This window comes from Streptomyces olivaceoviridis (genome assembly GCF_014650115.1).
Classification (GTDB): Bacteria; Actinomycetota; Actinomycetes; order Streptomycetales; family Streptomycetaceae; genus Streptomyces; species Streptomyces olivaceoviridis.
Genome location: NZ_BMUI01000007.1, coordinates 1 through 56,915, shown reverse-complemented (window position 1 = coordinate 56,915; position 56,915 = coordinate 1). Strand labels below are relative to the sequence as shown.

Below are 56,915 nucleotides of genomic sequence, written 5' to 3'. Positions count from 1 at the left end.
CACCCGGGTCAGCAGCGGGTCGGCGGCCAGCGCCGCGTCGTCGTCCGGCAGGTAGATCCGGGTGAACAGGTGCACGAGCAGGCCCCGCGCGAAGACGCAGACGCTGAGGTACGGCGCGTTCCGCCCGCGTGCGCCGGGCCGCAGCGTACGGGCGTACCAGTGGCCGTTCGCGTCGGTCTGGACGCGGCCCCAGCCGGTGAACTCCACGCCGTTGCGGCCCAGGTGACCGCCGGTGGCCGGGTCGCGCCGCTGGGAGCCGTCCACGTGGGGGACGGTGCCGTCGGGACGCGGACCCCACAGCTCGATCAGCGCGTCGGGCAGCGGGTCACCGTCGCCGTCGAGGACGTACCCGTGCACGGTGATCGTGTCCGGGTGGCCGAGCGGCGCGATGTCCTCGCCGCCGCGGAACGGCAGCGCGTAGCCGTAGAACGGGCCGACGGTGTGGGACGGGGTGGGCGGCACCTGGTCGGGGCCGCTCGGGTCGGTGATCGTCATGGCGGTCAGCGTCCTTCTTCCGTCCAGGTGGCGGCCGGGCCGTCCAGCACGATGTCCCAGTGGTAGCCGAGCGAGAACTCCGGCACCGACAGGCTGTGGTCGTAGGTGGCGACCAGTCGCTGCCGGGCCGCGTCGTCGGTCACGGACTGGAGGATCGGGTCGTACCGGAAGAGCGGGTCGTTCGGGAAGTACATCTGCGTCACCAGCCGCTGGGTGAACGCCGAGCCGAACACCGAGAAGTGGATGTGCGCCGGGCGCCAGGCATTGACGTGGTTGCGCCACGGGTAGGGGCCCGGCTGGACGGTGGTGAAGTGGTAGCGGCCCTCGGCATCGGTGAGGGCGCGGCCGACGCCGGTGAAGTTCGGGTCCAGCGGGGCGTCGTGCTGCTCGCGCCGGTGGGCGTAGCGGCCGGCCGAGTTGGCCTGCCAGATCTCGATCAGCTGGCCGCGGACCGGGCGCCCGTGCCGGTCCAGCAGCCGCCCGGAGACGGTGATCCGCTCGCCGATGGGCTCCCCGGTGTGCTGCCGGGTGAGGTCGTTGTCGATCTCGGTGAGGTCGCGCTCCCCGAAGGCGGGCGAGTGCAGTTCCACCAGCTCCGGGTCCTGGCCGGTGTCGATCGCCACCAGGGGCTGCTTCGGGTGGCGCAGCACGGAGGAACGGTACGGCGCGTAGTCGCGGCGCGGGTGGTGTTCGACGGGAGCGCCGTCGGCGACGCGCTTGGCGTAGGCGGCGTGCGCGGCGGCGATTTCCCGGTCGATGTCGGCTTGGGTGAGAGGCATGGGATACCTGACGCTTCCTTGGCGTTCGAGGAGGAGGTCTCTCCGGTCCAGCAGGAGCAGACAGTCAGGGCACTGACTATTGCGGCGAGGTGCTGCTCACGCTGCCACCGGAGACGGTCACCGTCAAGAGCTGGCAGTTGTACGGCCTACGGAACGAGACATGGGGGTCGGGCGCCGGGTATCGTTCAGTGCACCAACGAATCGACCAGGGGAGCGCACATGGCCGCGGTGGACCTCGCCACCCATCCCGGGCACCTGGCCCGGCGGCTCCAGCAGGCGCACTACCTGCTGTGGAACACGATGGTCTCGGAGGAGATCACCTCGCCGCAGTTCGCGGTCATGAACGCCCTCGTCGCCGAGCCCGGGCTCGACCAGCGCACGGTGGGGGAGCGGGTGGGCCTCGACCGCTCCACCATCGCCGAGGTCATCAGCCGGCTCGACCGCCGGGGGCTGCTGCACAAGGTGCGTGATCCCCAGGACGGCCGGCGCTTCCTGCTCCGCCTCACCGACGACGGTCTGCGCACCCACCGCAGACTGACCGTGCGGACCGCCCGGATGAACCAGGTGTTCCTCGCCCCGCTGTCCGCCGGGGAACAGGCCGTGTTCTTCGACCTGATCCGCCGGGTCGCGGACGCGGCCGAGGAACTGCGCCACCCGGCCGGCCCACTGGCCGCGCAGAGCTGACGACACCGGTACCGGCCTCCGGGGCACGGGCCGCCTCACGGCGCCGGTAGGAACACCACCCACACCTGCCCGGCCGCGAAGTCCAGCCCGCCGCCGTCCGCCGCCGTGAACGCGGTACCGTCCGTCGCCGTCGGCCGTGACCAGAAGCCGTCGAAGGACCGTCCGTCCCGCAGCACCTCCGCCCGCCCGGAGCCGGTCGTCTCGGTGTACGGCGTGGGACTGCCGAGCACGTCGTGGTAGCGCGAGGTGCGGACCTTCACGTGCTGCACGACCACCGTCGGCGGTGCCGGCCGGCCGCTGTCGGTCGTCCGCACGGGGGTGCCGTCCATCGCCACCAGCCAGCCGCCGCGCTCGGCGGACCAGGTGAAGGTGAGGCGGGCGGCCGGGTAGCGCACGGTCCGCGCGGAGACGGGGGTGCCGCCGGAGGGGGCGGGGCCGCGGCGGAAACCCGTGGTCAGCGCCGACTCGCCCGGGGCGGCGGACAGCAGTGCGGCAGGGCGCAGGTAGAGGTTGTGCGGGGCGGCCCTGTCCGTGCCCCGGAAGTAGGCGTCGGGGGCCTCTTCGGGGGACCGCGCGCGCAGCGGCGCCCGGTCGACCAGCGGCAGCAGTGCGCGCTGGGCACCCGAGTAGGCGAGGGTCGGCATCGTGAACTGGCGCAGCAGTTCCAGGTCGGACTCCCGGACGCTGCGCACCGGTCCCACGGTCTTCGGCAGCCGTGTGGCGTACACCGCCAGCAACCGGCTCAGGCCGCCCTCCACCTGCTCCACGTACACCACGTCCGCCGCGCCGAGCCCGGTCTGCGGGCGGGCCGCGCGGACATTGTCGATCTTCACGGCGAGCGGTGAGCCGGCCGGGGCCGAGCGGCTCGGCCCCGGTGTCGGGGTGTGCCGCGGGGCGCGGTCTTCGCCACCCCGGCCGTGGCCGGAGCAGCCCGTCGTGAGGGCGGCCGTCAGGGCGCCGGCCAGCAATGTCGCCGTCAGCGCGGCGCGCCGCGTGCGCGCCCTGCGTCTCATCCCCACCGTCGCCACCCCGTTCGTGTGGTCCGATTGTGCGCTCATCCGGTCATCACTGGCCATACCCGGTCGCTTCGGGTTCGGCGGCGGTGGGCGGGGGGTACCCGGGGGCGCACACACGGCACGCGGCCGTACGCGACAGCAGCCGTACGCGACCAAGGGAGCACGACCCCATGAAGGCAGTCACCTGGCAGGGCAAGCGGGACGTCCGGGTCGAGGACGTGCCCGACCCGAGGATCGAGGAACCCACGGACGCCGTCATCCGGGTCACCTCCACCGGACTGTGCGGCTCCGACCTGCACCTGTACGAAGTGCTCACCCCGTTCATGAACCCGGGCGACGTCCTCGGCCACGAACCCATGGGCATCGTGGAGGAGGTCGGCTCCGAGGTGTCCGGCCTGCGGCCCGGCGACCGGGTGGTGGTGCCGTTCCAGATCGCCTGCGGCCACTGCTTCATGTGCGACACCGGGCTGCCCACCCAGTGCGAGACCACGCAGGTCACCGGCGAGGGCATGGGCGCCGCCATCTTCGGCTACAGCCGCCTGTACGGCTCCGTCCCCGGCGGCCAGGCCGAGTACCTGCGTGTCCCGCAGGCGCAGTTCGGCCCGGTCAAGGTGCCCGAGGGGCCGCCGGACGACCGGTTCGTCTACCTCTCCGACGTGCTGCCGACCGCCTGGCAGGCCGTCGAGTACGCGGCCGTCCCGCCCGGCGGCACCCTCGCGGTCCTCGGCCTCGGCCCGATCGGCGACATGGCCTGCCGGATCGCCAGGGCCCGGGGCGCGGAGCGGGTCTTCGGCGTGGACCTGGTGCCGGAGCGGCTCACCCGCGCGCAGCAGCGCGGGGTGGAGACATACGACCTCAGGGCCTTCGACAACGAGAAGTCGCTGGTCCACGCGATCCAGGAGGAGACCGGCGGCCGGGGCCCGGACGCCGTGATCGACGCCGTCGGCACCGAGGCCCACGGCGGCGCCGCCGCCAAGCTCGCCCAGCAGGCCACCGCGCTCATGCCCCGCAAACTCAGCGCCCCGCTCGCCGAACGTTTCAGCATCGACCGGCTGGGCGCCCTCTACATGGCGATCGACCTGGTCCGGCGGGGCGGCACGATCTCGCTCAGCGGTGTCTACGGCGGCATGGCCGACCCGATGCCGATGCTGACCCTCTTCGACAAGCAGATCCAGCTCCGCATGGGCCAGGCCAACGTCCGCCGGTGGACCGACCAGATCCTGCCCTACCTGACGGACGAGGACCCGCTCGGGGTGCAGGACTTCGCCACGCACCGGCTGCCGCTGACGGAGGCGCCGCACGCGTACGAGATGTTCCAGCGCAAGCAGGACGGCGCGGTGAAGGTCCTCATGCAGCCGTAGCCGTAGCCGTGGCTGTGGCTGTGGCTGTGGCTGTGGCCGGCTGGGCGGCCGGCGCCGGCGCCGTGCTCCGCCCCGCTCAGCCGCCGTCCTTCTCGCCGAGGATCTCCGCGAGGTCGTACCGGACCGGCTCCTGGAGCTGGACGTACGTGCAGCTCTCCGGTGTACGGTCCGGGCGCCAGCGGCGGAAGCGGGCCGTGTGCCGGAACCGCCGGCCGTTCTCCATGTGGTCGTACGCCACCTCGGCCACCCGGTCCGGCCGCAGCGGCACCCAGGACAGGTCCTTCTTGCCCGACCAGCGGCTCGGCGCCCCCGGCAGCCGGGCCGTCTCGTGCGCGGTCTCGTCCGTCCAGGCGGCCCACGGGTGCCCGGAGACGTCGTCCATGCGCAGCGGCTCCAGCTCCTCGACCAGCTCGGCGCGCTTCTTCATGGAGAACGCGGCCGACACGCCCACGTGCTGGAGCCGGCCCTGCTCGTCGTACAGCCCCAGCAGCAGCGAGCCCACCACCGGGCCGCTCTTGTGGAAGCGGTACCCGGCGACGACGACGTCCGCCGTGCGCTCGTGCTTGATCTTGAACATGGCCCGCTCGTCCTGGAGGTAGCGCAGGGTGAGCGGCTTGGCGACGACCCCGTCGAGACCGGCGCCCTCGAACTGCTCGAACCACTGCCGGGCCACCTCGATGTCGGTCGTCGACGGCGCCACGTGCACCGGCGGGGTCGCCCCGGCCAGGGCCCGGTCCAGCAGGGCACGGCGGTCGGTGAGCGGCACGTCGAGCAGGGCGTGGTCGTCCAGGGCGAGCACGTCGAAGGCGACGAAGGAGGCCGGGGTCTTCTCCGCCAGCATCCGCACCCGGGAGGCCGCCGGGTGGATCCGCTCGGTCAGCGCGTCGAAGTCCAGCCGGCCGCCCCGCGCGACGACGATCTCCCCGTCCAGCACGCACCGCTCGGGCAGCCGCTCCTTCAGTGCCTCGACCAGCTCGGGGAAGTACCTGGTCAGCGGCTTTCCGGTGCGGCTGCCCAGTTCGACCTCGGCGCCGTCCCGGAACACGATCGACCGGAAGCCGTCCCACTTGGCCTCGTAGTGCATCCCCGGCGGGATCTTCGCCACCGACTTGGCGAGCATCGGCTTCACGGGCGGCATGACGGGCAGATCCATGACTCCGATTCTGCTCGCATACATCCGTTTCCGCCCACATGCATACGGCTTTGCCCGGTATGCGAGCGGTGCGGGGTGCGCCTACCGTGGCCGCATGGGTGATGCGGTGGAACTGGAGGTGGCGGGCAGGACCGTACGACTGTCCAGCCCGGACAAGGTGTTCTTCCCGGAGCGGGGCTTCACCAAGCTGGACCTCGCCCGGTACTACGCCGCCGTCGGCCCCGGCATCCTGCGCGCCCTGCGCAACCGCCCGACCACCCTGGAGCGCTACCCGGACGGCGTCGGCGGCGAGTGGTTCTACCAGAAGCGGGCACCGAAGGGCATGCCCGGCTGGATCCCGACCGCCCACATCACCTTCCCCAGCGGGCGCAGCGCCGACGAGATGTGCCCGACCGAGCAGGCCGCCGTGGTGTGGGCCGCCCAGTACGGCACCCTCACCTTCCACCCCTGGCCGGTCCGCGCCACCGACGTGGACCATCCCGACGAACTCCGCATCGACCTCGACCCGCAGCCCGGCACCGACTACGCCGACGCGGCCCGCGCCGCCCGGGAACTGCGGGCCGTCCTGGACGAGTTCGGCGGGCTGCGCGGCTGGCCGAAGACCTCCGGCGGCCGGGGCCTGCACGTCTTCGTCCCCATCGAACCGCGCTGGACCTTCACCCAGGTGCGCCGCGCGGCGATCGCGGTCGGCCGGGAGATGGAGCGCCGGATGCCGGACCGGGTGACCATCAAGTGGTGGAAGGAGGAGCGCGGGAGCCGCATCTTCCTCGACTACAACCAGACGGCCCGGGACCGCACCATCGCCTCCGCCTATTCGGTGCGCCCCCGCCCGCACGCCCCCGTCTCGGCGCCGCTGCGCTGGGAGGAGGTCGGGGCCGCCGAACCCCGCGACTTCGACCTCGCCACCATGCCGGCCCGGTTCGCCGAACTCGGTGACGTGCACGCCGACATGGACGACCACGCCTTCTCCCTGGACGCGCTGCTGGAACTGGCCCGCCAGGACGAACACGACCACGGCCTGGGCGACCTGCCGTACCCCCCGGAGTACCCGAAGATGCCCGGCGAGCCCAAACGGGTGCAGCCGAGCCGCGCCCGCCGCGAGCCGTCGCCCTGAGACCCGCTCGGTTCCGGGTGTCCGTCCGGCACCGGCCGGTCCCGTGTCCCGCGGCTATCCTGATCGGCAGCCGCCGATGAGGAGTCCCGAAGTGACCGAGGCAGTGTCGCGTCCCACGCTGGAGGCCGTGGCCGCGCGGGCCGGGGTGTCCCGGGCCACTGTGTCCCGCGTGGTCAACGGCGGCGACGGGGTCCGCGAACCCCTGGCCGAGCGGGTCCGGCGGGCCGTGGAGGAACTGGGCTACGTCCCCAACCAGGCGGCGCGCAGCCTCGTCACCCGGCGGCACGACGCCGTCGCGGTCGTCATCGCCGAGCCCGAGACCCGGGTCTTCGCCGACCCGTTCTTCGCCCTCCAGCTGCGCGGCATCAGCAAGGAACTGACCGCGCACGACAACCAGCTGGTGCTGCTGCTCACCGAGGGCCGCGCCGACCACGCGCGCGTGGCCCGCTATCTGGCCGGCGGCCATGTCGACGGGGCGCTCGTCTTCTCCCTGCACCTGGACGACCCGCTGCCCGGCCTCATCCACGACGCCGGCGTGCCCACCGTGTTCGGCGGGCGCCCCGACTGGGGCGCGGACGCCCGGGCGGCCGACCCGGGCGTGGTGTACGTCGACTGCGACAACCGGGGCGGGGCCCGCGCGGCCGTCCGGCATCTGCTGGACCTCGGCCGCCGCCGCGTCGCCCACATCACCGGAGCGCTTGACCAGACCTCGGCGGTGGACCGGCTCGACGGCTACCGGGACGTCATGACCGACGTCCTGGGCGAGTACGATCCCCGGCTGGTCGAGGAGAGCGACTTCACCCCGTCCGGCGGCGAACGCGCCATGCGGGAACTCCTCGACCGCTGCCCGGACGTCGACGCCGTGTTCGCCGCCAACGACCTCACCGCGCTCGGCGCCCTGCGGGTGCTGCGCGCGAGCGGCCGGCGCGTGCCCGAGGACGTGGCCGTGGTCGGCTTCGACGACATGGTGCCGGTCACCGGACAGGCCGACCCCCCGCTGACGACGGTCCGTCAGGACATCGAGGAGATGGGCCGGCTGATGGCCCGCCTGCTGCTGCGCGGCCTGTCCGGCGCTCGGCAGGGGACGGACGCGACGGCCGGCGCCCAGGAGGCACCGCCGTCGGAGGTGATCCTGCCGACCACCCTGATACGCCGCGCCTCGGCCTGACCGCCGCCCCCCGAAGCCGTCGGCTGCCGGGCGCGCGCCGCGGGCTCAGCCCCGCGGCGGCTCGCTCCTGATCACCGCGAAGCGGACCCCGTAGGGGTCGGCGAGCCTGGCCGTGCGGCCCACGCCCTCCACGGTCGTCGCGGGCACCCGCACCGTCCCGCCCAGGCGCTGCGCCTGTTCCACCACGGCGTCGGTGTCCTCCACCTCGAAGTACGGCAGCCAGTACGGCCCCGCCTCCGCCTCGGTGGGATCGTCGGCCAGCGGCACCATCCCGCCGAACATCGCGTCCTCACCGGCGCCGTCCGGGTTGAAACAGGTGTACGCCCCGCCCGGGAACGGCGCGGAGGTCTCCAGGCCCAGCACCCGGCGGTAGAACGCGGCGGCTGCCGCGATGTCCGGCGTGTACAGCTCCACCCAGCGCAGGGAGCCCGGCGCGCCCGCGAGCTCCACGCCCTTGGTCCGGCCCGGCTGCCAGATCCCGAACGGCACGCCCGCCCGGTCGGCGAGGACCGCCATGTGGCCCTGGCCCATCACGTCCATGGGCTGGAACAGCACTCTGCCGTGGGCCTCTTCGGCCGCCTTCGCGGTGGCCTGGGCGTCCTCGCTCTGGAAGTACACCGTCCAGGCCGCGGGCCCCTGGCCGGGACCGGTCTGCACGCCGCCCGCGACGGTCTTCCCCTCCAGCTGGAAGAAGCCGTAACCGCCGGCATCCGGCCCCGCCGACCGGAACCGCCAGCCGAACAGGGCGCCGTAGAAAGAGGCGGCGCCGTCGATGTCGGGACTGCCGACGTCGATCCAGTTGGGCGCGCCGTCGACGAAACGGGTGGTGAGCATCTCGCCCTCCTCGCAAGGGGGTCCGTCCTGTGCACTGCCGAGTCTTGCACCGCCCACTGACAATCGCCGACCGGAGTACCCGGACGTGCCGGGCCGCCCCGCCGTCACCCAGCGTGACGACACGCGCTCTCCCGGTTTTCACACGGCTGGGCGCGCCGCCGTGCGCGCGCCGGGCCGCGGGGAGCATCATCGGGGCGGCCGGAGGCCCCGAGCACGCCGTTTCGCCGGCGTTGATCGAACGTTTTTCGCCGTGCGGCAGGCTTCTGGCCATGCACTACGAAACCATCACCCCGGCCGACGACACCTGGCAGACGCAGGCGCTGTGCGCGCAGACCGGGCCGGACTTCTTCTTCCCCGAGCCGGGCAGCTCGGTGCGCGACGCGAAGCGCATCTGTGCCATGTGCGAGCTGCGCCCGGCCTGTCTGGACTACGCGCTGGCCAACGACGAGCGGTTCGGCGTCTGGGGCGGCCTGTCGGAGAAGGAGCGCCTCGCCCTGCGCCGTGCCGCCCGCTGACACCCTGTGAAGCCGTGAGCCGCCCGTCGGCCCGGGCGCCGGGCAAGGCCTCGCGCGCGGGGCGTCAGCCCCCGGCGCGCGCCGCCATCCGGGCCTTGCGCGCGGCCAGCTTCTCGTCGAACTTCGTGGCCTCCGCGTCCAGCCCGCCGATGAACAGGCCGAGTTCCTCCTGCGCCTGACGCCCCTCGGGGCCGAGGCCGTCGATCTCCAGGACCTTCAGGAAGCGCAGCACCGGCTGCAACACGTCGTCGTGGTGGATGCGCAGGTTGTACACCTCGCCGATCGCCATCTGCGCGGCGGCCCGCTCGAAGCCGGGGATGCCGTGACCGGGCATCCGGAAGTTCACGACGACGTCCCGGACCGCCTGCATGGTCAGGTCGGGCGCCAGCTCGAACGCGGCCTTCAGCAGGTTGCGGTAGAACACCATGTGCAGGTTCTCGTCGTTCGCGATGCGGGCCAGCATGCGGTCGCAGACCGGGTCCCCGGACTGGTGGCCGGTGTTGCGGTGCGAGATTCGCGTGGCGAGCTCCTGGAAGGCGACGTAGGCCACCGAGTGCAGCATCGAGTGCCGGTTGTCGGACTCGAACCCCTCGCTCATGTGCGCCATACGGAATCGTTCCAGCTTGTCCGGGTCCACCGCGCGCGAGGTCAGCAGGTAGTCCCGCATCACGATGCCGTGCCGGCCCTCCTCGGCCGTCCAGCGGTGCACCCAGGTGCCCCAGGCGCCGTCGCGGCCGAAGAGCGAGGCGATCTCGTGGTGGTAGCTCGGCAGGTTGTCCTCGGTCAGCAGGTTCACCACGAGGGCGATCCGGCCGATCTCCGTCACCTGGGACTGGTCCTTGTCCCAGGCCTCCCCGTCCTCGAACAGGCCCGGGAAGTTGCGGCCGTCGCTCCACGGCACGTACTCGTGCGGCATCCAGTCCTTGGCGACCTTCAGGTGCCGGTTCAGCTCCTTCTCGACCACTTCCTCCAGTGCGTACAGCAGGCGCGCGTCGGTCCAGACGGACGGGCTGCCGAGGTGGGGGGAGGTGATCGTCACAGGAACTCCAGGGGGACGCCGAACAACGGGGGAGGAAGGGGACGGTCCGGCGAGCGGTGCCGGAAAACCTACGTGATCGTAGGCTACGAAGCCGTAGGTTACGAAGCCGTAGGTTAAGAGGGCTGTAAAGAACTCGCTGATCAGCCTGCCCGGACGGCCGTGCGCGGGTGCCCCCGGCAGCTCCGGGACCCGCAGGTCCCGGAGGTGCCGGCGCGAGAGGATCACCCGGTCAGGCGTACAGCTCCCGCAGGCGCACCGAGAGACAGGTCACACAGCCCTCCAGCTTCTCGAACTCGCTGATGTCGACCGTCACCACGTCATGGCCCAGATCGGTCAGCAGCTCCGCGGTCTTCGGAGCGCTCGCCGCCATCAGCAGCTTGCCGCCGCCGAGCAGCACCACGTGCGCGCCGGACTCCTCCGGCACCGACAGGAAGCCCGGGAACAGCGACGGCCGGTCGATCTTCGGGATGTGCCCGATCACCGTGCCGTCGGGCAGCGCGGTCACCGCCGACTTCAGGTGCAGCACCTTGCTCACGGGTACGGCCACCACCCGGGCGCCCAGCGGCTCGAAGGCCGCCCGGACCTGCTGCACGCCGGCCGCGTTGGTCCGCCCGCCGCGGCCGACGTACACCGTGTCGCCGACCTTGAGGACGTCACCGCCGTCCAGCGTGCCCGGTTCCCATATCCAGTTCACCGAGCAGCCGAGGCGGGCCACCGCCTCCTCGACGCCGGCGGTCTCCGCCCGCCGCGACTCGGCCCCGGGCCGGGTGATCAACGCGACGTTCCTGTACATGACGACGGTGTCCTCGACGAACACCGAGTCCGGGCAGTCGTCGGCCGGTTCGACCTCGATGACCTCCCAGCCGTGCGTGCGCAGGGCCTCGACGTACGCCTCCCACTGCTGGCCGGCGAGCCCGGAATCGACCTTCTCCCGCTGGATGTGCGTCACCAGGCCGTCGGCCAGGAGGGGGCTGGGGCGACGGACGAGGGCCTTCTTGCTGGGCACGAGGGGCCTTTCGAATCGGTCGGTGCGATGGTGCGGTCCGGCGCCGCTCACACGGCGCCGGTCCGTCATCATGCAGGGCGCTCCCGCCAGGGCCAAGCCCCCCGGTACCCGGCGCGTCCCTCCCGAGACCGGCGCCGGCCGGCCGGGGCGGGCCCTCGCCGGCCGGTCACGCCGGGTCCCACAGCGCCTCGGGCGTCGTCTCCGTCAGCTCGCCTCCCTCCATCAGCAGCCACCGTGTGATCCCGATCGACTCCAGGAACGGCAGATCGTGGCTGGCGACGATCAGCGCGCCCTCGTACGACTCCAGAGCCGTGGTCAGCTGCCGGACGCTGGCCATGTCGAGATTGTTGGTGGGCTCGTCCAGCAGCAGCAGTTGGGGCGCGGGCTCGGCGAGCATCAGCGCGGCCAGGGCCGCCCGGAAACGCTCACCGCCCGACAGGGTGGCCGCCGTCTGGTCGGCCCGCGCGCCCCGGAACAGGAAGCGGGCGAGCCGGGCCCGGACCCGGTTGTTGGTGGCGCCCGGCGCGAACCGGGCGACGTTCTCGGCCACCGACAGGCCGTCGTCCAGCACGTCCAGTCGCTGGGGCAGGAACCGCAGCGGGACATGGGCCGTCGCCGTGCCCGACACCGGCGCCAGCTCCCCGGCGACGGTCCGCAGCAGCGTCGTCTTGCCGGAGCCGTTGCGGCCGACGAGCGCGATCCGCTCCGGTCCGCGCAGGTCGAGGATGCCCGGCACGCGCGCCTGGTAGGCCGTTTCCAGCTGCTCCAGGGTGAGCACCTGCCGGCCGGGCGGTACGGCCGTGTACGGCAGGTCGACACGGATCTCGTCGTCGTCCCGTACGGCCTCCGCCGCCTCGTCCAGCCGGTCCTTGGCCTCGGCGAGCCGCTCCTCGTGCATGATGCGGTGCTTGCCCGCCGACTCCTGGGCGGCGCGCTTGCGTGCCCCCATGACGATCTTCGGCTCGCGCTTCTGTTCGTACATCTTCTGCCCGTACCGCTTGCGGCGGGCCAGTTTGACCTGGGCGTCGGCCAGTTCGCGCTTCTGCTTGCGGACGTCGGCCTCGGCGACGCGCAGCATCCGCTCGGCCGCCTCCTGCTCGACGGCCAGCGCCTCCTCGTAGGCCGAGAAGTTGCCGCCGAACCAGGCGACCTCGCCGGAGCGCAGCTCCGCGATCTGGTCGACCAGGTCGAGCAGTTCCCGGTCGTGGCTGACCACGACCAGCACGCCCGGCCAGGAGGCCACCGTCTGGTACAGCCGCCGGCGCGCGTACAGGTCGAGGTTGTTGGTGGGCTCGTCCAGCAGCAGGACGTCGGGGCGGCGCAGCAGCAGCGCGGCGAGCCGCAGCAGCACCGACTCGCCCCCGGACACCTCGCCGACGGTCCGGTCCAGGCCGATGTGGCCGAGACCGAGTTCGCCGAGGGTGACCAGGGCGCGCTCCTCCACGTCCCAGTCGTCGCCGACGGTCTCGAAGTGCTCCTCGGCGACGTCGCCCGCCTCGATGGCGTGCAGGGCGGCCCGCCGGCCGGCGATGCCGAGGGCCTGGTCGACGCGGAGCGCGGTGTCGAGCGTGACGTTCTGCGGGAGGTAGCCGATCTCGCCGGCCGCCTTGAGGGTGCCTTCGGCGGGGGCCAGTTCCCCGGCCATCAGTTTGAGCAGGGTGGACTTGCCCGAGCCGTTGACGCCGACGAGCCCGGTCCGGCCCGGACCGAAGGCGATGTCCAGGCCGTCGAAGACGGCGGTGCCGTCGGGCCAGGTGAAGGACAGGGACGTGCAGGTGAGGGAAGCAGACATGGGCGCCTCGCGAGGGACGGGTGCGTTCGGGTGGACGCGTGTCGAGACACCGCGAGGCGGGAACCGAAAGGCCCGGGGCACGGAAGGGGCCATGAAAAACGGCCTGTGCCAAAGGACGGCTCGGACGCCGAGGTCGTACGCCACGCGCACCTCACCGGTGCGACGCGGTGTCTCAGGACCTCAGACGAGCAACGTCCTTCTCCAATCGACGGCAACAGAACCGCTGTACACGGTAGGAAGAGCGGGAAGCGCTGTCAACGTGATTATTCGCCGCGCCGCCCCACGCGCGCGTGGCGTTCACCGCCCGCCACTCAGCAGGCGTCCCGCATCAGCTCGGCCAGGTCGTGGTCGAGGTCGAACTGGAGGTGTTCCAGGCCGACGGGGACCAGGTCGCTGGTCGCCTCCAGGAACCGCCGGATCTCACCCGAGCGCACGTGCACGATCGCGGTGCCCTCCGGGGCGTGGAACTCCAGCACCGTGCGGTCGTACCCGTACGGCCGAACCCGGACGTCACCGTGGCCCTCGGGGCCCTTGAGTCCGGCCGTGAGCAGTTCGCGGGAGAAGGTCCAGCACACCTCGACGCCCTCCAGCGTGGCCGGGGCCGGGAACGTCATGCGGACGGCGAACGGGTCGCGCCGGTCGTAGCGCAGCGTGGCGGGAATGCTCGGCATGCGCGGTGCGGCGGCGACGAGACGGGCCTCTACGGGCTGCTCGATGACGGTGGACAACGCCTTGCTCCCTCGTGACGGATGGACTGCGCCCGGGTGTGCGGCACCCGGCACTGGAAGAGACGACGGAAACGGCCGATGCGTGCACACGGGGAACGAGTGACCTCGGTCACCGCGTTCATGCGCGGGGAACGTACGGCCGTTCCCGCCCGTCGGCCGCGCGGGGCACGGCAGCCCACTGGACGGGGCCGGGGGAGTGCGGCTAGCTTCGCCCGCCATGAGGCGCTTGGGGAGCATGCGACGCAGGGGACGGACGAGCCGGCTGGTGGCGGCGGGAGTGGCGTGCGGGGCGGCGCTCGCCGCCCTGACGGTCCCGGCGGCCGAGGCCCGTCCGCTCGCCCACGGCACCACCGGCCGGGCGAGCGCGGGGCAGCCGGTCCCGGACACGGAACACGCGAACCGGGCGGCCGAGGCCTCCGGCGCGGGAAGCGCGCACGGGGCGGCGAAGGACTCCGGCACGGCAGGCGTGCACTGGGCGGCGAAGGACTCCGGGACGCCGCGCGTCCGCTTCCGGGGCCTCGCGGCCGTCGACCGGCGCACCGCCTGGCTGGCCGGCACCGAAGGCACGGTGCTGCGCACCACGGACGGCGGCACGAGCTGGCGGAACGTCTCGCCTCCCGGGGCGTCCGGCCTCCAGTTCCGGGACGTGACGGCGTTCGACGCCCGGCGCGCGGTGGTGCTCGCCATCGGCGAGGGCGAGGCCTCCCGCGTCTACCGCACCGACGACGGCGGTACGACCTGGACGGAGTCCTTCCGCAACACCGACCCGAAGGCCTTCTACGACTGCCTCGCCTTCTTCGACCGCCGCCACGGCCTCGCCCTGGGCGACCCCGTGGACGGGAGGTTCCGCGTCCTGTCCACCGCCGACGGCGGACGTTCCTGGCACGTGCTGCCCGCGGACGGCATGCCGCCCGCGCTGGACGGCGAGGCGGGTTTCGCCGCGAGCGGCCAGTGCCTCGTCACCGCCGGCCCGAAGGACGTCTGGCTGGCCACCGGCGGCGGCGCCCACGCGCGCGTGCTGCACTCCGCCGACCGCGGGCTCACCTGGACGGCCGCCGACACGCCGGTCCCCGCGGGCGACCCGGCCAAGGGCGTCTTCGCGCTGGCCTTCCGCGACCGCACCCACGGCATCGCGGTCGGCGGCGACTACCGCCCCGACGAGCCCTCGCCGCAGGCCGCCGCGGTCACCGCCGACGGCGGACGCACCTGGCGCCCCGCCACCACCCCGCCACCCGCGTACCGCTCCGGCGCCGCCTGGCTCCCGCACAGCCGCACCGCCGCGCTGGCCGTCGGCCCGACCGGCACCGACCTGACCACCGACGGCGGCCGTAGCTGGCGGACGATCGACACCGGCTCCTACGACACCGTCACCTGCACCCCCGACCTGAGCTGCTGGGCGGCGGGCGAGCAGGGACGGGTGGCACGGCTCGAACGGTGAGGCACGGTCGGACCGGTGAGGTAAGCGCGACAGAACGCGGGTACTCGTTCCCCGCCGCAAAGGAAGGGAGCGATCATGCCAGCCGGTTCCAGCCCCAAGCGTGAGCGTCAGTACGAGCACATCAAGAAGAGCGCGCAGGACCGGGGCGAGAGCACCGGGCGTGCCGAGGAGATCGCCGCGCGGACGGTGAACAAGGAACGCGCCCGCTCCGGCGAGTCCAAGACCGCCAGCCGCAGCTCGACGCAGGACATGTCGTCGAGCAAGCGTGGCGGTCAGCGGTCGGGCAACCGGGTCGGCTCGCACGGCCCGACCCGCGACCAGCTGTACAACGAGGCGAGGCAGCGCGGCATCGAAGGCCGTTCGCACATGAACAAGGACGAACTCCAGCGCGCGCTGAACGCCAAGAAGGGCTGACGGCCCGCCAGGCCCGACGCCCGAGGAGGTCGACAGACCGACGTCAGTCGAGTGTCTGCCGGTGGTGCGCCAGTTCCGGGGCCGTCTTCGTGGCGATGAACTCCGTGACGCGGTAGGCGCACACACCGGCGACGGTGAACGGGTCGCCCGCGACGATCTCGTCGATGTGGGCGCGGTCCCCCGCGACGGCCAGGATCACCCCGCCGTCGCGGGGGTTCTTGCGTCCCGAGGCCAGGAAGTGACCCTTCTCGTACTGCTCCTCCAGCCAGGCCACGTGGTCCGGCAGGACGGCGTCCACGGCATCGAGCGGCGCGGTGTAGGTCAGCTCCAGGACGAACATGATCACGAGCCTACCCCGCCCGGCCGGCGGTCCGCGGCGGGACGTACAGTCACCCGGCATGACGATCGTCGGCGTACCCGCGGGCTGGCCCGCGACCGAGGACGAGGCCCGCGCCGTACAGGACGAGCTGCGCGGGCGGGTGGTGCTGGACGAGCCCGGACCACCGCCCGGGACGGGCCTGGTCACGGGGGTCGACGTCGCCTACGACGACGGCCTGGACCTGGTCGCGGCGGCGGCCGTCGTGCTGGACGCCGCCACCCTGGACGTCGTGGCGGAGGCGACTGCCGTCGGCCGGGTCTCCTTCCCGTACGTGCCCGGCCTCCTCGCCTTCCGTGAGATCCCCACCGTCCGCGCCGCCCTGGACCGGCTGCCGTGCCCGCCCGGACTGGTGGTGTGCGACGGCTACGGCCTGGCCCACCCGCGCCGCTTCGGCCTGGCGAGCCACCTGGGCGTGCTCACGGACCTGCCGACCGTCGGGGTCGCCAAGAACCCGTTCACCTTCGCGTACGACGACCCGGAGCCGGCCCGGGGCGGCTGGGCGTCGCTGCTCGCCGGGACGGAGGAGGTCGGGCGCGCGCTGCGCACCCGGGACGGCGTCAAGCCGGTGTTCGTCTCGGTCGGCCACCGGGTGAGCCTCGACAACGCCGTGGCGCACACCCTGGCACTGACCCCGCGGTACCGGCTGCCGGAGACCACCCGCCGGGCGGACGCCCTGTGCCGACGCGCGCTGCGCGAGGCGGCACAGGGCCTGACCGGCGGCGGGGATCAGGGCCCGACGACGCGCCGGGCGCCGTCCTCCTGACGCTCCGCGTCGCGCGCGGACTCCACGACCGTTCCGCCTCCTCGCCCTCGTCCGGCACGTCGCCCCCGTCCACGACGACGGCGGTGACGGGCGGCTGCCGCTAGCGTCGCGCCGCCACCCGGAAGGTGATCCCCGCCGCCCGCAGCCGCTCGGTCAGGGCGTCGCCCATCGCCTGGGCCGTGGTGACCTGGCCCGCCGTCGGCGGCAGGTCGTCGAACGCCAGGCACAGGGCCGCCTCGGCGAACATCTTCGCCGTCTCGTCGTACCCGGGGTCGCCGCCCGCGACCTCGGTGAGCACGCGCCGGCCGCCGCCCTCGCCGACGAACCGCACGGAGAACCAGCTCTCCGCCCGCTTCCGGGCGCTCGGTCCGTCACCCGGCTTGAGCCGGTCCGACAGCCAGCGCCGGACGGGCGGCAGCTGGGCGGCTGCGGCCACCGCGCCGACGGCCGCGACCCCGCCGAGGGCGACCGGCAGGCGCCGCACGGCCGCGTAGTGCCGGTAGCGGAAGTCCGGGCCGTACCGCTCCAGCGCCCGTGCCGAACGGCGCACGATCCGCGGGTCGATGGTGGGCAGCGGCAGCGCCCACGCGCCGACCTCCGCCGCGTACCTCGGCGTGCCCGCCGGCGCCGTCACCCGGCGGCCCGGCAGTCGCGGCTCGTGCCGGGCCCGCTCGCGCGCCGCGGCCAGCATCCGTCGTCCGCGGGCCATCTGGTTCAGCGCCGAGGCGAGGGTGCCGCCGGAGAAGGCCGCGTCGGCGGTCACATAGCCGTCCACGGTCAGCGGCACGCCCTCGGGGAGCTGCCGGACCGTGAAGTACGCGCCCAGGTCGTGCGGCACCGAGTCGAAACCGCAGGCGTGCACCAGGCGCGCGCCCGTCTCCCGCGCGCGTGCGTCGTGCCGGACGTACATCAGGTCCACGAACTCGGGCTCGCCGGTGAGGTCCAGGTAGTCGGCGCCGGTGTCGGCGCAGGCGGCGACGAGTTCCTCGCCGTACAGGACGTACGGACCCACGGTCGTGGCGACCACGCGCGCGTGCTCGGCGAGGGCGCGCAGCGTGGCCGGTTCGGTGACGTCGGCCCGCAGCACAGCGACGTCCGCGCCGCCGGGCAGGTCCTCGCGCAGCCGCTCCAGCCGCCCCTCGTCGCGGCCGGCGACCGCCCAGCGCAGGTCCCGTGGCGCGTGCGCGGCGAGATAGTGGGCCGTGAGCGTGCCGACGAAGCCCGTGGCTCCGAAGAGCACGAGGTCGTACGGCCGATCCGTCCTGCTCATCCTGCTCATGACACCCCTTGGTCCGTGCGGCCGTCGCGCAGCCCGCGCCGCTGTCGGTGGCCGAGGCTAGCGTGAGGAGTGCGGAGCCCCACGACCAGCCCGGAGGCAGCGGTGGCCGTAGCCAGGAATGCCGTGAAGAAGCGGGAGAAACCGCCCCGGGCCCGGGTGCGGGGACCGGGGGCGCGGACCACGTGACGGTCCCGCCACGCCCGCCGCCGCGGAGGGTCCGGCGGAGCGCCGGTCACTCTCCCGGGTGATCGTCGGCTCGACGGGCACTTGGCTAAGCGCTTGCTCGTTCAGGTCTTGTGTCCGGTGGAACGCGTTCTTAGCATCACCGGTGTTACATCATTGGTGTCATACACGCCTGGGGGCTGGACGGATGACAACGGCAGGGACGCCGACGCCGGGCGACGGCCCGCTTCGCGGCGTGCGCGTGGTCGAGCTGGCCGGCATCGGCCCGGGGCCGTTCGCCGCCATGCTGCTGGCCGACCTGGGTGCCGACGTGGTCCGGGTGGACCGTCCGGGCGGGCCGGGCCTCGCGATCGACCCGGCGTTCGACGTCACCAACCGCAACAAGCGCTCGATCGTGGTCGACCTGAAGGCACCGGACGGCCCCGCGCGCGTCCTGGACCTCGCCGAGCGGGCCGACATCCTCGTCGAGGGCTACCGCCCCGGCGTCGCCGAGCGGCTCGGCATCGGCCCCGAGGACTGCCACGCCCGCAACCCCCGCCTGGTGTACGGACGCATGACCGGCTGGGGCCAGGACGGCCCGCTCGCCCAGCGCGCCGGCCACGACATCGCCTACATCGCGCTCACCGGCACCCTCGGCATGATCGGCCGCCCGGACGAACCCCCGGCGGTGCCCGCCAACCTCCTCGGGGACTACGCGGGCGGCTCCCTCTACCTGGTCGTCGGCGTCCTCGCCGCCCTGCACCACGCGCGCGCGACCGGCACCGGCCAGGTGGTCGACGCGGCCATCGTGGACGGCACGGCCCATCTGTCCGCGATGATCCACGGCATGCTCGCCGCCGGCGGCTGGCAGGACCGCCGCGCCGCCAACCTCCTGGACGGCGGCTGTCCCTACTACGGCACCTACGAGACCGCCGACGGCGGGTACATGGCGGTGGGCGCCCTGGAGGGCAAGTTCTACGCCGACTTCCTGCGCCTGCTCGGCCTGGACGACCTGGCGCCCGCCCGCAAGGACTGGACCCGATGGGGCGAGCTGCGCGAACGGATCGCCGCCGCCTTCAAGTCCCGCACCCGGGCGGAGTGGACGGCCGTCTTCGCGGACACCGACGCCTGTGTGGCGCCCGTGCTCAGCCTGCGCGAGGCGCCGGCCCACCCGCACCTGGCCGCGCGCGGCACCTTCACCGACCACGGCGGCATCACCCAGCCCGCCCCCGCCCCCCGCTTCTCCGCGACCCCCACCGCCGTCCGCACCGGCCCCGCCCGGCCCGGCGCGGACACCGCCGCGGTCGCCCGGGACTGGGGCCTGCCGGCACCCCCGACCGACGACCCCGACGACCGGGTCACCGACGGCGGCTGACCCCGCCCACCCCGCTCGGCCCACCCTCCCGAAAGGCACACCAGTGAGCACCGAAGCGTACGTGTACGACGCGATCCGCACCCCGCGCGGGCGCGGCAAGGCGAACGGCGCCCTGCACGGCACGAAGCCCATCGACCTGGTCGTCGGCCTCATCCACGAGATCCGCGCCCGCTTCCCCGGCCTCGACCCGGCCGCCATCGACGACATCGTGCTCGGCGTCGTCGGCCCCGTCGGCGACCAGGGCTCGGACATCGCCCGGATCGCCGCCCTCGCCGCCGGACTGCCCGACACGGTCGCGGGCGTCCAGGAGAACCGCTTCTGTGCCTCCGGTCTGGAGGCCGTCAACCTGGCCGCCGCGAAGGTCCGCGCGGGCTGGGAGGACCTGGTCCTCGCCGGTGGTGTCGAGTCCATGTCCCGGGTCCCGATGGCCTCGGACGGCGGTGCCTGGTTCAACGACCCGATGACCAACCTCGCCGTCAACTTCGTGCCGCAGGGCATCGGCGCCGACCTCATCGCCACCATCGAGGGCTTCTCCCGCCGGGACGTCGACGAGTACGCGGCCCTGTCCCAGGAGCGCGCCGCCACCGCCTGGAAGGAGGGCCGCTTCGAGAAGTCCGTGGTCCCCGTCAAGGACCGCACCGGCCTGGTCGTCCTCGACCACGACGAGCACATGCGCCCCGGCACCACCGCCGACTCCCTGGCCAAGCTGAAGCCCTCCTTCGCGGACATCGGCGACCTGGGCGGCTTCGACGCCGTGGCCCTCCAGAAGTACCACTGGGTGGAGAAGATCGACCACGTCCACCACGCCGGCAACTCGTCCGGGATCGTGGACGGCGCCTCGCTCGTCGCGATCGGCTCCCAGGAGGTCGGCGAGCGCTACGGTCTCACCCCCCGCGCACGGATCGTCGCCGCGGCCGTCTCCGGTTCCGAGCCGACCATCATGCTCACCGGGCCCGCCCCCGCCACCCGCAAGGCCCTGGCGAAGGCCGGTCTCACCATCGACGACATCGACCTGGTCGAGATCAACGAGGCGTTCGCCGCGGTCGTGCTGCGCTTCGTGAAGGACATGGGCCTGTCCCTGGACAAGGTCAACGTCAACGGCGGAGCCATCGCCCTCGGCCACCCGCTCGGCGCCACCGGCGCCATGATCCTCGGCTCGCTCGTCGACGAACTGGAGCGCCAGGACAAGCGCTACGGCCTCGCCACCCTCTGCGTCGGCGGCGGCATGGGCATCGCCACCATCGTCGAACGCGTCTGAACTCCCCGCGGAACCAAGCGCCCCGAAGACTTCTACGGAGACGACTGTCATGACCGAGAGCACCACCATCCGCTGGGAGCAGGACGACACCGGTGTCGTCACCCTCGTCCTGGACGACCCGAACCAGTCCGCGAACACCATGAACCAGGCGTTCCGCGACTCCCTCGCCGTGATCACCGACCGGCTGGAGGCGGAGCGGGAGAACATCCGCGGCATCATCCTCACCTCCGCGAAGAAGACCTTCTTCGCGGGCGGCGACCTGCGCGACCTGATCCGGGTCACGCCCGAGACCGCACAGGAGCTGTTCGACGGCGGCCTCGCCATCAAGCGCGACCTGCGCCGCATCGAGACCCTCGGCAAGCCGGTCGTCGCCGCCATCAACGGCGCGGCCCTCGGCGGCGGGTACGAACTGGCCCTCGCCTGCCACCACCGGGTCGCCCTGGACACCCCCGGCACCAGGATCGGCTGTCCCGAGGTCACCCTCGGCCTGCTCCCCGGCGGCGGCGGAGTCGTGCGTACCGTGCGACTGCTGGGCATCGCGGACGCCCTGCTGAAGGTGCTCCTCCAGGGCCGGCAGTACAACGCGCGGCGCGCCCAGGAGAACGGCCTCGTCCACGAGGTCGCCGCCACCCCCGAGGAACTGCTCGCCAAGGCCCGGGCCTTCATCGACGCGAACCCCGAGTCCCGGCAGCCCTGGGACAAGCCGGGCTACCGGATCCCCGGCGGCACCCCGGCCAACCCGAAGTTCGCCGCGAACCTGCCCGCCTTCCCGGCCAACCTGCGCAAGCAGACGGGCGGCGCCCCCTACCCGGCGCCGCGCAACATCCTCGCCGCCGCCGTCGAGGGCTCCCAGGTCGACTTCGAGACCGCCCAGGTCATCGAGGCCCGCTACTTCGTGGAACTGGCCGCCGGGCAGACCTCGAAGAACATGATCCAGGCATTCTTCTTCGACCTCCAGGCGGTCAACTCCGGCGCCAACCGCCCGGGGGGCGTCGAGCCCCGCCAGGTCCGCAGGGTGGCCGTCCTCGGCGCCGGCATGATGGGCGCCGGCATCGCCTACGCGTGCGCCCGCGCGGGCATCGACGTCCTCCTCAAGGACGTCTCCCTGGAAGCGGCCGTCAAGGGCAAGGGCTACTCCGAGCAGCTGTGCGCCAAGGCCGTCGCCAAGGGCCGTACCAGCCAGGAGAAGGCGGACGCGCTGCTCGCCCGGATCACCCCCACCGCCGAGGTGGCCGACCTCGCCGGCTGTGACGCGGTCATCGAGGCCGTGTTCGAGGACACCGCCCTCAAGCACAAGGTGTTCCAGGAGATCGAGGCCGTCGTCGCCCCCGACGCGCTGCTGTGCTCCAACACCTCCACGCTGCCCATCACCACCCTCGCCGAGGGCGTGCAGCGCCAGACCGACTTCATCGGACTGCACTTCTTCTCGCCGGTCGACAAGATGCCGCTGGTCGAGATCATCAAGGGCGAGCGCACCGGCGAGGAGACCCTCGCCCGCGCCTTCGACCTGGTCCGGCAGATCAACAAGACGCCGATCGTCGTCAACGACTCCCGCGGCTTCTTCACCTCCCGGGTGATCGGCCACTTCATCAACGAGGGCGTCGCCATGGTCGGCGAGGGCGTCGAACCCGCCTCCGTGGAGCAGGCCGCCGCCCAGGCCGGCTACCCGGCCAAGGTGCTGTCCCTCATGGACGAGCTGACCCTCACCCTCCCGCGCAAGATCCGGGGCGAGACCAGGCGGGCCGTGGAGGAGGCCGGCGGCACCTGGACGGCGCACCCGGCGGAGGCGGTCATCGACCGCATGGTCGACGAGTTCGGCCGCACCGGCCGCAGCGGTGGCGCCGGCTTCTACGACTACACCGAGGACGGCAAGCGGGCCGGGCTCTGGCCGGGCCTGCGCGAGCACTTCACCAGGCCCGGGTACGAGATCCCGTTCCGGGACATGCAGGAGCGCATGCTCTTCGCCGAGGCGCTCGACACCGTACGCCTCCTCGAAGAGGGCGTCCTGACCTCCGTCGCCGACGCCAACATCGGCTCGATCCTCGGCATCGGCTTCCCCGGCTGGACCGGCGGTGTGCTCCAGTACATCAACGGTTACGAAGGGGGCCTGCCCGGATTCGTGGCCCGCGCGCGGGAGCTGGCCGAGCGGTACGGCGAGCGGTTCGCCCCGCCCGCGCTGCTCGTGGCGAAGGCCGGGAGCGGGGAGACGTTCACCGACGCCCGCTGACGCGCCTCAGCCGGACGGCGTGCCCCGGGACCCCGCTTCCGGGGCCGCCGTGCCCCCGGACGGGGTCTCCCGGTCCGCCGCGCCGTCCAGCCACTGGCGCAGCTCCTCCTTCAGCGACCGCTGGAAGGTGGTGAGCAGCGCCTGCACCACGAGCGGGTGCATATGGGCCGACAGCGACTTCACGTCCCGTGTGTCGCGTTCGGCGACGGCCTGCCGCAGCAGGTCCGACAGCTCGTGGGCCGCCGCGCGCGCGTGGCCGGTCAGAACGGTCCGGGCGGCCAGGATGGTCTCCTGCGACAGCGGTACGTCGAGGAGCCGCACCGCGAGCCGCAGCAGACCGCAGTCCACGCGGAAGGACTCCCCGTCCCGCGCCACGACGTTCATCGCGGCCAGCCGGTCCACGTCCTCCCCGGCCAGCCGGCGCCCCGCCCGCCGCTCCAGCTCCGCGCGGGACACGGTCTCGACGGTGTCCGGCGCCCAGGAGGCGACCACCGCCCGGTGGATCGCCAGATCGTGCGGACCGAGGTCGGCCGGCAGCTGCCGCAGATGCCGTTCGATCGCCGCGAGGGTCATGCCCTGGTGCTGCATCTCCTCGATCAGCTCCAGCCGGGCCAGGTGCTCCCGGCCGTAGTGGCCGACCCGGCGCGGGCCGATGACCGGCGGCGGCAGCAGCCCCTTGGTGCCGTAGAAGCGGACTGTGCGCACCGTGACGCCCGCCCGCGCGGCCAGCTCGTCGATCGTCAGGGTGGGCTCGCCGGTGTCGGTCGTCATGTGCAGCAGTATCGCTGTCTCACCAATGGTGTGAAACCCGGGGCGAGACCGTGAGGACCGTGTGAGAAGAACCGCTGTGTGACCTGGACCATCGCATGCCGGACGGTCTGCCTGGGAAGCTGCTGGCTTGGTCTGTACCGCGGCACGAGGGTGGTGCGGGCCGAGACCTGCACGTACCCCGGGCCCATGAGGGCCGGGCGCACCAGGAAGTGAAACCACCCGTGAGCAAGGAAGCTGTGGAATCGGCTCAGGCCACCACCCACCCCCAGGTGGCCCGGACGCCCGCGGACGCGGGCGACGCCGGTTACAGCAAGGACCTCAAGGCCCGCCACATCAACATGATCGCCATCGGCGGCGCCATCGGCACCGGCCTCTTCCTGGGCGCCGGCGGACGCCTGCACAACGCGGGACCGGCGCTCGCCCTGGCCTACCTGGTCTGCGGTGTCTTCGCGTTCTTCGTCGTCCGGGCCCTGGGCGAGCTGGTCCTGTACCGGCCCTCCTCCGGCTCCTTCGTGTCGTACGCGCGCGAGTTCCTCGGCGAGAAGGGCGCCTATGTCGCCGGCTGGATGTACTTCCTGAACTGGTCGACCACCGGCATCGCCGACATCACCGCGATCGCGCTCTATACGCACTACTGGAGCATGTTCACGTCCATCCCGCAGTGGGTGCTGGCGCTGATCGCCCTCGCGGTCGTCCTCGCCGTGAACCTGATCTCGGTGAAGATCTTCGGCGAGATGGAGTTCTGGTTCGCGATCATCAAGGTCGCCACCCTCGTGGGCTTCATGCTGATCGGCATCTTCCTGCTGGCGACCCAGCACGACGTCGACGGCAGCAAGCCGGGCCTCGGGGTCATCACCGACCACGGCGGTGTCTTCCCGCACGGCCTGATGCCGGTCGTCCTGGTCATGCAGGGCGTGATCTTCGCGTACGCCGCCCTGGAACTGGTCGGCGTGGCCGCCGGCGAGACCGCCGAGCCGGAGAAGGTGGTCCCGCGCGCGGTGAACTCGATCATGTGGCGGGTGGGTCTGTTCTACGTCGGCTCGGTCGTGCTCCTCGCCCTGCTGCTGCCCGGCTCGGTGTACTCCGCCGACCAGAGCCCGTTCGTGACCGTGCTGTCCAAGATCGGCGTCCCGGCGGCCGGTGACGTGATGAACCTGGTCGTGCTGACCGCCGCCATGTCCTCGCTCAACTCCGGCCTGTACTCCACCGGCCGCATCCTGCGCTCGATGGCCATGGCCGGCTCGGCGCCGAAGTTCACGGCCCGCATGAACCGCAGCCAGGTGCCCTACGGCGGCATCCTGCTGACCTGCGCGGTCTGCGTGCTCGGTGTCGGCCTGAACTACCTGGTCCCCAGCCAGGCCTTCGAGATCGTGCTGAACGTCGCCTCGCTCGGCATCATCAGCACCTGGGTGATCATCATGGTCTGCCACCTGGTCTTCGTCCGCCGCGCCCGCGCGGGCCTGGTGACCCGGCCGCACTTCCAGCTGAAGTTCAGCCCGGTCACGGAGATCGCCACCGTGGTGTTCCTGCTGGTCTGCCTCGGCATGATGTGGAACGACGCCGAGGTCGGCCGCAGGACCCTGCTCCTCGTCCCGGTGATCGCCGTCATGCTGGTCGCCGGCTGGTTCGGCGTCCGCCGCCGGGTGGCGGACAGCACCGGCCAGGAGCTGACCGAGCTGTCGAAGTAGCGGTCCGGCGCCACTGTCAGTGGCATCGCGTACGGTGGCGTCGTACCGGAGATCACGCGGCTCCGGCAGGACGCCACCGTGCCGTCGGGGGGGCGTCCCGGAGGGGGCGCGCGGAGGGGGAGGACGCGGGATGACCGGGCGAACGGACACGACCGACGTACTGGTGCTGGGCGGGGCCGGTGTGGACACCGTCATCCCGGTCCCCGAGCTTCCCCTGCCGTACGCCGACAGCTACATGATCGACTCGGGGATCCGCACCCGCGCGGGCCAGACCGGCGACTTCGTCGCCCTCGGACTGGCCAGGCTCGGCCTGCGCACCCACCACCTCGACCTGCTCGGCGACGACCCCGAGGGCGACCTCGTGCGCGCCCTGCACCGCGAGCACGGCATCGCCCTCACCGCCCTGCCCCAGCCGGCCGGCACCAAGCGCGCGGTCAATCTCGTCGGCCCGGACGGCCGCCGGCTGTCCCTGTACGACACCAGCCGTGCCCACCCCGACGACCGCTTCCCCGAGGCCCGCCTGCGCGCGCTGGCCGCCGCCAGCCGGCATGTGCACGTGACCATCACCCAGCCCTGCGCCCACGCCCTGCCGGTCCTGCGCGAGACGGGCCTGCCGCTCTCCACCGACCTGCACGACTGGGACGGCGAGAACCCGTACCACGAGCCGTTCGCGTTCGCGGCCGACGTCGTCTTCCTGTCGGCCGCGAACCTGACCGACCCCGAGCGGACCATGCGGCGTATCGCCGAGCGCGGGCGGGCCGGGACCGTCGTCGCCACCGCCGGGGCGGAGGGCGCCCTGCTGCTGGCCGACGGCGAGCTGACCCGGATACCGGCGGTGACCCCGTCCGCGCCGGTGGTCGACTCCAACGGCGCGGGCGACGCCTTCGCCGCCGCGTTCCTCTACGGCCGGCTGAGCGGCGAGCCACCCCGGCGATGCGCCCGGTACGGCGCGGTCGCGGGCGCCTACGCGTGCACCGTCCCGGCCGCCCGCGCGGACGCGATAGGCCGGGACGAGCTGCTGCGAGAGGCGTCGGAACCGAGCCGCTGAGGCGCCGGGGCGCCGGGCCCGCGGGCCCGGCTCAGTGCCCGTGGACGGCGTTCGTCGCCTCGATCTTCTTCCAGGACTTCGGCCGCTCCACCGCCGTACCCGTCTTCGCCAGGCCCCGGACCGCCGGCGACGCCGGCTTCTCCGGCTGGAACAGCCAGGTGTCGAACAGCGCGGCCAGCGGCTTGCCGGACACCCGCTCGGCGTACTTCTGGAAGTCGGCGACCGAGGCGTTGCCGTAGGCGTGCTCCTTCGGCCAACCCTTCAGGATCGCGAAGAAGGCGTCGTCACCGATCTCGTTGCGCAGCGCCTGGATGGCGAGGGCACCCCGGTCGTAGACGGCGGCACCGAACTGCTCGTCCGGGCCCGGGTCGCCGGGCTTCACCGTCCAGAAGGCGTCGTCGGCCGGGTGCGAGGCGTAGACGTAGTCGGCGAGTTCCTGCGTGGTGCCCTCGCCCTCGTGCTCGGACCACAGCCACTGCGCGTACCGGGCGAAGCCCTCGTTGATCCAGATGTCCTTCCAGCCCTTGACCGACACGTCGTCGCCGTACCACTGGTGGGCCAGCTCGTGCACGACCACCGAGGTGTTGGAGCCGTTCGCGAACTGACGCGGGCTGTAGTAGACGCGGGTCTGCGTCTCCAGCGCGTAGCCGGTGGTGGTGTTCGGCACGTAGCCGCCCGCCGAAGCGAACGGATACGGTCCGAAGTAGTCGCTCAGCCAGTCCACGATCTCACCGGTGCGCTCCACGCTGGCCCGAGCGGCCCCGTCGTTGTCGCCGAGGTCCTTGCTGTAGGCGTTGATGACGGGCACGCCGCCGTCGGAGGTGCTGGTGGTGATGTCGAACCGGCCGAGCGCGAGCGTGGCCAGATAGGTCGCCTGCGGCTTGTTCTGCCGCCAGTTGTAGCGGGTCCAGCCCAGCTTCGAACTGGTCGACTGGAGCGTGCCGTTGGAGATGGCCTGGGTGCCGTCCGGCACGGCCACCGACACGTCGTAGGTGGCCTTGTCGCTCGGGTGGTCGTTGCTCGGGAACCACCACCAGGCGGCCTCGGGCTCGTCGGCGGCCACCGCGCCGTCCGGCGTGCGGTGCCAGGTGGAGAAGCCGTAGGCGCTCTTCGTCGACGGGACCCCGCTGTAGCGGACCACGACCGTGATCGCGGTGCCCTTGGCCAGCGGCGTCTTGGGGGTGACGACCAGTTCGTGCTGGCCGGACGTCGTGAAGGACGCCTTGGCGCCGTTGACCCGCACCTCGCTCACGTCCAGCAGGAAGTCCAGGTCGAAGCTGGACAGGTCCTGGGTGGTCTTCGCCAGGATCGTCGCCGTGCCCTGCAACTCGTCCGTCTTCGGCTGGTACTGGAGCCTCAGGTCGTAGTGCGCGACGTCGTAGCCGCCGTTGCCGTAGTACGGGTAGTAGGGGTCGCCGATGCCCGGTGCGCCGGGGGAGTAACTCGCGGCCGATGCCGGGATCGCCAGCAGGAGGGAGGCCGCCGCGAGCGCGCCCGGTGCGATGATTCTGCGGTGCACGTCAGCTCCAAGTCGTAGGGACGGTGCGTCCGTTCGGAGATCAGTTCGGATCCTATTCAGTCCCTGTGGCCACTGACCTGTCCATGGCCCCTTCTGTCACACGATCGCCATTCAGCCGTCACGCGCACCGGAAAGCCTTCTTCTGTAAGGGCGTTGACGGGGGTACCGTCCGCGCATGCCGAAACGCACGCGCTCCACGATCCGGAGAACGCTCGTCACCGCTGCCGTCGCCGCCCTGACGGCCACCTTCCTCACCCCGGCCGCCGCCCGGGCCGCCGCGCCGCAGGAGAGCAGACCCGTCTACTCCTACGCCGACGCCGTGCGCGAGTCCGTGTGGGTGGACACCGGCCTCGACGAGGACGGCGACGGACGGACCGACCGCGTCGCCGCCGACATCGTCCGGCCCGCCGAACCCGCCCGGCAGGGCCGCAAGGTACCGGTCGTCATGGACGCCAGCCCCTACTACTCCTGCTGCGGGCGCGGCAACGAGAGCCAGCGCAAGACGTACGACGCCCAGGGCCACGTCGTGCAGATGCCGCTGTTCTACGACAACTACTTCGTGCCCCGCGGTTACGCCTTCGTCGGCGTCGACCTCGCCGGCACCAACCGCTCCGACGGCTGCGTCGACGTCGGCGGCCGGTCCGACATCCTGTCCGCGAAGGCCGTGGTCGACTGGCTGAACGGCCGCGCCCGGGCCTACACCAGCCGTACGGGCGGCACCCCGGTGACGGCCGGCTGGACCAACGGCAGAACCGGCATGATCGGCAAGAGCTGGGACGGCACCATCGCCAACGGCGTCGCCGCCACCGGCGTCAAGGGCCTGAGGACGATCGTCCCGATCAGCGCGATCTCCTCCTGGTACGACTACTACTTCGCGCAGGGCGCCCCGCTCTACGAGGGCGGCCCCGACGAACTGGCCGGCTACGTCGAGAGCGCCGACGCGCAGGCCCACTGCGCGGCCGTGCGGCAGAAGCTCGCCGACGGCAGCCCGCGCAGCGGCGACCGGACCCCGCTGTGGACCGAGCGGGACTACGTCAAGGACGCGGCGAAGGTGCGCGCCAGCGTGTTCCTGGTGCACGGCATGCAGGACCTCAACGTCCGCACCAAGCACTTCGGCCAGTGGTGGGACGCCCTCGCCCGGCACGGTGTGGAGCGCAAGATCTGGCTCTCCCAGACCGGGCACGTCGACCCCTTCGACTACCGGCGCGGCGCCTGGGTCGACACCCTGCACCGCTGGTTCGACCACGAACTCCTCGGCTACGACAACGGCATCGACCGCGAGCCGATGGCCGACATCGAACGCCACCCCGACCAGTGGGTCACCTCCGCCGCCTGGCCCCCGCGCGGCACCCGCACCGCCGTCCTGCACCCGGCCGCCGGCGGCCAGGCCGGCGTCGGCACCCTCGGCCCGCGTCCGGGCACCGGCACCGAGAGCTTCACGGACGACCCGGCGCTGAGCGAGACCGACTGGGCCGCGCACCTCACCACGGCCACACCCGAGAAGGCAGGCTTCCTCACGGCGCCGCTCACCCGGGACCTGCGCCTGTCCGGCTCCTCCACGGTCACGGTCACCGCGACCCCGACGACCGGCTCCGCCCATCTGTCCGCCGTGCTGGTCGACGTCGGCCCGGACACCATCCGCGACTACGCCGACCGCGCCGAGGGCATCACCACCCTCACCGAGCGCAGCTGCTGGGGCGGGAGCACGGCCGGGGACAGCGCCTGCTTCAAGGAGACCGCGGCGAAGACGGCCGCCGTCGACTACACCGTGGTCAGCCGGGGCTGGGCCGACCTCGGCCACTACGCCTGGCCGGCCCGGGGCGTGCCGCTGACGCCGGGCAGGGCGTACGCCATCACCCTGGACCTCGCGGCCACCGACCACGTCGTCCCCGCGGGGCACCGGCTGGCCCTGATCGTCGCCGGGACGGACAAGGACCTCATCGACCCTCCGGCCGGCCGGCCGACGCTCACCGTGGACCTGTCCCGCACGACGGCGACGGTGCCGTTGGTGGGCGGCGCGGGGGCGTTCGTCCGGGCCACGTCAGGCAGCACCGGGGCGCCCGCGCCGAGGGTTCTGGACGGCGTCGGGGCACCGGGTACCGTCCGGCACGTTCCGGTGGGCTGACGTTTCCGCCACCGCGGCCCACCGCGGCCCACCGCGGCACCGGTCCGGGGGCGCCTGGTCCTCCGGTCCGGCCGCGGGTCGTCGTGGGCCGGTCGCGCGGTTCCCCGCGCCCCTTGGGGGGTGCGGTGCCGCGCGTCCGAACGCTCGGGGCCGGGGATCCCACCTCGGCCCCTGCCGACCGCCGGCTCAGGTCGTCGGGAACGCCAGACCGGCCGCCTCCCTCGCGCAGCCCCACGCCACCGTGACGCCGGCGCCGCCGTGGCCGTAGTCGTGCACCAGGACGCGGCCGTCCGGGAGGGGCTGCCGCTCCAGCCGTACCGCCTCCCGGGCCGGCCGTAGCCCCACCCGGTGCGCGAGGACCCGCGCGCCGGCGATCTCCGGCCGGACTGCCGCGCAGCGGGCGACGATCGCCTCGGCCGTGGCCGGGTCCGGCTCCAGGGACCAGTCGTCCTCCTCGGCCGTGCCGCCCAGGAGCAGCCGGCCCGGCTGCGGGATGAAGTACGCGGACGCGGCCGAGGCGTGGTCGACCGAGGTGAACCAGCTCGTGAGGCCCGGGTTCTCCACCACGACCAGTTGCCCGCGCACCGGCCGCACCGTCGGGTCCGGCACCAGGGAGCGGGCCCCGAGCCCCGTGCAGTTGACCACCACGGGGGCGGGCACGGCGGCCAGGTCGGTCACCTCGCGGACCTCCACCGTGCCTCCCGCGTCCGCCAGGCGCTGCCGCAGCCAGGCCAGATGCACCGGCATGTCGATCACCGGCAGCCGTGCCGCCAGCCCCTCGGCCACCGCCCGCAGCCCCGGCACCCGGCCCGCCCACGGGCCCAGCTCGTCCAGCCGGGCCCCGTGGTGCACCCCGTCGACCAGACGCACCCCCGTCTCCTCCGGCCGGTCCGCCAGCTCCTCGTACACCGTCAGGGATTCCAGCGCCCACGCGCCCGCCAGCGGCTCCGGTTCGATGCGGTACGGCCACCACAGACCGCCGGCGACCGCCGAGGTCGTCCGCTCGGCCGGCTCCCGCGCCCACACCCGCACGCGCCGGCCCGACTCGGCCAGCAGCACGGCCGTCGTCAGCCCGGCGATCCCGCTCCCGACCACGATCACTTCGTCACTCGGCTCAGTGTCCACGCCAGGACGATAGGTCCTGCGCGGCCGGCTCCGTCAGCCCGGGGCCCGTCCCGGCGGCCGGGGGGAAAACGTGGCGGGGACGCGCGTGTGCCGCCATTAGGATCGGCGTCCTGATGACTGCCACCCTCGTTGCCAAGAACCTCGCCGCCGGACATGGCGACCGCTCCCTGTTCTCCGGGCTCGACCTGGTCGTCGCGCCCGGCGACGTGATCGGGCTGGTCGGTGCCAACGGCGCGGGAAAGTCGACCCTGCTGCGGATGCTCGCCGGACTCACCCGGCCCGAGCAGGGCGAACTGCGGCTGTCCCCGCCGGCCGCGACCGTCGGCCACCTGCCGCAGGAGCCGGAGCGCCGGCCGGGGGAGACCGTCCGGGAGTTCCTTGCCCGCCGCACCGGGGTCGCCGAGGCCCAGCGGGCCATGGACGAGGCCACCCAGGCGCTGGTCGACGGCGCGCCCGGCGCCGACGACGCCTACGCCGCCGCCCTGGAACGCTGGCTCGGTCTGGGCGGCGCCGACCTGGAGGAGCGCGCGGAGGAGGTCGCCGACTCCCTCGGCCTCGCCGTGGACCTGGACCAGCCGATGACCGCCCTCTCCGGCGGCCAGGCGGCCCGCGCCGGCCTCGCCTCCCTGCTGCTGTCCCGCTACGACGTCTTCCTCCTGGACGAGCCCACCAACGACCTCGATCTCGACGGCCTGGAGCGTCTGGAACGGTTCGTCACCGGACTGCGCGCGGGCACGGTCGTCGTCAGCCACGACCGCGAGTTCCTCACCCGCACGGTCACCAAGGTGCTCGAACTCGACCTCGCCCAGCGGCAGATCAACCTCTACGGCGGCGGTTACGACGCCTACCTGGAGGAGCGCGAGGTGGCCCGCCGGCACGCCCGCGAGGAATACGAGGAGTACGCCGACAAGAAGGCGGCGTTGCAGGACCGCGCCCAGATGCAGCGCGCCTGGATGGACAAGGGCGTGAAGAACGCCCGCCGCAAGGCCGGCAACGACAACGACAAGATCGGCCGCAAGTTCCGCAGCGAGGCCAGCGAGAAGCAGGCCGCCAAGGCCCGGCAGACCCAGCGCATGATCGAGCGCCTGGACGCGGTGGAGGAGCCGCGCAAGGAGTGGGAGCTGCGGATGGAGATCGCGTCCGCGCCGCGCTCGGGCGCGGTCGTGGCGACGCTGCGGGACGCCGAGGTCCGGCGCGGCGGCTTCACCTTCGGCCCGGTCTCGTTGCAGATCGACTGGGGGGACCGGATCGCGGTGACCGGGGCCAACGGATCCGGGAAGTCCACACTGCTCGGCGCGCTGCTGGGCCGCGTCCCGCTCGACTCCGGGCACGCGGCCCTCGGCTCCGGGGTCCTGGTCGGCGAGGTCGACCAGGCCCGGGGGCTGTTCCACGGCCCCGAGACCCTGCTCGACGCGTTCTGCGCCGCCGTCCCCGACACCGAACCGGCGGAGGTCCGCACCCTCCTGGCCAAGTTCGGCCTGAAGGCCGGCCATGTGCTGCGCCCGGCCGCCACCCTCTCCCCGGGCGAACGCACCCGCGCCGCGCTCGCCCTGCTCCAGGGCCGGGGCGTCAACCTCCTCGTCCTGGACGAGCCGACGAACCACCTCGACCTGCCGGCCATCGAGCAGCTGGAGTCGGCCCTCGACGGCTACACGGGCACCCTCCTGCTGGTCACCCACGACCGGCGCATGCTGGACGCGGTCCGGGTGACCCGCCGCCTGGAGGTGGCCGACGGGAAGGTGACGGAGCGCTAGGTCCCGTCGCCGCGCGGCAGACGGGAGTTGGACGACAGGGCCTCGGGCGGCCGGTGGCGCGCGACGCCGGCCGGGGCGTGCGGGGTGGGACCGGGCGGCTCGGCCCGCCCGGTCCCACCCCGTCCGTCAGCGCTTCTTCGGGTCCAGCAGGCCCGCGCGGCGCAGTGCGTCCGCCATCGCGCTGTTGCCCGGTGCCGGGGCCTGCCGGCCGCCGCGGTCACCGCCGCCGCGGCCCTGCCGCTGGCCGCCGCCCTGCCGCTGCTGCGGCGGACGGGCACCGCCGCGCTGCTGCCGGCCGCCGCCCTGGCCCTGCGGGGCGGCCTCGTCGTCCAGGCGCAGCGTCAGCGCGATCCGCTTGCGCGGGATGTCGACGTCCAGGACCTTCACCTTGACGATGTCGCCGGGCTTCACGACATCGCGCGGGTCCTTGACGAACGACTTCGACATCGCCGACACGTGCACCAGACCGTCCTGGTGGACACCGACGTCCACGAACGCGCCGAAGGCGGCGACGTTGGTGACCACGCCCTCCAGGACCATCCCGGCGGACAGGTCGGAGATCTTCTCCACGCCCTCCTTGAAGGTGGCCGTCCGGAACGCGGGACGGGGGTCGCGGCCCGGCTTCTCCAGTTCCTTGAGGATGTCGGTGACCGTCGGCAGACCGAAGGTGTCGTCCACGAAGTCGGCCGGCCGCAGCGAGCGCAGCACGCCCGTGTTGCCGACGAGGGACGCCACCTCCTGGCCCGTGGTCTTCACCATGCGGCGCACCACCGGGTACGCCTCGGGGTGCACGCTGGAGGCGTCCAGCGGGTCGTCGCCGCCGCGGATGCGCAGGAAGCCCGCGCACTGCTCGTACGCCTTGGGGCCGAGCCGCGCCACCTTCTTCAGCGCCGCACGGGAGGTGAAGGGGCCGTTCTGGTCCCGGTGCGCGACGATGTTCTCCGCCAGGCCGGACGAGATGCCCGACACCCGTGCGAGGAGCGGCACGGACGCCGTGTTGACGTCCACGCCGACGCCGTTCACACAGTCCTCCACGACCGCGTCCAGCGACCGGGACAGCTTCACCTCGGACAGGTCGTGCTGGTACTGGCCGACGCCGATCGACTTCGGGTCGATCTTCACCAGCTCGGCCAGCGGGTCCTGCAAGCGCCGGGCGATGGAGACCGCGCCGCGCAGCGACACGTCCATGTCCGGCAGCTCCTGCGAGGCGTACGGCGACGCGGAGTACACCGACGCGCCCGCCTCGGACACCATCACCTTGGTGAGCTTCAGCTCCGGGTGCTTCGTGATGAGGTCACCGGCGAGCTTGTCGGTCTCGCGGGACGCCGTGCCGTTGCCGATGGCGATCAGCTCGACCGCGTGCTCCTTCGCGAGCCGCGCCAGCTTGGCGAGCGCCTCGTCCCACTTGTTGGCCGGGACGTGCGGGTAGACCACGTCCGTGGCGACGACCTTGCCGGTCGCGTCGACCACGGCGACCTTCACGCCCGTGCGGAAACCGGGGTCCAGGCCGAGCGTCGCACGGGTGCCGGCCGGGGCGGCCAGCAGCAGGTCCCGCAGGTTCGCCGCGAACACGTTGACCGCCTCGTCCTCGGCGGCCGTGCGCAGCCGCAGGCGCAGGTCGATCCCGAGGTGGACCAGGACGCGGGTGCGCCAGGCCCAGCGGACCGTGTCCCTCAGCCACTTGTCGGCCGGGCGGCCCCGGTCGGCGATCCCGAACCTCGACGCGATGATCCCCTCGTACGAGGACGGGCCCTCGGTGGCCTCCTCCGGCTCCAGGACGAGGTCCAGGACCTCCTCCTTCTCCCCGCGCAGCATCGCCAGGATCCGGTGCGAGGGAAGCTCGGTGAACGGCTCCGCGAAGTCGAAGTAGTCGGCGAACTTGGCGCCCGCCTCCTCCTTGCCCTGCCGCACCTTCGCGGCCAGCCGCCCGCGCACCCACATGCGCTCGCGCAGCTCGCCGATCAGGTCGGCGTCCTCGGAGAACCGCTCCGTGAGGATCGCCCGCGCGCCCTCCAGCGCGGCCTGCGGATCGGCGACGCCCTTGTCGGCGTCCACGAACGCGGCGGCAGCCGCCAGCGGTTCGACCGCCGGGTCGCCCAGCAGCCCCTCCGCCAGCGGCTCCAGGCCCGCCTCACGGGCGATCTGCGCCTTGGTGCGCCGCTTGGGCTTGTAGGGGAGGTAGATGTCCTCCAGACGCGCCTTCGTCTCGGCGCCGAGGATCCGCGCCCGCAGCTCCTCGGTGAGCTTGCCCTGCTCCCGCACCGATTCCAGGATCGCGGTCCGCCGCTCCTCCAGCTCCCGCAGATAGCGCAGCCGCTCCTCGATCGTGCGCAGCTGCGCGTCGTCGAGCATCTCGGTCGCTTCCTTGCGGTAGCGAGCGATGAAGGGCACGGTCGAACCGCCGTCGAGCAGTTCCACCGCGGCCTTCACCTGCCGCTCCCGTACGCCGAGCTCCTCGGCGATCCTGCCTTCGATGGACCCTGCTCCGAGGGACCCGGGTGTCGTCACGATCCCGTACCGCCTTCTCCACTGAGGTTGCGCGGCAATTGTGGCAGGTGACACGGACAACCGGGGATCAGGGCGGCTCCCGGCGGGGCGCCGGGCCCGGCGTCAGGCCCGGCTCCCCCGCGCGGAGGACGAAGCTCCGCCGAACAACCGGGCGAGCGCCCGGAAGGGCAGCGTCACCACCGTGGCGATGGCGCCGCCGATCTGCCGCAGTACGTCTGCGAGGGCACGGAACACGGGACGGTCTCCTCTCGTCGCGGGCTGTCCTCGCCCCGGGTACCTCCGAACGGCGCGGGAAACCCGGGGCGGCACGCGGAAACCCCGGACGCCACCGGAGAAGGCACCCGCGCCTCGTCGAGAAGGGGCGTGCCGCGAGCCGCCTCACCCTGACGCGGACACGCTCCAGGTGAAGCGCGGCTGCCGGCGTTCGAGGAACGCGGCGACTCCCTCCGCCACATCGCCGCTGCCGCGCGCCTGGGCGGCCCAGTGGGCGTCACGGTCGGTGTGGCCGGCGGCGAACTCCTTGGCGGCGGCCTGGGTGAGCTGCGAACGGGACACCAGGACCCGGGTCAGCTCCGCGACCCGCTTGTCCAGTTCCCCCTCGGGCAGCACCTCGTCCACCAGGCCGGTGCGCAGTGCCCGCCCGGCGTCGATCAACTCGGCCGTGAAGAGCAGGTACTTGGCCGTGGCCGGGCCGACCAGGGACACCAGCCGGCGGGTCGAGGAGGCCGGATAGACGATACCGAGCCGCGCCGGCGTCACCCCGAACAGCGCTCCCTCCTCCGCCAGCCGCAGGTCACAGGCCGCCGCGAGCTGCGCCCCGCCGCCCACGCAGTGGCCGCGCACCGCGGCGACGGTCGGCTTGGGGAACGCGGCCAGGGCCTCCTCGGCGGCCACCGCGAGGGCCGGTGGCTCCTCCGGCGCGTCCCGGAGCGTGGAGATGTCGGCACCCGCGCAGAAGGTCCCGCCCGCACCGGTGAGCACCAGCGCGCGGACGCCGGGGTCACGGGCCAGCGCGTCCAGCAGCGGGGGGAGGGCCCGCCACATCGCCGTCGTCATGGCGTTGCGCTTGGCGGGATGACGGATCACCAGCGTGGCGACGGAGTCGGTGACCTGGTGGGACAGCTGGGGCTCCATGCGGGGGATGGTAGCGCCGGCCTCCGACAACCCGACTAGTTCGCGAACCGGCGCCCGGGGAGCAGGAACAGTCCCGACCGGGACCAGGTCATGCGGAGTCGGTCAGAAACCGTTCGATACCTGCCGACTTGTGTTCAGGCATCCGGACCGGAGCGGATCGTTACCAACACTCGACGTGTGGTGACAATCGAGCGCGAGGGTGGCGACCGGACGATGGACAACCACGGGCGCGAGGACGGCCCGCGCCCAGCGGGGGGCGGCGACGGGCCGCCGGATCCACTGCCGTACGAAGGCGTCTGGCGGTTCACCGCGGCCGCGGTGGACGCCTCGGTTCCGCAGGCCCGGCACGCGGTGCGGGACCTGCTGCTGCGCCAGGGGGTGCCGGTCTCCGACGACCTGGTGCACGGGCTGCTGCTGATCGTCTCCGAGCTGGTCACCAACGCGGTCCGGCACGCGGCGCTGCTGTCGCCGGTGCTGGCCGTGGAGGTGGCCGTCGGAGCCGAGTGGGTGCGGGTGTCCGTGGAGGACAACCACCCCTACCGGCCGACGGCTCTTGAGGCCGACCACGGCCGGACCGGCGGCCGGGGGCTCCTCCTGGTCCGCGAGGTGGCGCGGGAGGCGGGCGGAGTGGTCGACGTGGAGCACACCGCGAGCGGCGGCAAGGTGATCTGGGCCGCGCTCCCGCTCAAGCCCCCCTCACTGCCGTAGCGCCTGCCGGCCGCCCCCTGCCGGCCACGGGACCGTCACACCGCCGTGGCGGCTACCAGCCGGCGGACGGGCCCGTCAGTTCCCTGATCGCCGGGCGGGCGGCGTCCAGGACGGTCATGAACCAGGACGAGAACGGGTCCCGGGCGTGCCGCTCGGCCAGCTCGGCCGCCGTCACGAAGGCGACCTGGGCGACCTCCTCCGGGTCCGGCCCGAGCGACGCCTGCACCAGGCCGACGAACAGATGGTTGAACTCCTGCTCCACCAGGCCGGAGGCGGGGTCCGGGTGGTGGTAACGGACCGTGCCGGCCTCCGCGAGCAGCGACGGCGACACGCCCAGCTCCTCGTACGTGCGCCGGGCCGCCGCCGCGAACGGCGCCTCGCCCGGGTACGGGTGACCGCAGCAGGTGTTGGACCACACGCCGGGGGAGTGGTACTTGCCGAGCGCCCGCTGCTGGAGCAGCAGCCGGCCCTGCTCGTCGAAGAGGAACACCGAGAACGCCCGGTGCAACTGCCCGGGCGGCTGATGGGCGGCGAGCTTCTCCGCCGTGCCGATCGTCACACCCTTCTCGTCGACCAGTTCCAGCAAAATCGCCTCTGCGGTGCCCTCCGACGAACTGTGCGTCGCGGTGGCAGGTGTGATCGGCATACCCATCCTTCGCCTCGGTCCTCGCACCCCAAGTCTGCCGTACGAATCCGGCACTCCCGGCACGTCCGCACGTCCGCGCGCGGCGCGGCACCGGGAGCCGGACCCGGTAGATCATCGTGCCCGGAGCGGGCCGCGGGGAACCGTCCGGGGGCGCGCCGAACGGCAGTGCGCACGGTCAGTGGCACAGCCGCGCTTCGTGCTCCGCGTGCCCGCCCGGCTCCAGCTGGAAGGTGCAGTGCTCCACGTCGAAGTGGTCGCCCAGGCAGCCCTGGAGTTCGTGCAGGATCTTCTCGTGCCCGATGGCGTTCAGCACCTCGGAGCTGACCACCACGTGCGCCGACAGCACCGGCATGCCCGAGGTGATCGTCCAGGCGTGCAGGTCGTGGACGTCCTCCACGCCGTCGAGGGCCAGGATGTGCGTCCGCACGTCCGCCATGTCGACGCCCTTGGGGGCCGCCTCCAGCAGCACGTCCAGCGTCTCGCGCAGCAGCTTCAGCGTCCGCGGCACGATCATCAGCCCGATGACCAGCGAGGCCACCGGGTCCGCCGCCTGCCAGCCGGTGGCCAGGATCACCGCGGCCGAGATCAGCACCGCCACCGAGCCCAGCGCGTCCGCCGCCACCTCCAGGAAGGCGCCGCGCACGTTCAGGCTCTCCTTCTGCCCGCGCATCAGCAGCACCAGCGAGATGGAGTTCGCCACCAGGCCGATCAGACCGAACACGACCATCAGGCCGCCCCGGGTCTGCGCGGGCTCCATGAACCGCTGGACCGCCTCGTACAGGACGTACCCGCCGACACCGAGCAGCAGCAGACAGTTGGCCAGGGCCGCGAGGATCTCGGCGCGGGCGTAGCCGTAGGTGCGGTTGGTGCTCGCCGGGCGGTTCGCGAAGTGCACGGCGAGCAGGGCCATGCCGAGGCCCACCGCGTCGGTCGCCATGTGCGCCGCGTCCGCGATCAGCGCGAGCGAGTCCGCGATCAGGCCGCCGGCGATCTCGACGACCATCACCGTGAGCGTGATGCCCAGCGCGATCCTCAGCCGGCCCCGGTACGCGGCCGTGGCCGTACCCGTGGCCGGCGCGTGGGAGTGCGCGTGCCCGTGGTCGTGCCCTGCCCCCATGACTACCGCCTTCCATGTGGCTGCCAGGTAAGCCAGTGAACTACGGGGCGGGGGTATGGGGCAACGCGGTACTGAACACCGTTGTCATGTGCCGTGACCTGCGGAAACGTTCCGCAGGTCAGGGGGCCGGGGGGCTCGCTCAGCTGCCGTGGTGCAGCCGCCAGCCCGCCCACGCCGACTCGATCATCTCCCGCACCCCGCGCCGGGCCCGCCAGCCCAGCGCCTCGGCGGCACGCTCGGCCGAGGCCACCGCGCGCGGCGCGTCGCCGGGGCGGCGGCCCTCCACCACGGGCGCCCGGCGGTCCCCGCTGACCTCCCCGATGACCGTGATCAGCTCGCGCACCGAGACCCCCTCGCCCCGGCCGATGTTCAGCGTCAGATCACCGGTGAGGTCCCCGGCGGCCAGCCGGCGGGCCGCCGCCAGGTGGGCCTCCGCCAGATCGGCGACGTGGATGTAGTCCCGGACACAGGTGCCGTCCGGCGTCGGGTAGTCGTCGCCGAAGATGCGCGGGGCCTCGTCCCGGGTGAGCCGGTCGAAGACCATCGGCACGATGTTGAACACCCCCGTGTCCGCCAGCTCCGGCGCCGCCGCGCCCGCCACGTTGAAGTAGCGCAGGCACGCGGTGGAGATTCCGTGCGCCCGCCCCGCCGCCCGCACCAGCCACTCACCGGCCAGCTTGGTCTCGCCGTACGGGTTCACCGGGGCGCACGGGGTGTCCTCGGTGATCAGGTCCACGTCCGGGTTGCCGTACACCGCCGCCGACGACGAGAACAGCAGGCGGTCGATGCCCGCCTCGGCCACCGCGTCCAGGAGCGTGGCCAGACCGCCCACGTTCTCCCGGTAGTAGCGGGTGGGCTGGGCCACCGACTCCCCGACCTGCTTGCGCGCCGCGAGATGGACGACGCCCGTCACGCCGTACTCCGCGAAGACCCGCTTCAGCAGCGCCCCGTCCAGCGTCGAGCCCTGGACCAGCGGCACCTCGGCCGGGAGTCGCGCGGGCACGGCGGCCGACAGGTCGTCCAGCGCCACGACGCTCTCCCCGGCGCCCGCCATGGCGCGTGCCACATGCGCCCCGATGTATCCGGCTCCGCCGGTGATCAGCCACGTCATGGTCGTCCACCCTATGCCGAACGGCCCGGTGTCCCGGTTGCCCGGGTCTGCGCCACGGGTTTGTGGGCCGGCCCCCGCATCCCCGATGATGATCGCGGCAAAGGCCGGGGCAGCCGCCGTGGGCCGGACCGTGAACGGCCGGTGAACACCGGCTCCGGACCATCCGATACCCTCTGCCGACATGCCGCCCGGGTGCCGCAGGCAGGGCGCCCCACCATGCAAGAGACCGGCGCCCGCGCGCCGGCACCCAGGGAGTGAGTTCGGTTGTCGACCGCCATCGTCACCGGTCAGCCGGTCCCCGGATCGTCGCTGGAGAACGATCTGCGGTCCCTCGGCTTCGACGTGCGCGTGGCCGCCGACGCCGCCGAGACGGAGTCCCTGCTCGCGGCCGTGCCGGCCGGCCGGCGCGTGGCCCTCGTCGACGCCCGTTTCGTCGGCCACCTGCACGCGCTGCGCCTCGGCCTGACCGACCCGCGCTTCCCGGTCGCCGCCGTCCCCGGTGCCGTCACCGCCCAGCCGGACGCCCGGCCGGCGCTCACCCGGGCCGTGGCCCGCGAGACCTCCGCGCCCGGCGGTACGGCCACCGCCCGCGCGACCGGGGGCGGCGCCCCCGCGCTCGCCGTGGACAGCCTCGCCGACCGCGTCGCCGACGCCCTCGACGCCGACGGCGGCGCCGTGCACCGGCCCGAGCTGGGCAGCCTGGTCGCCGCCGTGCCCGCCGACCCGCAGGCCCGCAACGAGGCCCGGCAGGCCGTCTCCGCCGTCGACGACGAGGCCGTCCGCCTGAAGTCGGCCGTGAAGTCCCGGGACGGCTTCTTCACCACGTTCTTCATCAGCCCCTACTCGCGCTACATCGCCCGCTGGTGCGCCCGTCGCGGCCTGACCCCGAACCAGGTCACCACGGCCTCGCTGCTCACCGCCCTGATAGCGGCCGGCTGCGCGGCGACCGGCACCCGAGGCGGCTTCGTCGCGGCCGGAGTGCTGCTGATCGCCTCCTTCGTCCTGGACTGCACCGACGGCCAGCTCGCCCGCTACGCCCTGAAGTACTCCACCCTCGGCGCCTGGCTCGACGCCACCTTCGACCGGGCCAAGGAGTACGCGTACTACGCCGGCCTCGCCCTCGGTGCCGCCCGCGGCGGCGACGACGTGTGGGCCCTCGCCCTCGGCGCGATGATCCTCCAGACCTGCCGGCACGTGGTCGACTTCTCCTTCAACGAGGCGAACCACGACGCCACCGCGAACACCAGCCCCACCGCCGCCCTCTCCGACAAGCTCGACAGCGTCGGCTGGACCGTCTGGCTGCGGCGGATGATCGTGCTGCCGATCGGCGAGCGCTGGGCGATGATCGCGGTCCTCACCGCGGTCACCACCCCCCGGATCACCTTCTACGTCCTGCTCGTCGGCTGCGCCTTCGCGGCGGCGTACACCACGGCGGGCCGGGTGCTGCGCTCGGTGACCCGCAAGGCGCGGCGCACCGACCGGGCGGCGCAGGCCCTGGCCGACCTCGCCGACCCGGGTCCGCTCGCCGGAGCCGTGCGGCGCGTGGCCCGCAAGGGACTGCCCGGGCTCGCCGTGCCCGCCGTCGCCCTGCTCGGCGGCGCCGTGGTCGTGGCCTGCTCGGCCCTCACGGACTTCGGCGGGCCGCTGCCGGTCGCCGGCGCCGTCGTGTACGTCCTGACCTCGGCCCTCGCCGTCGCCCGCCCCCTCAAGGGCGCCCTCGACTGGCTCGTCCCGCCCTTCTTCCGGGCCGCCGAGTACGGCACCGTCCTCGCGCTGGCCGGCAAAGCGGGCGTGAACGGGGCCCTTCCCGCGGCTTTCGGCCTGGTGGCGGCCGTCGCCTACCATCACTACGACACGGTGTACCGCATCCGCGGCAGCGCCGGAGCGCCCCCGGCCTGGCTGGTGCGTGTCATCGGGGGGCAGGAGGGGCGGACGCTGCTCGTCGCCGTTCTGGCCGCGGTGCTCACCGGCGCGCAGTTCAAGGTCGCGCTCACCGTCCTCGCCGTGGCCGTCGCCCTGGTGGTGCTCGTCGAGAGCATCCGCTTCTGGGTGTCCGCCGGGGCACCCGCCGTACACGACGAAGGAGAAACCGCATGATCGGCCTCGTGCTGGCGGCCGGCGCCGGGCGGCGTCTGCGCCCCTACACCGACACCCTGCCCAAGGCTCTGGTGCCGGTGGGCCCCGAGGGCGCGGAGGAGTCGCTGACGGTCCTGGACCTGACGCTGGGCAACTTCGCCGAGGTGGGGCTGACCGAGGTCGCGATCATCGTCGGCTACCGCAAGGAGGCCGTGTACGAGCGCAAGGCGGCCCTGGAGCGGAAGTACGGCCTGAAGCTCACCCTGATCGACAACGACAAGGCAGAGGAGTGGAACAACGCCTACTCCCTGTGGTGCGGCCGTGACGCCCTGAAGGACGGCGTGATCCTCGCCAACGGCGACACCGTGCACCCGGTCTCCGTCGAGAAGACCCTGCTCGCCGCGCGCGGTGACGGCAAGAGGATCATCCTCGCCCTGGACACGGTGAAGAGCCTGGCCGACGAGGAGATGAAGGTCGTCGTCGACCCCGAGAAGGGCATGACGAGGATCACCAAGCTGATGGACCCGGCCGAGGCGACCGGCGAGTACATCGGCGTCACCCTCATCGAGGGCGACGCCGCTCCGGAACTCGCCGACGCGCTGAAGGCCGTCTGGGAGACCGACCCGCAGCAGTTCTACGAGCACGGCTACCAGGAGCTGGTCGACCGCGGCTTCAAGGTCGACGTGGCGCCGATCGGCGACGTCAGCTGGGTCGAGATCGACAACCACGACGACCTCGCCCGCGGACGGGTGATCGCGTGCCAGTACTGACCCGGCTCATCCCCTCGCCGGTCGTCGTCGACATCCGCCCGGGTGCCCTGGACGACCTGGCCTGCGTCCTCGCCGACGAGCGCATCTCGCCGTCCGGCCGGCTCGCCGTCGCCGTCAGCGGCGGCTCCGGGGCACGGCTGCGCGAGCGCCTCGCGCCCTCGCTGCCCGGCGCGACCTGGTACGAGGTCGGCGGCGGCACCATCGACGACGCGGTCCGGCTGGCGAGCGACATGCAGGGCGGGCACTACGACGCCGTCGTCGGCCTGGGCGGCGGCAAGATCATCGACTGCGCCAAGTTCGCGGCGGCCCGGGTCGGCCTGCCGCTGGTCGCCGTCGCCACGAACCTCGCCCACGACGGCCTGTGCTCGCCGGTCGCCACGCTGGACAACGACGCGGGCCGCGGCTCGTACGGCGTGCCCAACCCGATCGCGGTGGTCATCGACCTCAACGTGATCCGCGAGGCACCCGTCCGGTTCGTGCGCTCGGGCATCGGCGACGCCATCTCCAACATCTCCGCGGTCGCGGACTGGGAGCTGGCCAACCGGGTCAACGGCGAGAAGGTCGACGGTCTCGCCGCGGCCATGGCCCGGCAGGCCGGCGAGGCGGTGCTGCGGCACCCGGGCGGGATCGGCGACGACGACTTCCTCCAGGTGCTGGCCGAGGCGCTGGTCCTCACCGGTATCTCCATGTCCGTGTCGGGCGACTCCCGCCCGTCCTCCGGCGCCTGCCACGAGATCAACCACGCCTTCGACCTGCTCTACCCCAAGCGCGCCGCCGCCCACGGCGAACAGTGCGGCCTCGGAGCCGCCTTCGCGATGTACCTGCGCGGCGCCCACGAGGAGTCGGCGTACATGACCGAGGTGCTGCGCCGGCACGGGCTTCCGGTGCTGCCGGAGGAGATCGGTTTCACGGTGGACGAGTTCGTCCGCGCGGTGGAGTTCGCCCCCGAGACCCGGCCCGGCCGCTACACGATCCTCGAACACCTCGACCTCAAGACGAACCAGATCAAGGACATCTACGCCGACTATGTCAAGGCCATCGGTAGCTGAACTCCGTCCGGTCGTCCACCCCGCGGGGGTGAAGGACCGGCGCAGCGGTGAGCACTGGGCGGGACGCCTCTACATGCGCGAGGTGTCCCTGCGCGTCGACCGCTACCTGGTGAACACCAGGGTCACGCCCAACCAGCTCACATACCTGATGACCGTCTGCGGTGTGCTCGCGGCCCCGGCCCTGCTGGTGCCGGGGATCGCGGGCGCCGTGCTCGGCGTGGTCGCCACCCAGCTCTACCTGCTGCTGGACTGCGTCGACGGCGAGATCGCCCGCTGGAGGAAGCAGTACTCGCTCGGCGGGGTCTACCTGGACCGCGTCGGCGCCTACCTCACCGACGCGGCCGTCCTGGTCGGCCTCGGCCTGCGCGCCGCCGACCTGTGGGGCAGCGGCCGGATCGACTGGCTGTGGGCCTTCCTCGGCACCCTCGCCGCGCTCGGCGCCATCCTGATCAAGGCCGAGACCGACCTGGTCGGCGTGGCCCGGCACCAGACCGGCAAGCCGCCGGTCAAGGAGGCGGCCTCCGAACCGCGCTCCTCCGGCATGGCGCTGGCCCGCCGGGCCGCCTCGGCGCTGAAGTTCCACCGGCTCATCCTCGGCATCGAGGCCTCGCTGCTCATCGTCGTCCTCGCGATCCTGGACCAGGTCCGCGGCGACCTGTTCTTCACCCGCCTCGGTACGGCCGTCCTCGCCGGCATCGCCCTGCTCCAGACGCTGCTGCACCTGGTGTCCATCCTCGCCTCCAGCAGGCTGAAGTGAGCGCGCCCATGAAGGTGGGCGCCGTCATCATCACCATGGGCAACCGGCCCGAGGAGCTGCGGGCCCTGCTCGACTCCGTCGCCAAGCAGGACGGCGACCCGGTCCAGGTGGTCGTCGTCGGCAACGGCTCGCCCGTCCCGGACGTGCCCGAGGGCGTGCGGACCGTCGAGCTGCCCGAGAACCTGGGCATCCCCGGCGGGCGCAACGTCGGCATAGAGGCCTTCGGGCCCGGCGGTCGCGATGTCGACATATTGCTCTTCCTCGACGACGACGGCCTGCTCGCCCGCCACGACACCGCCGAGCTGTGCCGCGAGGCCTTCGCGGCCGACCCGGAGCTGGGCATCATCAGCTTCCGCATCGCCGACCCCGACACCGGTGAGACCCAGCGCCGGCACGTGCCCCGGCTGCGCGCCTCCGACCCGATGCGCTCCTCCCGGGTCACCACCTTCCTCGGTGGCGCCAACGCCGTCCGCACCCGCGTCTTCGCGGAGGTCGGCGGGCTCCCGGACGCGTTCTTCTACGCGCACGAGGAAACCGACCTGGCCTGGCGGGCCCTCGACGCGGGCTGGATGATCGACTACCGGTCCGACATGGTGCTGTACCACCCGACGACCGCGCCCTCGCGGCACGCGGTCTACCACCGCATGGTCGCCCGCAACCGCGTCTGGCTCGCCCGCCGCAACCTCCCCGCCCTCCTGGTCCCGGTCTACCTGGGCGTCTGGCTGCTGCTCACGCTGCTCCGCCGCCCCTCGCGGCCGGCCCTGAAGGCATGGCTCGGCGGCTTCCGGGAAGGCTGGACCACGCCCTGCGGTCCCCGCCGCCCGATGCGCTGGCGTACGGTGTGGCGACTCACCCGACTGGGCCGTCCGCCGGTCATCTGACAAGCTCGTCCCTTGAAGTGCCCGTGCGCCCGCGGGCGGGCGCACGGGACGACGAACTCGAACGCGAATCCGAAGACGAAAGTATCCACCTGTGAGTGAGACCACGCACGACGGCACGGTCGCCGTGACCGCGGCCGCGCCGCCCGACGAGGGGCTGACGGCGGCCCAGCTCGCCGCCAAGTACGGGCTTGCCGTGAGCGGCGCCCGGCCCTCGCTCGTGGAGTACGTCCGTCAGCTCTGGGGGCGCCGCCACTTCATCCTCGCCTTCTCCCAGGCGAAGCTGACCGCGCAGTACAGCCAGGCCAAGCTCGGCCAGCTGTGGCAGGTGGCCACGCCGCTGCTGAACGCGGCCGTGTACTTCTTCATCTTCGGGCTGATCCTGCACGCCAGCCGCGGCATGTCCCAGGACGTGTACATCCCGTTCCTGGTCACCGGCGTGTTCGTGTTCACCTTCACGCAGAGTTCGGTGATGTCGGGCGTCCGCGCGATCTCCGGCAACCTGGGCCTGGTGCGCGCCCTGCACTTCCCGCGCGCCTCGCTGCCCGTCTCCTTCTCGCTCCAGCAGCTCCAGCAGCTGCTGTTCTCGATGGTCGTGCTGTTCCTCGTGGCGATCGGCTTCGGCAGCTACCCGGACCTGTCCTGGCTGCTGATCGTGCCCGTCCTCGCCCTCCAGTTCCTCTTCAACACCGGGCTCGCGCTGATCATGGCCCGTGCGGGTGCCAAGACCCCGGACCTGGCCCAGCTCATGCCGTTCGTGATGCGGACGTGGATGTACGCCTCCGGCGTGATGTTCTCCATCCCGATCATGCTGGAGGACAAGCCGCAGTGGATCGCGACGGTCCTCCAGTGGAACCCGGCCGCCGTCTACATGGACCTGATGCGCTTCGCCCTGATCGACGGCTACGGTTCCGCGAACCTGCCCGACCATGTGTGGGCGGTGGCCGGCGGCTGGGCCGTGCTCTTCGCCGTGGGCGGGTTCGTGTACTTCTGGAAGGCGGAGGAGCGGTACGGCCGTGGCTGAGCAGAACACCCAGGATCGCCGTCCGACGGTCATCGCGGACGACCTGCACATCGTCTACCGGGTCAACGGCGCCAAGACCGGCAAGGGCAGCGCCACGGCGGCCCTGAGCCGCATCCTCAGGCGCCGCTCCGACGACGCGGCGCGCGGGGTGCGCAAGGTGCACGCCGTGCGCGGCGTGTCCTTCGTGGCCTACCGCGGCGAGGCCATCGGCCTGATCGGCTCCAACGGCTCCGGCAAGTCGACGCTGCTGCGGGCCATCGCCGGGCTGCTGCCCGCGGAGAAGGGCAAGGTCTACACCGATGGCCAGCCGTCCCTGCTGGGTGTGAACGCGGCCCTGATGAACGACCTGACCGGCGAGCGGAACGTCATCCTGGGCGGGCTCGCCATGGGCATGTCCCGGGAGCAGATCAAGGAGCGCTACCAGGGCATCGTGGACTTCTCGGGCATCAACGAGAAGGGCGACTTCATCACCCTGCCGATGCGCACGTACTCCTCCGGCATGGCGGCGCGCCTGCGCTTCTCCATCGCCGCCGCCAAGGACCACGACGTCCTCATGATCGACGAGGCGCTCGCCACCGGCGACCGCAAGTTCCAGAAGCGCTCGGAGGAGCGCATCCGGGAACTGCGCAAGGAGGCCGGCACGGTGTTCCTGGTCAGCCACAACAACAAGTCCATCCGTGACACCTGCAACCGGGTGCTGTGGCTGGAGCGCGGTGAGCTGCGCATGGACGGGCCCACCGAAGAGGTCCTCAAGGAGTACGAGAAGTTCACGGGCAAGTGACCCGTTTTCGGCCAGGGCCCCGCCGGAATCCCTCCGGCGGGGCCCTTCCGTCTGCAAAGGAAGCGTCAACTCCGTCTGGCGTTAGGAATCTTGAAGGCAATCGGTGTGTTGTTGTGATGTGCAGGACACCCTGCCGCGCCACGCCGCGTTGTACAACGTAAGCTGTACCGGCGTCGGAAACCGGCAAGTGGGGCGATAATGCGCGCCCACCTGCGGTGGGCACGCCTGCGCGGAGCGGGGCGGCGTGTCCGAAATAGTGTGTATCGGATTGGCAGTGTAGAACGGGAGATGTGACGGCAATGGCTACGGAAACTCCCCTGCTCAGCGGAGCATGTGCCGTCCACGCCCCGGGCAGCGCCCGATGACGGCCACCGCCGAGGCGCCCGACCTGGAACGCGCCACCCTGGACAAGGCCGCGAGCGAGAACTTCCCGGTGGCCCCCTTCTTCCTGCCCCGGGACTGGCGCGCCGACCTCATGGCGGTCTACGGGTTCGCCCGTCTGGTGGACGACATCGGCGACGGCGACCTCGCCCCCGGCGGCGCCGACGCCCGGCTGCTCGGCGTGTCGCCCGCCGAGGCCACCGACCGCCTGGTCCTCCTCGACGCCTTCGAGGCCGACCTGCGCCGCGTCTTCGACGGCACCCCGCGCCACCCGCTGCTGCGCCGCCTGCGGCCCACCGTCCGCCGCCACGCCCTCACCCCCGAGCCGTTCCTCGGGCTGATCGCGGCCAACCGCCAGGACCAGCTCGTCACCCGGTACGAGACCTACGACGACCTCCTCGCCTACTGCGAACTCTCCGCCAACCCGGTCGGCCGCCTCGTGCTCGCCGTCACCGGCACCTCCACCCCCGAGCGGATCCGGCTGTCCGACGCGATCTGCACGGCGCTCCAGATCGTCGAGCACCTCCAGGACGTCGCCGAGGACCTCGGCCGCGACCGGATCTACCTCCCCGCCGCGGACATGAAGCGCTTCCACGTCCAGGAAGCGGACCTCGCCGCGAAAACCACGGGCGCATCGGTGCGCGCCCTGGTTGCATACGAAGCACAACGCGCCCGCGATCTGCTGAATGAAGGCGCCCCCCTGGTGGGTAGCGTCCACGGCAGGCTCAAGCTGCTGCTCGCAGGGTTCGTGGCGGGAGGAAGGGCGGCGATCCGGGCGATCGCCGCCGCCAAATACGACGTACTTCCCGGCCCGCCCAGACCCGGCAAGGTCCAGTTGCTGCGCGAGGCGGGCCTGATCCTGCGAGGAGAGGGGTGATCCGGGCCGTGGATTCTCCGCCGCACGTGTCCGCACCGGTACTCGCCGCCTACAGCTACTGCGAGGCCGTCACCGGGCAGCAGGCCCGTAACTTCGCCTACGGCATCCGGCTGCTGCCGACGGCCAAGCGCCGCGCCATGTCGGCGCTGTACGCGTTCTCCCGGCGCGTGGACGACATCGGCGACGGCGAGCTGGCCGGCGACGTCAAGCTGACGCGGCTGGAGGACACCCGGGCGCTGCTCGCCCGGATCCGCGAGGGCGAGGTCGAGGAGGACGACACCGACCCGGTGGCCGTCGCCCTCAGCCACGCCGCGCGCGTCTTCCCGATCCCGCTCGCCGGCCTGGACGAGCTGATCGACGGCGTCCAGATGGACGTGCGCGGGGAGACCTACGAGACCTGGGACGACCTGAAGGTCTACTGCCGGTGTGTCGCCGGTGCCATCGGCCGCCTCTCGCTCGGCGTGTTCGGCACCGAACCGGCCGCGCGCGGAGCCGAGCGCGCGGCCGAGTACGCCGACACGCTGGGCCTCGCCCTCCAGCTCACCAACATCCTGCGCGACGTCCGCGAGGACGCGGCCGGCGGCCGTACCTATCTGCCCGCCGACGACCTCGCCAAGTTCGGCTGCTCGGCCGGGTTCAACGGGCCGACCCCGCCGGAGGGCTCCGACTTCGCGGGCCTCGTGCACTTCGAAGTGCGGCGCGCCCGGGCCCTGTTCGCCGAGGGCTACCGGCTGCTGCCCATGCTCGACCGCCGCAGCGGCGCCTGTGTGGCCGCGATGGCCGGCATCTACCGCCGGCTGCTGGACCGCATCGAGCGCGACCCGGAGGCCGTGCTGCGCGGCCGGGTCTCGCTGCCCGGACACGAGAAGGCCTACGTCGCCGTGCGCGGCCTCTCGGGGCTCGACACCCGGCATGTGACCCGTCACGTCTCCCGGCGCTCCGTCCGGAGGCGCGCCTGATGCAGCGCACCGCACCAGAACCGGCCGGACCGGACGGCATGCGACAGTCAACCTTCCGCCGCGGCGTGGCGTCCCTGACTGCGACGGCCGGGCGTGCACCGTTCAACCACCAGGCGCGCGCCCCGAAGGGGCGCGGGGCCGTGTCCGACATGCGGCTGCCGCCGCGCGGGCACGACCGGCCACGACGTAGCCGCAGCCGAAAGGCGGCCCTCAACGGCCCCGCCCGCGGAGCGCACGCACGGAAGGACGCACGATGAGCGACGGCGCACTCCCCGCACCGGCGCGGTCCGGCGCTCCGGGCACGGCAGGCCGCAGCGCGGTCGTGGTCGGTGGCGGCCTCGCCGGGATCACCGCGGCGCTCGCCCTCGCCGACGCGGGCGTCCGGGTCACCCTGCTCGAAGGCAGGCCCCGGCTGGGCGGCCTCGCCTTCTCCTTCCAGCGCGGCGAACTGACCGTCGACAACGGCCAGCACGTGTACCTGCGTTGCTGCACCGCCTACCGCTGGTTCCTCGACCGGATCGAGGGCGCGGCGCTGGCACCGCTACAGGACCGCCTGGACGTGCCCGTCGTCGACGTCGCCAAGCCCGAGGGGCGGAGGCTCGGCAGACTGCGGCGCGACCCGCTGCCCGTCCCCCTCCACCTGGGGCGCAGCCTGGCCGCCTATCCGCACCTCTCGCTCGCCGAGCGCGCGGCCGTCGGGCGGGCCGCGCTCGCGCTGAAGGGGCTCGACCTCGCCGATCCGGCCCTGGACAGCCAGGACTTCGGCAGCTGGCTGACCGCGCACGGTCAGTCGGCGCGTGCCGTCGAGGCCCTGTGGGACCTGGTCGGGGTCGCCACCCTCAACGCGGTCGCGGGCGACGCCTCGCTGGGGCTCGCCGCGATGGTGTTCAAGACCGGTCTGCTGTCCGACCCGGGCGCGGCCGACATCGGCTGGGCCCATGTCCCGCTGGGCGAACTGCACGACCGGCTGGCCCGCAAGGCGCTCGACTCCGCGGGCGTGCGTACCGAGGTCCGTACACGCGTCACCTCCGTCTCCCTCAACGAGAACGGGACGTGGAGCGTTCAGGTTCCCGGCGAGAACCTCGAAACCGACGCGGTCGTCCTCGCCGTACCCCAGCGCGAGACCCACGACCTGCTGCCGCCCGGCGCCCTCGACGCGCCCGAGCGGCTGCTGGAGATCGGCACCGCGCCGATCCTGAACGTCCACGTGGTGTACGACCGCGAGGTGCTCGCCCGGCCCTTCTTCACGGCCCTCGGCACGCCCGTGCAGTGGGTGTTCGACCGCACCCACGCCTCCGGGCTGCGCACGGGACAGTACCTGGCGCTGTCCCAGTCGGCCGCGCAGGACGAGATCGACACCCCGGTCGCCGAACTCCGCGAGCGCTACCTGCCCGAGCTGGAACGGCTGATCCCGGGTACGCGCGCGGCCGAGGTGCTGGACTTCTTCGTGACCCGGGAGCGCACGGCGACGTTCGCCCCCACCCCCGGCGTCGGGCGGCTGCGGCCCGGCGCCCGCACCAAGGCCCCCGGCCTGTACCTGGCCGGAGCGTGGACCGCCACCGGGTGGCCCGCGACCATGGAGAGTGCGGTCCGCAGTGGAGTGAGCGCGGCCGACGCCGCGCTCAGTGCCCTGGGCCGGCCCCGCCCCCGCCACCTCTTCGCATTCGAGGAGGCGGCCTGATGTCCCATCGGCAGGCGGCCGGCCCCCGCACCCCCGGTACCGCAACAAGAGGAGAGACTGTGCCCACTGTGCCCCCGGCCTCGACGCCCGCTCCACGGGCCGCGGTGGACGTGACCGCGCTGCTGGAGCGCGGCCGGACCCTGGCCACACCGGTGCTGCGCGCGGCCGTCGACCGCCTGGCGCCTCCCATGGACACCGTCGCCGCCTACCACTTCGGCTGGATCGACGCCGCCGGCAACCCCGCCGACGGCGACGGCGGCAAGGCCGTCCGCCCCGCGCTCGCCGTGCTCTCCGCCGAGGTCACCGGCGCCGCACCCGAGGCGGGCATCCCGGGCGCGGTCGCCGTCGAACTCGTGCACAACTTCTCGCTGCTGCACGACGACCTCATGGACGGCGACGAGCAGCGCCGGCACCGGGACACCGTCTGGAAGGTGCACGGCCCCGCCCAGGCCATCCTGGTCGGTGACGCCCTGTTCGCCCTCGCCAACGAGGTCCTGCTGGAACTCGGCACGGTCGAGGCCGGCCGCGCCACCCGCCGGCTGACCACCGCCACCCGCGCCCTGATCGACGGTCAGGCCCAGGACATCTCCTACGAGCACCGCGACCGGGTCAGCGTCGAGGAATGCCTGGAGATGGAGGGCAACAAGACCGGCGCCCTGCTCGCCTGCGCCTGCTCCATCGGCGCGGTCCTCGGCGGCGCGGACGACGCCACCGCCGACGCGCTGGAACGGTACGGCTACCACCTCGGCCTCGCCTTCCAGGCCGTGGACGATCTGCTCGGCATCTGGGGCGATCCGGAGGCCACCGGCAAGCAGGCCTGGAGCGACCTGCGCCAGCGCAAGAAGTCCCTGCCCGTGGTGGCCGCGCTCGCGGCCGGCGGCTCCGCCTCCGAGCAGCTCGGCGACATCCTCGCCGCCGACGCCAAGAGCAGCGACTTCGAGAACTTCTCCGAGGAGGAGTTCGCGGCCCGCGCCGCCCTCATCGAGGAGGCCGGCGGCCGTGAGTGGACCGCGGCGGAGGCGCGCCGCCAGCACACCATCGCCATCGAGGCCCTCGACGCCGTCGACATGCCCGACCGGGTGCGGGACTCCTTCACGGCGCTCGCGGACTTCGTCGTCGTACGGAAGAGATGATCACTATTGGCCTGATGAGCCTCGCGTAGTCGCCGGCCGGTGTCTCCCCACGGTTGAAGGACACCGGCCGACGGCGGACCCACAGCAGCACGACTCGCACGACTGCACGAAGGGGATGCCATGACAGCGACGACCGACGGAAGTACCGGGGCGACCTTGCCGCCCCGGGCTGCCGCGGCCAGCGACACCGCCCTCACCACCCCCGAGGCGGCCGGGGTACAAGAAGCCGCCGCGCACGCCGCACGACGCGCCACCGACTTCCTGCTCTCCCGGCAGGACTCCCAGGGCTGGTGGAAGGGCGACCTGGAGACCAACGTCACCATGGACGCCGAGGACCTGCTGCTCCGTCAGTTCCTGGGCATCCAGGACGAGGAGACCACGCAGGCCGCCGCGAAGTTCATCCGCGGCGAGCAGCGTGAGGACGGCACCTGGGCCACCTTCTACGGCGGCCCCGGCGAACTGTCCACCACCATCGAGGCGTACGTCGCCCTGCGCCTGGCCGGCGACGAGCCCGATGCCCCGCACATGGCGAGGGCGTCCGCCTGGGTCCGCGAGCGCGGCGGCATCGCCGCCTCCCGCGTGTTCACCAGGATCTGGCTCGCCCTGTTCGGCTGGTGGAAGTGGGAGGACCTGCCCGAACTCCCCCCGGAGCTGATCTGGTTCCCCACCTGGATGCCGCTCAACATCTACGACTTCGGATGCTGGGCCCGGCAGACCATCGTCCCGCTCACCATCGTCTCGGCCAAGCGACCGGTGCGCCCCGCGCCCTTCCCGCTGGACGAACTGCACACCGATCCGGCCCGGCCCAACCCGTCCCGGCCCCTGGCCCCGCTGGCCAGTTGGGACGGCGCCTTCCAGCGCATCGACAAGGCGCTGCACCAGTTCCGCAAAGTCGCCCCGCGCAGGCTGCGCAAGGCCGCTGTGAACGCGGCGGCCCGCTGGATCATCGAGCGCCAGGAGAACGACGGCTGCTGGGGCGGCATCCAGCCCCCGGCCGTGTACTCGATCATCGCCCTGCACCTGCTCGGCTACGACCTCCAGCACCCCGTGATGCGTGAGGGCCTCGCCTCGCTGGACCGTTTCGCCGTCTGGCGCGAGGACGGCGCCCGGATGATCGAGGCCTGCCAGTCCCCGGTCTGGGACACCTGCCTGGCCACGATCGCCCTCGTGGACGCCGGTCTGCCCGTCGACCACCCCCAACTGGTCAAGGCGGCCGACTGGATGCTCGGCGAGGAGATCGTCCGGCCCGGCGACTGGGCCGTGAAACGTCCCGGACTGCCGCCGGGCGGCTGGGCGTTCGAGTTCCACAACGACAACTACCCGGACATCGACGACACCGCCGAGGTCGCCCTCGCGCTGCGCCGGGTCCGGCACCACGACCCGGAGCGCGTCGACAAGGCGATCGGCCGGGCGGTGCGCTGGAACCTCGGCATGCAGTCGAAGAACGGCGCCTGGGGCGCCTTCGACGTCGACAACACCAGCCCGTTCCCCAACCGGCTGCCGTTCTGCGACTTCGGCGAGGTCATCGACCCGCCGTCCGCGGACGTCACCGCGCACGTCGTGGAGATGCTCGCCGCCGAGGGCCTCGCCCACGACCCGCGCACCCGGCGCGGCATCGACTGGCTGCTCGCCGAGCAGGAGCCGAACGGCTCGTGGTTCGGCCGCTGGGGCGTCAACTACGTCTACGGCACCGGCTCGGTGGTGCCCGCGCTGACCGCGGCCGGACTGCCCGGCTCGCACCCGGCGATCCGGCGGGCCGTGACCTGGCTGGAGAGCGTCCAGAACGACGACGGCGGCTGGGGCGAGGACCTGCGCTCCTACAAGTACGTCAAGGAGTGGAGCGGCCGGGGCGCCTCCACCGCCTCCCAGACCGCGTGGGCGCTGATGGCGCTGCTCGCGGCGGGGGAGAAGGACTCCGAGGCCGTCGAGCGCGGCATCCAGTGGCTGGCCCGGACCCAGCGCGAGGACGGCACCTGGGACGAGCCGTACTTCACCGGCACCGGCTTCCCCTGGGACTTCTCCATCAACTACCACCTGTACCGGCAGGTCTTCCCGCTCACCGCGCTCGGCCGCTACCTGCACGGCGACCCCTTCGAGCGCAATCTGCTCGCCAAGGCCAAGGCGGCCGCGTCACGGGCGACGGGGAGCTGACTTGAGCGACCAGCCCGCCCCGGCCCCGCTGCTGATCGCCTGCGCGCTCGGCATCGAGCACCTCGCCCTGCGCACCGGCGACAGGAGCGGGGCGGACGGGCCGTACACCGTCGTCCGTACGGGCATGGGCCCGAAGGCGGCGGAACGCTCCGTCGGCCGGCACCTCGCCGGTCCGGCGTCGGCCGGCACCGCCGTGCTGGCCACCGGTTTCTGTGCCGGGCTCGCCCCCGGCATGCACCCCGGCGACCTGGTCGTCGCCGAGGAGACCCGGGACCCGCGCGGGACCGTCCCGTGCGTGGGCACCGACCTGCTGGTCAAGGAACTCGTGCGCCTGCTGCCCGGACGCACGGTCCACACCGGCCCGCTCACCGGCTCCGACCACGTCGTGCGGGGGGCCGAGCGGTACGATCTGCTCGCCACCGGCGCGATCGCGGTCGACATGGAGTCGGCGGCCACGCTCCGCACGGCCGTCCGCACGGGCGAGCGCCCGGTCGCGGCCGTCCGGGTGGTCGTGGACGCCCCGGAACACGAACTCGTCCGGATCGGCACGGTGCGCGGCGGAATATCAGCCTTCCGCGTTCTTCGTTCCGTCCTTCCCTCATTTTTTGAATGGCACCGTTCTTCGCTGCTCCCTCGGAGGTGAGCCAGATGGCCATGCCGTTGCGCCAGTCCATCAAGGTCGCGACATACCTGGCTGAACAGAAGCTCCGCAAGCGGGACAAGTTCCCGCTCATCGTCGAGCTGGAACCGCTGTTCGCCTGCAATCTGAAGTGCGAGGGCTGCGGCAAGATCCAGCACCCGGCCGGTGTGCTCAAGCAGCGCATGCCGGTCGCCCAGGCCGTGGGCGCGGTGCTGGAATCCGGTGCGCCGATGGTGTCCATCGCCGGTGGCGAACCCTTGATGCACCCTCAGATCGACGAGATCGTGCGGCAGTTGGTGGCGAAGCGGAAATACGTCTTCCTGTGCACCAACGCCATGTTGCTGCGCAAGAAGATGGACAAGTTCACGCCGTCGCCCTACTTCGCCTTCGCCGTGCACATCGACGGGCTGCGGGAGCGGCACGACGAGTCCGTGGCCAAGGAAGGCGTCTTCGACGAGGCGGTGGAGGCCATCAAGGAGGCCAAGCGGCGCGGCTTCCGGGTGACCACCAACTCCACCTTCTTCAACACCGACACCCCGCAGACCATCATCGAGGTGCTCAACTTCCTCAACGACGACCTCAAGGTCGACGAGATGATGATCTCGCCCGCCTATGCCTACGAGAAGGCCCCCGACCAGGACCACTTCCTCGGTGTCGAGCAGACCCGCGAGCTGTTCAGGAAGGCCTTCGCGGGCGGCAACCGCAAGAAGTGGCGGCTCAACCACTCCCCGCTCTTCCTGGACTTCCTGGAGGGCAAGGTCGACTTCCCGTGCACCGCGTGGGCGATCCCGAACTACTCGCTCTTCGGGTGGCAGCGCCCCTGCTACCTGATGAGTGACGGGTACGTGCCGACGTACCGCGAACTCATCGAGAAGACCGACTGGGACAAGTACGGCCGCGGCAAGGACCCGCGCTGCGACAACTGCATGGCGCACTGCGGCTACGAGCCGACCGCCGTCCTCGCCACCATGGGCTCCCTGAAGGAGTCCCTGCGGGCGATGCGGGAGACCGTCTCCGGAAACCGGGAGTGACACGATGACCGCCGTTCCCTTGGGCGTTCCCGGGGTACCGGCCCGTCCGGTCGCGCCGCGGCGGCAGTCGCGGCAGATCCAGGTCGGGCCGGTGGCGGTCGGGGGCGGAGCCCCGGTGTCGGTGCAGTCCATGACGACGACCCGCACGTCGGACATCGGCGCCACCTTGCAGCAGATAGCGGAACTCACCGCGTCCGGCTGCCAGATCGTCCGCGTCGCCTGCCCCACGCAGGACGACGCGGACGCCCTCGCGACCATCGCCCGCAAGTCACGGATCCCGGTGATCGCGGACATCCACTTCCAGCCGAAGTACGTGTTCGCCGCCATCGAGGCCGGCTGTGCGGCGGTGCGCGTGAATCCGGGCAACATCAAGCAGTTCGACGACAAGGTCAAGGAGATCGCCAAGGCCGCCAAGGACCACGGCACCCCGATCCGGATCGGCGTCAACGCCGGCTCCCTGGACAAGCGCCTGCTCCGGAAGTACGGCAAGGCCA

General features: G+C 72.6%; 52 protein-coding genes (1 of these 52 running past the window's edge). 32 read left to right on the top strand and 20 right to left on the bottom strand.

Annotation, left to right across the window (positions count from 1 at the left end):
- Together pcaG and pcaH are read right to left on the bottom strand one after the other, a co-directional pair.
- Nucleotides 1-495, bottom strand: the 5' portion of a protein-coding gene (pcaG, locus tag IE273_RS15540; protein WP_189815763.1) for a protocatechuate 3,4-dioxygenase subunit alpha. Its footprint begins 108 nt before the window's first position; only the first 495 of its 603 coding nucleotides appear in the window; the start codon lies at nt 493-495; its stop codon lies beyond the left edge, outside the window.
- Nucleotides 496-500: 5 nt separating this feature from the next.
- On the bottom strand, nt 501-1,274 hold the full coding sequence (gene pcaH / locus IE273_RS15535; RefSeq protein ID WP_189815762.1) for a protocatechuate 3,4-dioxygenase subunit beta: 774 nt from the start codon (nt 1,272-1,274) through the stop codon (nt 501-503).
- A gap of 219 nt (nt 1,275-1,493) precedes the next feature.
- Between pcaH and IE273_RS15530 the strand changes: the two genes are divergently transcribed.
- Entirely contained in the window at nt 1,494-1,958 is a 465-nt protein-coding gene (locus IE273_RS15530; protein WP_189815761.1) for a MarR family winged helix-turn-helix transcriptional regulator, read from the top strand.
- 35 nt (nt 1,959-1,993) lie between these two features.
- Here the strand turns inward: IE273_RS15530 and IE273_RS15525 are convergent, their stop codons facing one another.
- Nucleotides 1,994-3,016: a DUF3048 domain-containing protein gene (locus IE273_RS15525; RefSeq protein WP_229887239.1), complete on the bottom strand. Its 1,023-nt coding sequence runs from the start codon at nt 3,014-3,016 to the stop codon at nt 1,994-1,996.
- 128 nt (nt 3,017-3,144) lie between these two features.
- Between IE273_RS15525 and IE273_RS15520 the strand changes: the two genes are divergently transcribed.
- On the top strand, nt 3,145-4,335 hold the full coding sequence (locus IE273_RS15520) for a zinc-dependent alcohol dehydrogenase (protein ID WP_189815760.1): 1,191 nt from the start codon (nt 3,145-3,147) through the stop codon (nt 4,333-4,335).
- 76 nt (nt 4,336-4,411) lie between these two features.
- Here IE273_RS15520 and IE273_RS15515 read toward each other — a convergent pair whose 3' ends face one another.
- Nucleotides 4,412-5,488, bottom strand: coding sequence for an ATP-dependent DNA ligase (locus IE273_RS15515; protein WP_189815759.1), 1,077 nt, complete (start codon nt 5,486-5,488; stop codon nt 4,412-4,414).
- Nucleotides 5,489-5,582: 94 nt separating this feature from the next.
- Between IE273_RS15515 and ligD the strand changes: the two genes are divergently transcribed.
- Both ligD and IE273_RS15505 read left to right on the top strand, forming a co-directional pair.
- A complete protein-coding gene (gene ligD / locus IE273_RS15510) occupies nt 5,583-6,602 on the top strand; it encodes a non-homologous end-joining DNA ligase (RefSeq protein WP_189815758.1) in 1,020 nt (339 codons plus the stop codon).
- Between the two features lie 91 nt (nt 6,603-6,693).
- Entirely contained in the window at nt 6,694-7,770 is a 1,077-nt protein-coding gene (locus tag IE273_RS15505; protein ID WP_189815757.1) for a LacI family DNA-binding transcriptional regulator, read from the top strand.
- A 45-nt stretch (nt 7,771-7,815) separates the two neighbouring features.
- On the opposite strand, the gene IE273_RS15500 is transcribed toward IE273_RS15505, so the two are convergent.
- Nucleotides 7,816-8,604, bottom strand: coding sequence for a VOC family protein (locus IE273_RS15500; protein ID WP_189815756.1), 789 nt, complete (start codon nt 8,602-8,604; stop codon nt 7,816-7,818).
- 269 nt (nt 8,605-8,873) lie between these two features.
- Between IE273_RS15500 and IE273_RS15495 the strand changes: the two genes are divergently transcribed.
- Entirely contained in the window at nt 8,874-9,119 is a 246-nt protein-coding gene (locus IE273_RS15495; protein WP_189815755.1) for a WhiB family transcriptional regulator, read from the top strand.
- A 64-nt stretch (nt 9,120-9,183) separates the two neighbouring features.
- Here the strand turns inward: IE273_RS15495 and IE273_RS15490 are convergent, their stop codons facing one another.
- From IE273_RS15490 to ssgD, 4 genes are all read right to left on the bottom strand, one after another.
- Nucleotides 9,184-10,158: an acyl-ACP desaturase gene (locus IE273_RS15490; protein WP_189815754.1), complete on the bottom strand. Its 975-nt coding sequence runs from the start codon at nt 10,156-10,158 to the stop codon at nt 9,184-9,186.
- Between the two features lie 229 nt (nt 10,159-10,387).
- Nucleotides 10,388-11,164: a dimethylargininase gene (gene ddaH, locus IE273_RS15485; RefSeq protein ID WP_189815753.1), complete on the bottom strand. Its 777-nt coding sequence runs from the start codon at nt 11,162-11,164 to the stop codon at nt 10,388-10,390.
- A gap of 166 nt (nt 11,165-11,330) precedes the next feature.
- Nucleotides 11,331-12,956, bottom strand: a complete 1,626-nt coding sequence (locus IE273_RS15480) for an ABC-F family ATP-binding cassette domain-containing protein (RefSeq protein ID WP_189815752.1) — start codon at nt 12,954-12,956, stop codon at nt 11,331-11,333.
- A 311-nt stretch (nt 12,957-13,267) separates the two neighbouring features.
- On the bottom strand, nt 13,268-13,684 hold the full coding sequence (gene ssgD / locus IE273_RS15475; RefSeq protein ID WP_189815751.1) for a spore wall synthesis regulator SsgD: 417 nt from the start codon (nt 13,682-13,684) through the stop codon (nt 13,268-13,270).
- 235 nt (nt 13,685-13,919) lie between these two features.
- Between ssgD and IE273_RS15470 the strand changes: the two genes are divergently transcribed.
- Both IE273_RS15470 and IE273_RS15465 read left to right on the top strand, forming a co-directional pair.
- Nucleotides 13,920-15,122 (top strand): WD40/YVTN/BNR-like repeat-containing protein, encoded by a 1,203-nt coding sequence (locus IE273_RS15470; RefSeq protein ID WP_229887238.1) that lies wholly within the window; start codon nt 13,920-13,922, stop codon nt 15,120-15,122.
- Between the two features lie 75 nt (nt 15,123-15,197).
- The gene (locus tag IE273_RS15465; RefSeq protein WP_189815750.1) at nt 15,198-15,536 is read left to right on the top strand and encodes a plasmid stabilization protein; all 339 of its coding nucleotides are present in this window, start codon (nt 15,198-15,200) and stop codon (nt 15,534-15,536) included.
- A 43-nt stretch (nt 15,537-15,579) separates the two neighbouring features.
- Here the strand turns inward: IE273_RS15465 and IE273_RS15460 are convergent, their stop codons facing one another.
- On the bottom strand, nt 15,580-15,876 hold the full coding sequence (locus IE273_RS15460; protein WP_189815749.1) for a YciI family protein: 297 nt from the start codon (nt 15,874-15,876) through the stop codon (nt 15,580-15,582).
- 58 nt (nt 15,877-15,934) lie between these two features.
- Between IE273_RS15460 and IE273_RS15455 the strand changes: the two genes are divergently transcribed.
- A complete protein-coding gene (locus IE273_RS15455) occupies nt 15,935-16,678 on the top strand; it encodes an endonuclease V (protein ID WP_189815748.1) in 744 nt (247 codons plus the stop codon).
- A gap of 100 nt (nt 16,679-16,778) precedes the next feature.
- Here IE273_RS15455 and IE273_RS15450 read toward each other — a convergent pair whose 3' ends face one another.
- A complete protein-coding gene (locus IE273_RS15450; protein ID WP_189815747.1) occupies nt 16,779-17,957 on the bottom strand; it encodes a saccharopine dehydrogenase family protein in 1,179 nt (392 codons plus the stop codon).
- A 370-nt stretch (nt 17,958-18,327) separates the two neighbouring features.
- On the opposite strand from IE273_RS15450, the gene IE273_RS15445 reads away from it, so the two are divergent.
- Genes IE273_RS15445 through IE273_RS15435 form a run of 3 tightly spaced genes read left to right on the top strand, consistent with a single transcriptional unit; the run spans nt 18,328 to nt 22,979 of the window.
- A complete protein-coding gene (locus IE273_RS15445) occupies nt 18,328-19,494 on the top strand; it encodes a CaiB/BaiF CoA transferase family protein (RefSeq protein ID WP_189815746.1) in 1,167 nt (388 codons plus the stop codon).
- A gap of 43 nt (nt 19,495-19,537) precedes the next feature.
- The gene (locus IE273_RS15440; RefSeq protein WP_189815745.1) at nt 19,538-20,752 is read left to right on the top strand and encodes an acetyl-CoA C-acetyltransferase; all 1,215 of its coding nucleotides are present in this window, start codon (nt 19,538-19,540) and stop codon (nt 20,750-20,752) included.
- A 49-nt stretch (nt 20,753-20,801) separates the two neighbouring features.
- Nucleotides 20,802-22,979, top strand: a complete 2,178-nt coding sequence (locus tag IE273_RS15435; protein ID WP_189815744.1) for a 3-hydroxyacyl-CoA dehydrogenase NAD-binding domain-containing protein — start codon at nt 20,802-20,804, stop codon at nt 22,977-22,979.
- A gap of 6 nt (nt 22,980-22,985) precedes the next feature.
- Here the strand turns inward: IE273_RS15435 and IE273_RS15430 are convergent, their stop codons facing one another.
- On the bottom strand, nt 22,986-23,750 hold the full coding sequence (locus IE273_RS15430; protein ID WP_189815743.1) for a MerR family transcriptional regulator: 765 nt from the start codon (nt 23,748-23,750) through the stop codon (nt 22,986-22,988).
- 221 nt (nt 23,751-23,971) lie between these two features.
- Between IE273_RS15430 and IE273_RS15425 the strand changes: the two genes are divergently transcribed.
- Both IE273_RS15425 and IE273_RS15420 read left to right on the top strand, forming a co-directional pair.
- On the top strand, nt 23,972-25,438 hold the full coding sequence (locus tag IE273_RS15425) for an amino acid permease (protein WP_189815742.1): 1,467 nt from the start codon (nt 23,972-23,974) through the stop codon (nt 25,436-25,438).
- A 130-nt stretch (nt 25,439-25,568) separates the two neighbouring features.
- Complete coding sequence (locus IE273_RS15420) at nt 25,569-26,486, top strand: adenosine kinase (RefSeq protein ID WP_189815741.1); 918 nt, start codon at nt 25,569-25,571, stop codon at nt 26,484-26,486.
- Between the two features lie 31 nt (nt 26,487-26,517).
- On the opposite strand, the gene IE273_RS15415 is transcribed toward IE273_RS15420, so the two are convergent.
- Nucleotides 26,518-28,005: a M1 family metallopeptidase gene (locus tag IE273_RS15415; protein ID WP_189815740.1), complete on the bottom strand. Its 1,488-nt coding sequence runs from the start codon at nt 28,003-28,005 to the stop codon at nt 26,518-26,520.
- A 175-nt stretch (nt 28,006-28,180) separates the two neighbouring features.
- On the opposite strand from IE273_RS15415, the gene IE273_RS15410 reads away from it, so the two are divergent.
- The gene (locus tag IE273_RS15410) at nt 28,181-30,130 is read left to right on the top strand and encodes a Xaa-Pro dipeptidyl-peptidase (RefSeq protein WP_189815739.1); all 1,950 of its coding nucleotides are present in this window, start codon (nt 28,181-28,183) and stop codon (nt 30,128-30,130) included.
- Nucleotides 30,131-30,316: 186 nt separating this feature from the next.
- On the opposite strand, the gene IE273_RS15405 is transcribed toward IE273_RS15410, so the two are convergent.
- Nucleotides 30,317-31,231 (bottom strand): FAD-dependent oxidoreductase, encoded by a 915-nt coding sequence (locus IE273_RS15405; RefSeq protein ID WP_189816018.1) that lies wholly within the window; start codon nt 31,229-31,231, stop codon nt 30,317-30,319.
- A gap of 137 nt (nt 31,232-31,368) precedes the next feature.
- On the opposite strand from IE273_RS15405, the gene IE273_RS15400 reads away from it, so the two are divergent.
- Nucleotides 31,369-33,009 carry an ABC-F family ATP-binding cassette domain-containing protein gene (locus IE273_RS15400; RefSeq protein ID WP_189815738.1) on the top strand — a complete coding sequence of 547 codons (1,641 nt, stop codon included), beginning with the start codon at nt 31,369-31,371 and terminating at the stop codon, nt 33,007-33,009.
- Between the two features lie 126 nt (nt 33,010-33,135).
- Here the strand turns inward: IE273_RS15400 and IE273_RS15395 are convergent, their stop codons facing one another.
- The 3 genes from IE273_RS15395 to IE273_RS15390 all read right to left on the bottom strand — a co-directional run bounded on the left by IE273_RS15395 (nt 33,136) and on the right by IE273_RS15390 (nt 36,651).
- Entirely contained in the window at nt 33,136-35,517 is a 2,382-nt protein-coding gene (locus tag IE273_RS15395; protein ID WP_189815737.1) for a Tex family protein, read from the bottom strand.
- A gap of 102 nt (nt 35,518-35,619) precedes the next feature.
- The gene (locus tag IE273_RS44690) at nt 35,620-35,751 is read right to left on the bottom strand and encodes an LPFR motif small protein (RefSeq protein ID WP_268257506.1); all 132 of its coding nucleotides are present in this window, start codon (nt 35,749-35,751) and stop codon (nt 35,620-35,622) included.
- A 144-nt stretch (nt 35,752-35,895) separates the two neighbouring features.
- The gene (locus IE273_RS15390; protein ID WP_189815736.1) at nt 35,896-36,651 is read right to left on the bottom strand and encodes an enoyl-CoA hydratase/isomerase family protein; all 756 of its coding nucleotides are present in this window, start codon (nt 36,649-36,651) and stop codon (nt 35,896-35,898) included.
- A gap of 213 nt (nt 36,652-36,864) precedes the next feature.
- On the opposite strand from IE273_RS15390, the gene IE273_RS15385 reads away from it, so the two are divergent.
- Nucleotides 36,865-37,359: an ATP-binding protein gene (locus IE273_RS15385; RefSeq protein ID WP_189816017.1), complete on the top strand. Its 495-nt coding sequence runs from the start codon at nt 36,865-36,867 to the stop codon at nt 37,357-37,359.
- Between the two features lie 52 nt (nt 37,360-37,411).
- On the opposite strand, the gene idi is transcribed toward IE273_RS15385, so the two are convergent.
- From idi to galE, 3 genes are all read right to left on the bottom strand, one after another.
- Nucleotides 37,412-38,005 carry an isopentenyl-diphosphate Delta-isomerase gene (idi, locus tag IE273_RS15380; protein WP_189815735.1) on the bottom strand — a complete coding sequence of 198 codons (594 nt, stop codon included), beginning with the start codon at nt 38,003-38,005 and terminating at the stop codon, nt 37,412-37,414.
- 175 nt (nt 38,006-38,180) lie between these two features.
- Nucleotides 38,181-39,122 (bottom strand): cation diffusion facilitator family transporter, encoded by a 942-nt coding sequence (locus IE273_RS15375; RefSeq protein WP_189815734.1) that lies wholly within the window; start codon nt 39,120-39,122, stop codon nt 38,181-38,183.
- Nucleotides 39,123-39,261: 139 nt separating this feature from the next.
- The gene (galE, locus tag IE273_RS15370) at nt 39,262-40,233 is read right to left on the bottom strand and encodes a UDP-glucose 4-epimerase GalE (protein WP_189815733.1); all 972 of its coding nucleotides are present in this window, start codon (nt 40,231-40,233) and stop codon (nt 39,262-39,264) included.
- 264 nt (nt 40,234-40,497) lie between these two features.
- Between galE and IE273_RS15365 the strand changes: the two genes are divergently transcribed.
- From IE273_RS15365 to IE273_RS15295, 16 genes are all read left to right on the top strand, one after another.
- The gene (locus tag IE273_RS15365) at nt 40,498-42,330 is read left to right on the top strand and encodes a DUF5941 domain-containing protein (RefSeq protein ID WP_189815732.1); all 1,833 of its coding nucleotides are present in this window, start codon (nt 40,498-40,500) and stop codon (nt 42,328-42,330) included.
- The gene (locus IE273_RS15360; protein ID WP_189815731.1) at nt 42,327-43,079 is read left to right on the top strand and encodes a phosphocholine cytidylyltransferase family protein; all 753 of its coding nucleotides are present in this window, start codon (nt 42,327-42,329) and stop codon (nt 43,077-43,079) included. The genes IE273_RS15365 and IE273_RS15360 overlap by 4 nt, the downstream gene beginning before the upstream one ends.
- Nucleotides 43,067-44,128, top strand: a complete 1,062-nt coding sequence (locus IE273_RS15355) for an iron-containing alcohol dehydrogenase family protein (protein WP_189815730.1) — start codon at nt 43,067-43,069, stop codon at nt 44,126-44,128. The genes IE273_RS15360 and IE273_RS15355 overlap by 13 nt, the downstream gene beginning before the upstream one ends.
- Nucleotides 44,106-44,885, top strand: a complete 780-nt coding sequence (locus tag IE273_RS15350) for a CDP-alcohol phosphatidyltransferase family protein (protein WP_189815729.1) — start codon at nt 44,106-44,108, stop codon at nt 44,883-44,885. Before IE273_RS15355 ends, IE273_RS15350 begins: the two co-directional genes overlap by 23 nt.
- Before the next feature lie 8 nt (nt 44,886-44,893).
- Complete coding sequence (locus IE273_RS15345) at nt 44,894-45,766, top strand: glycosyltransferase family 2 protein (protein ID WP_189816016.1); 873 nt, start codon at nt 44,894-44,896, stop codon at nt 45,764-45,766.
- A gap of 91 nt (nt 45,767-45,857) precedes the next feature.
- Complete coding sequence (locus tag IE273_RS15340; protein WP_189815728.1) at nt 45,858-46,787, top strand: ABC transporter permease; 930 nt, start codon at nt 45,858-45,860, stop codon at nt 46,785-46,787.
- Nucleotides 46,780-47,568, top strand: coding sequence for an ABC transporter ATP-binding protein (locus tag IE273_RS15335; protein WP_189815727.1), 789 nt, complete (start codon nt 46,780-46,782; stop codon nt 47,566-47,568). The genes IE273_RS15340 and IE273_RS15335 overlap by 8 nt, the downstream gene beginning before the upstream one ends.
- 361 nt (nt 47,569-47,929) lie before the next feature.
- Nucleotides 47,930-48,826, top strand: a complete 897-nt coding sequence (gene hpnC, locus IE273_RS15330) for a squalene synthase HpnC (protein ID WP_189815726.1) — start codon at nt 47,930-47,932, stop codon at nt 48,824-48,826.
- Entirely contained in the window at nt 48,823-49,785 is a 963-nt protein-coding gene (gene hpnD, locus IE273_RS15325; RefSeq protein ID WP_189815725.1) for a presqualene diphosphate synthase HpnD, read from the top strand. The genes hpnC and hpnD overlap by 4 nt, the downstream gene beginning before the upstream one ends.
- A complete protein-coding gene (locus IE273_RS45130) occupies nt 49,785-50,042 on the top strand; it encodes a DUF6380 family protein (RefSeq protein ID WP_373309347.1) in 258 nt (85 codons plus the stop codon). The genes hpnD and IE273_RS45130 overlap by 1 nt, the downstream gene beginning before the upstream one ends.
- Nucleotides 50,039-51,466, top strand: a complete 1,428-nt coding sequence (hpnE, locus tag IE273_RS15320; protein ID WP_189815724.1) for a hydroxysqualene dehydroxylase HpnE — start codon at nt 50,039-50,041, stop codon at nt 51,464-51,466. Before IE273_RS45130 ends, hpnE begins: the two co-directional genes overlap by 4 nt.
- On the top strand, nt 51,466-52,599 hold the full coding sequence (locus IE273_RS15315) for a polyprenyl synthetase family protein (protein ID WP_189815723.1): 1,134 nt from the start codon (nt 51,466-51,468) through the stop codon (nt 52,597-52,599). Before hpnE ends, IE273_RS15315 begins: the two co-directional genes overlap by 1 nt.
- Before the next feature lie 120 nt (nt 52,600-52,719).
- Nucleotides 52,720-54,750, top strand: coding sequence for a squalene--hopene cyclase (gene shc, locus IE273_RS15310; protein ID WP_189815722.1), 2,031 nt, complete (start codon nt 52,720-52,722; stop codon nt 54,748-54,750).
- A 1-nt stretch (nt 54,751) separates the two neighbouring features.
- Nucleotides 54,752-55,393, top strand: coding sequence for a phosphorylase family protein (locus IE273_RS15305; protein ID WP_189815721.1), 642 nt, complete (start codon nt 54,752-54,754; stop codon nt 55,391-55,393).
- Nucleotides 55,394-55,398: 5 nt separating this feature from the next.
- Nucleotides 55,399-56,421, top strand: coding sequence for an adenosyl-hopene transferase HpnH (hpnH, locus tag IE273_RS15300; RefSeq protein ID WP_014676208.1), 1,023 nt, complete (start codon nt 55,399-55,401; stop codon nt 56,419-56,421).
- Between the two features lie 4 nt (nt 56,422-56,425).
- A partial coding sequence (locus IE273_RS15295; protein WP_189815720.1) for a flavodoxin-dependent (E)-4-hydroxy-3-methylbut-2-enyl-diphosphate synthase occupies nt 56,426-56,915 on the top strand: 490 nt, incomplete at its 3' end.

Coding starts and splice junctions, on each gene's coding strand:
- pcaH (WP_189815762.1), bottom strand. CDS start 1,274: ATGCCTCTCACCCAAGCCGACATCGACCGGGAAATCGCCGCCGCGCAC.
- IE273_RS15530 (WP_189815761.1), top strand. CDS start 1,494: ATGGCCGCGGTGGACCTCGCCACCCATCCCGGGCACCTGGCCCGGCGG.
- IE273_RS15525 (WP_229887239.1), bottom strand. CDS start 3,016: ATGAGCGCACAATCGGACCACACGAACGGGGTGGCGACGGTGGGGATG.
- IE273_RS15520 (WP_189815760.1), top strand. CDS start 3,145: ATGAAGGCAGTCACCTGGCAGGGCAAGCGGGACGTCCGGGTCGAGGAC.
- IE273_RS15515 (WP_189815759.1), bottom strand. CDS start 5,488: ATGGATCTGCCCGTCATGCCGCCCGTGAAGCCGATGCTCGCCAAGTCG.
- ligD (WP_189815758.1), top strand. CDS start 5,583: ATGGGTGATGCGGTGGAACTGGAGGTGGCGGGCAGGACCGTACGACTG.
- IE273_RS15500 (WP_189815756.1), bottom strand. CDS start 8,604: ATGCTCACCACCCGTTTCGTCGACGGCGCGCCCAACTGGATCGACGTC.
- IE273_RS15495 (WP_189815755.1), top strand. CDS start 8,874: ATGCACTACGAAACCATCACCCCGGCCGACGACACCTGGCAGACGCAG.
- IE273_RS15480 (WP_189815752.1), bottom strand. CDS start 12,956: ATGTCTGCTTCCCTCACCTGCACGTCCCTGTCCTTCACCTGGCCCGAC.
- IE273_RS15470 (WP_229887238.1), top strand. CDS start 13,920: ATGCGACGCAGGGGACGGACGAGCCGGCTGGTGGCGGCGGGAGTGGCG.
- IE273_RS15465 (WP_189815750.1), top strand. CDS start 15,198: ATGCCAGCCGGTTCCAGCCCCAAGCGTGAGCGTCAGTACGAGCACATC.
- IE273_RS15460 (WP_189815749.1), bottom strand. CDS start 15,876: ATGTTCGTCCTGGAGCTGACCTACACCGCGCCGCTCGATGCCGTGGAC.
- IE273_RS15455 (WP_189815748.1), top strand. CDS start 15,935: ATGACGATCGTCGGCGTACCCGCGGGCTGGCCCGCGACCGAGGACGAG.
- IE273_RS15450 (WP_189815747.1), bottom strand. CDS start 17,957: ATGAGCAGGATGAGCAGGACGGATCGGCCGTACGACCTCGTGCTCTTC.
- IE273_RS15445 (WP_189815746.1), top strand. CDS start 18,328: ATGACAACGGCAGGGACGCCGACGCCGGGCGACGGCCCGCTTCGCGGC.
- IE273_RS15435 (WP_189815744.1), top strand. CDS start 20,802: ATGACCGAGAGCACCACCATCCGCTGGGAGCAGGACGACACCGGTGTC.
- IE273_RS15430 (WP_189815743.1), bottom strand. CDS start 23,750: ATGACGACCGACACCGGCGAGCCCACCCTGACGATCGACGAGCTGGCC.
- IE273_RS15420 (WP_189815741.1), top strand. CDS start 25,569: ATGACCGGGCGAACGGACACGACCGACGTACTGGTGCTGGGCGGGGCC.
- IE273_RS15410 (WP_189815739.1), top strand. CDS start 28,181: ATGCCGAAACGCACGCGCTCCACGATCCGGAGAACGCTCGTCACCGCT.
- IE273_RS15400 (WP_189815738.1), top strand. CDS start 31,369: ATGACTGCCACCCTCGTTGCCAAGAACCTCGCCGCCGGACATGGCGAC.
- IE273_RS15390 (WP_189815736.1), bottom strand. CDS start 36,651: ATGGAGCCCCAGCTGTCCCACCAGGTCACCGACTCCGTCGCCACGCTG.
- IE273_RS15385 (WP_189816017.1), top strand. CDS start 36,865: ATGGACAACCACGGGCGCGAGGACGGCCCGCGCCCAGCGGGGGGCGGC.
- idi (WP_189815735.1), bottom strand. CDS start 38,005: ATGCCGATCACACCTGCCACCGCGACGCACAGTTCGTCGGAGGGCACC.
- IE273_RS15375 (WP_189815734.1), bottom strand. CDS start 39,122: ATGGGGGCAGGGCACGACCACGGGCACGCGCACTCCCACGCGCCGGCC.
- galE (WP_189815733.1), bottom strand. CDS start 40,233: ATGACGTGGCTGATCACCGGCGGAGCCGGATACATCGGGGCGCATGTG.
- IE273_RS15360 (WP_189815731.1), top strand. CDS start 42,327: ATGATCGGCCTCGTGCTGGCGGCCGGCGCCGGGCGGCGTCTGCGCCCC.
- IE273_RS15350 (WP_189815729.1), top strand. CDS start 44,106: ATGTCAAGGCCATCGGTAGCTGAACTCCGTCCGGTCGTCCACCCCGCG.
- IE273_RS15345 (WP_189816016.1), top strand. CDS start 44,894: ATGAAGGTGGGCGCCGTCATCATCACCATGGGCAACCGGCCCGAGGAG.
- hpnC (WP_189815726.1), top strand. CDS start 47,930: ATGACGGCCACCGCCGAGGCGCCCGACCTGGAACGCGCCACCCTGGAC.
- IE273_RS45130 (WP_373309347.1), top strand. CDS start 49,785: ATGCAGCGCACCGCACCAGAACCGGCCGGACCGGACGGCATGCGACAG.
- hpnE (WP_189815724.1), top strand. CDS start 50,039: ATGAGCGACGGCGCACTCCCCGCACCGGCGCGGTCCGGCGCTCCGGGC.
- IE273_RS15315 (WP_189815723.1), top strand. CDS start 51,466: ATGTCCCATCGGCAGGCGGCCGGCCCCCGCACCCCCGGTACCGCAACA.
- shc (WP_189815722.1), top strand. CDS start 52,720: ATGACAGCGACGACCGACGGAAGTACCGGGGCGACCTTGCCGCCCCGG.
- hpnH (WP_014676208.1), top strand. CDS start 55,399: ATGGCCATGCCGTTGCGCCAGTCCATCAAGGTCGCGACATACCTGGCT.